At 73.4% G+C, this 54899-nt stretch carries 56 protein-coding genes and 1 tRNA gene (2 of these 57 running past the window's edge); 26 read left to right on the top strand and 31 right to left on the bottom strand.

Features of this window, described 5'->3' with window-relative positions; genetic code table 11:
* Together APR03_RS25205 and APR03_RS25210 are read right to left on the bottom strand one after the other, a co-directional pair.
* Positions 1-940: the 5' portion of a beta-N-acetylhexosaminidase gene (locus APR03_RS25205; protein ID WP_253835088.1), read on the bottom strand. 611 nt of this gene lie to the left of the window's left edge; the window shows 940 of its 1551 coding nt (coding positions 1-940); its start codon is at positions 938-940; the stop codon falls past the left edge of the window.
* Between the two features lie 47 nt (positions 941-987).
* Entirely contained in the window at positions 988-2601 is a 1614-nt protein-coding gene (locus APR03_RS25210; protein WP_253835090.1) for a hypothetical protein, read from the bottom strand.
* A 144-nt stretch (positions 2602-2745) separates the two neighbouring features.
* On the opposite strand from APR03_RS25210, the gene APR03_RS09580 reads away from it, so the two are divergent.
* The gene (locus APR03_RS09580) at positions 2746-3330 is read left to right on the top strand and encodes a TetR/AcrR family transcriptional regulator (RefSeq protein ID WP_253835092.1); all 585 of its coding nucleotides are present in this window, start codon (positions 2746-2748) and stop codon (positions 3328-3330) included.
* A 132-nt stretch (positions 3331-3462) separates the two neighbouring features.
* Here the strand turns inward: APR03_RS09580 and APR03_RS09585 are convergent, their stop codons facing one another.
* Entirely contained in the window at positions 3463-4083 is a 621-nt protein-coding gene (locus tag APR03_RS09585) for a TetR/AcrR family transcriptional regulator (protein ID WP_253835094.1), read from the bottom strand.
* An 81-nt stretch (positions 4084-4164) separates the two neighbouring features.
* Here APR03_RS09585 and APR03_RS09590 point away from each other — a divergent pair, with 81 nt between their 5' ends.
* The 3 genes from APR03_RS09590 (at position 4165) to APR03_RS09600 (ending at position 7417) form a co-directional block, all read left to right on the top strand.
* Entirely contained in the window at positions 4165-4563 is a 399-nt protein-coding gene (locus tag APR03_RS09590) for a PaaI family thioesterase (RefSeq protein WP_253835096.1), read from the top strand.
* 115 nt (positions 4564-4678) lie between these two features.
* A complete protein-coding gene (locus APR03_RS09595; RefSeq protein WP_253835098.1) occupies positions 4679-6529 on the top strand; it encodes a serine/threonine-protein kinase in 1851 nt (616 codons plus the stop codon).
* A 93-nt stretch (positions 6530-6622) separates the two neighbouring features.
* Complete coding sequence (locus APR03_RS09600) at positions 6623-7417, top strand: hypothetical protein (RefSeq protein WP_253835100.1); 795 nt, start codon at positions 6623-6625, stop codon at positions 7415-7417.
* Positions 7418-7441: 24 nt separating this feature from the next.
* On the opposite strand, the gene APR03_RS09605 is transcribed toward APR03_RS09600, so the two are convergent.
* Positions 7442-9184 (bottom strand): cytochrome c biogenesis protein CcdA, encoded by a 1743-nt coding sequence (locus APR03_RS09605; protein ID WP_253835102.1) that lies wholly within the window; start codon positions 9182-9184, stop codon positions 7442-7444.
* A 129-nt stretch (positions 9185-9313) separates the two neighbouring features.
* Here APR03_RS09605 and APR03_RS09610 point away from each other — a divergent pair, with 129 nt between their 5' ends.
* Positions 9314-10006: a fasciclin domain-containing protein gene (locus tag APR03_RS09610; RefSeq protein ID WP_253835104.1), complete on the top strand. Its 693-nt coding sequence runs from the start codon at positions 9314-9316 to the stop codon at positions 10004-10006.
* A gap of 71 nt (positions 10007-10077) precedes the next feature.
* On the opposite strand, the gene APR03_RS09615 is transcribed toward APR03_RS09610, so the two are convergent.
* From APR03_RS09615 to APR03_RS09635, 5 genes are all read right to left on the bottom strand, one after another.
* Positions 10078-10827 (bottom strand): anti-sigma factor, encoded by a 750-nt coding sequence (locus tag APR03_RS09615; protein WP_253835106.1) that lies wholly within the window; start codon positions 10825-10827, stop codon positions 10078-10080.
* Between the two features lie 10 nt (positions 10828-10837).
* Positions 10838-11416, bottom strand: coding sequence for an ECF RNA polymerase sigma factor SigK (sigK, locus tag APR03_RS09620; protein WP_253835108.1), 579 nt, complete (start codon positions 11414-11416; stop codon positions 10838-10840).
* 97 nt (positions 11417-11513) lie between these two features.
* Positions 11514-12728, bottom strand: a complete 1215-nt coding sequence (gene manD, locus APR03_RS09625) for a D-mannonate dehydratase ManD (protein WP_253835110.1) — start codon at positions 12726-12728, stop codon at positions 11514-11516.
* A gap of 105 nt (positions 12729-12833) precedes the next feature.
* The gene (locus APR03_RS09630; protein WP_253835112.1) at positions 12834-13700 is read right to left on the bottom strand and encodes an endo alpha-1,4 polygalactosaminidase; all 867 of its coding nucleotides are present in this window, start codon (positions 13698-13700) and stop codon (positions 12834-12836) included.
* Between the two features lie 53 nt (positions 13701-13753).
* Positions 13754-14425, bottom strand: coding sequence for an NAD(P)H-binding protein (locus APR03_RS09635; RefSeq protein ID WP_253835120.1), 672 nt, complete (start codon positions 14423-14425; stop codon positions 13754-13756).
* A 147-nt stretch (positions 14426-14572) separates the two neighbouring features.
* On the opposite strand from APR03_RS09635, the gene APR03_RS09640 reads away from it, so the two are divergent.
* The gene (locus tag APR03_RS09640) at positions 14573-15640 is read left to right on the top strand and encodes a phosphotransferase (RefSeq protein WP_253835122.1); all 1068 of its coding nucleotides are present in this window, start codon (positions 14573-14575) and stop codon (positions 15638-15640) included.
* A 7-nt stretch (positions 15641-15647) separates the two neighbouring features.
* Here APR03_RS09640 and APR03_RS09645 read toward each other — a convergent pair whose 3' ends face one another.
* On the bottom strand, positions 15648-16022 hold the full coding sequence (locus APR03_RS09645) for a winged helix-turn-helix transcriptional regulator (protein ID WP_253835124.1): 375 nt from the start codon (positions 16020-16022) through the stop codon (positions 15648-15650).
* A 78-nt stretch (positions 16023-16100) separates the two neighbouring features.
* Here APR03_RS09645 and APR03_RS09650 point away from each other — a divergent pair, with 78 nt between their 5' ends.
* Positions 16101-16511: a RidA family protein gene (locus tag APR03_RS09650; protein ID WP_253835126.1), complete on the top strand. Its 411-nt coding sequence runs from the start codon at positions 16101-16103 to the stop codon at positions 16509-16511.
* Between the two features lie 181 nt (positions 16512-16692).
* Here the strand turns inward: APR03_RS09650 and APR03_RS09655 are convergent, their stop codons facing one another.
* Complete coding sequence (locus APR03_RS09655; protein WP_253835127.1) at positions 16693-16968, bottom strand: thioredoxin family protein; 276 nt, start codon at positions 16966-16968, stop codon at positions 16693-16695.
* Positions 16969-17037: 69 nt separating this feature from the next.
* Between APR03_RS09655 and APR03_RS09660 the strand changes: the two genes are divergently transcribed.
* From APR03_RS09660 to APR03_RS09670, 3 genes are read left to right on the top strand one after another with little or no spacing between them, the layout of a single operon-like run.
* Complete coding sequence (locus APR03_RS09660) at positions 17038-17214, top strand: hypothetical protein (RefSeq protein ID WP_253835129.1); 177 nt, start codon at positions 17038-17040, stop codon at positions 17212-17214.
* Positions 17214-17918 carry a DsbA family oxidoreductase gene (locus APR03_RS09665; protein WP_253835131.1) on the top strand — a complete coding sequence of 235 codons (705 nt, stop codon included), beginning with the start codon at positions 17214-17216 and terminating at the stop codon, positions 17916-17918. Before APR03_RS09660 ends, APR03_RS09665 begins: the two co-directional genes overlap by 1 nt.
* Complete coding sequence (locus tag APR03_RS09670) at positions 17915-18490, top strand: TetR/AcrR family transcriptional regulator (RefSeq protein ID WP_253835132.1); 576 nt, start codon at positions 17915-17917, stop codon at positions 18488-18490. The genes APR03_RS09665 and APR03_RS09670 overlap by 4 nt, the downstream gene beginning before the upstream one ends.
* A 15-nt stretch (positions 18491-18505) precedes the next feature.
* On the opposite strand, the gene APR03_RS09675 is transcribed toward APR03_RS09670, so the two are convergent.
* Positions 18506-19465 carry a GlxA family transcriptional regulator gene (locus APR03_RS09675; protein WP_253835134.1) on the bottom strand — a complete coding sequence of 320 codons (960 nt, stop codon included), beginning with the start codon at positions 19463-19465 and terminating at the stop codon, positions 18506-18508.
* A 155-nt stretch (positions 19466-19620) separates the two neighbouring features.
* On the opposite strand from APR03_RS09675, the gene APR03_RS09680 reads away from it, so the two are divergent.
* Entirely contained in the window at positions 19621-20280 is a 660-nt protein-coding gene (locus APR03_RS09680) for a DJ-1/PfpI family protein (protein ID WP_253835136.1), read from the top strand.
* A 32-nt stretch (positions 20281-20312) separates the two neighbouring features.
* Complete coding sequence (locus tag APR03_RS09685; RefSeq protein WP_253835137.1) at positions 20313-20630, top strand: hypothetical protein; 318 nt, start codon at positions 20313-20315, stop codon at positions 20628-20630.
* 84 nt (positions 20631-20714) lie between these two features.
* Here APR03_RS09685 and APR03_RS09690 read toward each other — a convergent pair whose 3' ends face one another.
* Entirely contained in the window at positions 20715-21509 is a 795-nt protein-coding gene (locus APR03_RS09690) for a TspO-related membrane protein (protein ID WP_253835138.1), read from the bottom strand.
* Between the two features lie 118 nt (positions 21510-21627).
* On the opposite strand from APR03_RS09690, the gene APR03_RS09695 reads away from it, so the two are divergent.
* Positions 21628-23109 carry an SDR family oxidoreductase gene (locus APR03_RS09695; protein WP_253835139.1) on the top strand — a complete coding sequence of 494 codons (1482 nt, stop codon included), beginning with the start codon at positions 21628-21630 and terminating at the stop codon, positions 23107-23109.
* 24 nt (positions 23110-23133) lie between these two features.
* Here the strand turns inward: APR03_RS09695 and APR03_RS09700 are convergent, their stop codons facing one another.
* From APR03_RS09700 to APR03_RS09715, 4 genes are read right to left on the bottom strand one after another with little or no spacing between them, the layout of a single operon-like run.
* Entirely contained in the window at positions 23134-24828 is a 1695-nt protein-coding gene (locus tag APR03_RS09700; protein WP_253835141.1) for a glycoside hydrolase family 13 protein, read from the bottom strand.
* Between the two features lie 60 nt (positions 24829-24888).
* Positions 24889-25710, bottom strand: a complete 822-nt coding sequence (locus APR03_RS09705; RefSeq protein ID WP_253835143.1) for a carbohydrate ABC transporter permease — start codon at positions 25708-25710, stop codon at positions 24889-24891.
* Positions 25710-26648: a carbohydrate ABC transporter permease gene (locus APR03_RS09710; protein WP_253835145.1), complete on the bottom strand. Its 939-nt coding sequence runs from the start codon at positions 26646-26648 to the stop codon at positions 25710-25712. The genes APR03_RS09705 and APR03_RS09710 overlap by 1 nt, the downstream gene beginning before the upstream one ends.
* Positions 26649-26698: 50 nt before the next feature.
* Positions 26699-27973, bottom strand: coding sequence for an ABC transporter substrate-binding protein (locus APR03_RS09715; RefSeq protein WP_253835147.1), 1275 nt, complete (start codon positions 27971-27973; stop codon positions 26699-26701).
* A gap of 108 nt (positions 27974-28081) precedes the next feature.
* Between APR03_RS09715 and APR03_RS09720 the strand changes: the two genes are divergently transcribed.
* Positions 28082-29332 carry an ROK family protein gene (locus APR03_RS09720; RefSeq protein WP_253835149.1) on the top strand — a complete coding sequence of 417 codons (1251 nt, stop codon included), beginning with the start codon at positions 28082-28084 and terminating at the stop codon, positions 29330-29332.
* A gap of 178 nt (positions 29333-29510) precedes the next feature.
* On the opposite strand, the gene APR03_RS09725 is transcribed toward APR03_RS09720, so the two are convergent.
* Positions 29511-30335 (bottom strand): SDR family NAD(P)-dependent oxidoreductase, encoded by an 825-nt coding sequence (locus APR03_RS09725; protein ID WP_253835151.1) that lies wholly within the window; start codon positions 30333-30335, stop codon positions 29511-29513.
* Between the two features lie 58 nt (positions 30336-30393).
* Between APR03_RS09725 and APR03_RS09730 the strand changes: the two genes are divergently transcribed.
* A complete protein-coding gene (locus APR03_RS09730) occupies positions 30394-30966 on the top strand; it encodes a TetR/AcrR family transcriptional regulator (RefSeq protein WP_253835153.1) in 573 nt (190 codons plus the stop codon).
* A 12-nt stretch (positions 30967-30978) separates the two neighbouring features.
* On the opposite strand, the gene APR03_RS09735 is transcribed toward APR03_RS09730, so the two are convergent.
* Positions 30979-31515, bottom strand: coding sequence for a TetR/AcrR family transcriptional regulator (locus APR03_RS09735; protein ID WP_253835155.1), 537 nt, complete (start codon positions 31513-31515; stop codon positions 30979-30981).
* A gap of 165 nt (positions 31516-31680) precedes the next feature.
* Between APR03_RS09735 and APR03_RS09740 the strand changes: the two genes are divergently transcribed.
* Positions 31681-32853 carry a PQQ-dependent sugar dehydrogenase gene (locus APR03_RS09740; RefSeq protein ID WP_253835157.1) on the top strand — a complete coding sequence of 391 codons (1173 nt, stop codon included), beginning with the start codon at positions 31681-31683 and terminating at the stop codon, positions 32851-32853.
* 30 nt (positions 32854-32883) lie between these two features.
* On the opposite strand, the gene APR03_RS09745 is transcribed toward APR03_RS09740, so the two are convergent.
* Together APR03_RS09745 and APR03_RS09750 are read right to left on the bottom strand one after the other, a co-directional pair.
* The gene (locus APR03_RS09745) at positions 32884-33450 is read right to left on the bottom strand and encodes an MFS transporter (protein ID WP_308216480.1); all 567 of its coding nucleotides are present in this window, start codon (positions 33448-33450) and stop codon (positions 32884-32886) included.
* Positions 33365-33778, bottom strand: a complete 414-nt coding sequence (locus APR03_RS09750) for a DUF4259 domain-containing protein (protein WP_253835160.1) — start codon at positions 33776-33778, stop codon at positions 33365-33367. Before APR03_RS09750 ends, APR03_RS09745 begins: the two co-directional genes overlap by 86 nt.
* On the opposite strand from APR03_RS09750, the gene APR03_RS09755 reads away from it, so the two are divergent.
* From APR03_RS09755 to APR03_RS09765, 3 genes are read left to right on the top strand one after another with little or no spacing between them, the layout of a single operon-like run.
* Positions 33777-34199 carry a hypothetical protein gene (locus tag APR03_RS09755; RefSeq protein WP_253835162.1) on the top strand — a complete coding sequence of 141 codons (423 nt, stop codon included), beginning with the start codon at positions 33777-33779 and terminating at the stop codon, positions 34197-34199. The two genes, APR03_RS09750 and APR03_RS09755, sit on opposite strands and share 2 nt — an antisense overlap.
* 42 nt (positions 34200-34241) lie before the next feature.
* The gene (locus tag APR03_RS09760) at positions 34242-34715 is read left to right on the top strand and encodes a hypothetical protein (RefSeq protein ID WP_253835163.1); all 474 of its coding nucleotides are present in this window, start codon (positions 34242-34244) and stop codon (positions 34713-34715) included.
* Positions 34716-34743: 28 nt separating this feature from the next.
* A complete protein-coding gene (locus tag APR03_RS09765; protein ID WP_308216481.1) occupies positions 34744-35274 on the top strand; it encodes a GNAT family N-acetyltransferase in 531 nt (176 codons plus the stop codon).
* Here the strand turns inward: APR03_RS09765 and APR03_RS09770 are convergent.
* The gene (locus APR03_RS09770; RefSeq protein WP_253835165.1) at positions 35171-35776 is read right to left on the bottom strand and encodes a TetR/AcrR family transcriptional regulator; all 606 of its coding nucleotides are present in this window, start codon (positions 35774-35776) and stop codon (positions 35171-35173) included. The genes APR03_RS09765 and APR03_RS09770 overlap by 104 nt on opposite strands.
* A 194-nt stretch (positions 35777-35970) precedes the next feature.
* Between APR03_RS09770 and APR03_RS09775 the strand changes: the two genes are divergently transcribed.
* On the top strand, positions 35971-36363 hold the full coding sequence (locus tag APR03_RS09775; protein WP_253835167.1) for an ester cyclase: 393 nt from the start codon (positions 35971-35973) through the stop codon (positions 36361-36363).
* An 81-nt stretch (positions 36364-36444) separates the two neighbouring features.
* Here the strand turns inward: APR03_RS09775 and APR03_RS09780 are convergent, their stop codons facing one another.
* From APR03_RS09780 to APR03_RS09795, 4 genes are all read right to left on the bottom strand, one after another.
* Positions 36445-37299 (bottom strand): DUF899 domain-containing protein, encoded by an 855-nt coding sequence (locus APR03_RS09780; RefSeq protein WP_253835169.1) that lies wholly within the window; start codon positions 37297-37299, stop codon positions 36445-36447.
* A 322-nt stretch (positions 37300-37621) separates the two neighbouring features.
* Positions 37622-37694 (bottom strand) — tRNA-Ala (locus APR03_RS09785).
* 64 nt (positions 37695-37758) lie between these two features.
* Positions 37759-38805, bottom strand: coding sequence for a hypothetical protein (locus tag APR03_RS09790; protein WP_253835171.1), 1047 nt, complete (start codon positions 38803-38805; stop codon positions 37759-37761).
* A 60-nt stretch (positions 38806-38865) separates the two neighbouring features.
* Positions 38866-39477, bottom strand: a complete 612-nt coding sequence (locus tag APR03_RS09795) for a GNAT family N-acetyltransferase (RefSeq protein ID WP_372494823.1) — start codon at positions 39475-39477, stop codon at positions 38866-38868.
* A gap of 226 nt (positions 39478-39703) precedes the next feature.
* On the opposite strand from APR03_RS09795, the gene APR03_RS09800 reads away from it, so the two are divergent.
* Positions 39704-40348 carry a 5-formyltetrahydrofolate cyclo-ligase gene (locus APR03_RS09800; RefSeq protein ID WP_253835173.1) on the top strand — a complete coding sequence of 215 codons (645 nt, stop codon included), beginning with the start codon at positions 39704-39706 and terminating at the stop codon, positions 40346-40348.
* A gap of 62 nt (positions 40349-40410) precedes the next feature.
* Here APR03_RS09800 and APR03_RS09805 read toward each other — a convergent pair whose 3' ends face one another.
* Complete coding sequence (locus APR03_RS09805) at positions 40411-42990, bottom strand: penicillin acylase family protein (protein WP_253835175.1); 2580 nt, start codon at positions 42988-42990, stop codon at positions 40411-40413.
* A 279-nt stretch (positions 42991-43269) separates the two neighbouring features.
* On the opposite strand from APR03_RS09805, the gene APR03_RS09810 reads away from it, so the two are divergent.
* From APR03_RS09810 to mscL, 3 genes are all read left to right on the top strand, one after another.
* Positions 43270-43602, top strand: coding sequence for an FmdB family zinc ribbon protein (locus tag APR03_RS09810; protein ID WP_253835177.1), 333 nt, complete (start codon positions 43270-43272; stop codon positions 43600-43602).
* Between the two features lie 312 nt (positions 43603-43914).
* Positions 43915-44682, top strand: coding sequence for an RcpC/CpaB family pilus assembly protein (locus tag APR03_RS09815; protein ID WP_253835179.1), 768 nt, complete (start codon positions 43915-43917; stop codon positions 44680-44682).
* A gap of 174 nt (positions 44683-44856) precedes the next feature.
* Complete coding sequence (gene mscL, locus APR03_RS09820; protein WP_253835181.1) at positions 44857-45279, top strand: large conductance mechanosensitive channel protein MscL; 423 nt, start codon at positions 44857-44859, stop codon at positions 45277-45279.
* 142 nt (positions 45280-45421) lie between these two features.
* Here mscL and APR03_RS09825 read toward each other — a convergent pair whose 3' ends face one another.
* Positions 45422-45655: a hypothetical protein gene (locus APR03_RS09825; protein WP_253835183.1), complete on the bottom strand. Its 234-nt coding sequence runs from the start codon at positions 45653-45655 to the stop codon at positions 45422-45424.
* A 150-nt stretch (positions 45656-45805) separates the two neighbouring features.
* Positions 45806-49843, bottom strand: a complete 4038-nt coding sequence (locus tag APR03_RS09830; RefSeq protein ID WP_253835185.1) for a PDDEXK-like endonuclease domain-containing protein — start codon at positions 49841-49843, stop codon at positions 45806-45808.
* Between the two features lie 508 nt (positions 49844-50351).
* Here APR03_RS09830 and APR03_RS09835 point away from each other — a divergent pair.
* Complete coding sequence (locus tag APR03_RS09835) at positions 50352-51587, top strand: MFS transporter (protein ID WP_253835187.1); 1236 nt, start codon at positions 50352-50354, stop codon at positions 51585-51587.
* Positions 51588-51783: 196 nt separating this feature from the next.
* On the opposite strand, the gene APR03_RS25215 is transcribed toward APR03_RS09835, so the two are convergent.
* A complete protein-coding gene (locus APR03_RS25215) occupies positions 51784-53067 on the bottom strand; it encodes a helix-turn-helix domain-containing protein (RefSeq protein ID WP_253835188.1) in 1284 nt (427 codons plus the stop codon).
* Positions 53068-53159: 92 nt separating this feature from the next.
* Between APR03_RS25215 and APR03_RS09845 the strand changes: the two genes are divergently transcribed.
* Entirely contained in the window at positions 53160-54086 is a 927-nt protein-coding gene (locus tag APR03_RS09845; RefSeq protein WP_253835190.1) for a L,D-transpeptidase, read from the top strand.
* A 158-nt stretch (positions 54087-54244) separates the two neighbouring features.
* On the opposite strand, the gene APR03_RS09850 is transcribed toward APR03_RS09845, so the two are convergent.
* Positions 54245-54899 carry the 3' portion of an ABC transporter ATP-binding protein gene (locus tag APR03_RS09850; RefSeq protein ID WP_253835192.1) on the bottom strand. 332 nt of this gene lie beyond the right edge of the window, so the window shows 655 of its 987 coding nt (coding positions 333-987); the start codon falls outside the window, past its right edge; it ends in the stop codon at positions 54245-54247.

The raw sequence follows: 54899 nt of genomic DNA on the forward strand, positions 1-54899 counted from the left end.
CGAACCGGCCGAACTCCTCGGCCCCCATGACCAGCACCTCGTCGCCGCCGAAGTGCACCCACGGCCCCAGGGTCATGCGCGCCACGTCGGTGAACACGTCGCGCAGGAACGGCTCGGTCGCGGGCAGGTCGAGGTGGAGCCGCGAGAACCCCACCTCGATCCCGTCGTAGGTGTCGGTGGCCTCGCCGGACGGCGTGAGCTCGCCGTACGCGTGGGTCGCCGCGTTCACGTGCCCGGGCACGTCGATCTCGGGCACGATCACGATCTCCCGCTCGGCCGCGTACTCCTGCAGCTCGCGGTACTCGTCGGCCGTGAGGTACCCGCCGGACGCGCCCGACACGGCCCCCTGCGACGACCGCTCCGTCAGCGCGGGCCGCGACGGGATCTCGAGCCGCCAGCCCTGGTCGTCGGACAGGTGCAGGTGCAGCCGGTTCATCTTGTAGGAGCCCACCAGGTCCACGACGGCCCGCAGGTCGGCCGGCCCGAACCAGTGCCGCACCACGTCGAGCGACAGCCCGCGCCACGGGTACCGCGGCTCGTCCCGGACGACGACAGCGCCCGCCTCGACCGGGCCGCCCGTCTCCCCGCGGCGTGCGTTGACGAGCTGGCGCAGCGTCCGCACGCCGTGCAGCAGCCCCAACCGCTCGGGGGCCGCGACGGTCACGCCGTCCGCCGCCACCGTCAGGGTGTAGCGCTCGGGGTTCCCCGAGCCCTCCGGGCCCGCGGCGGCATCGGCCACGAGCGTCACCGGGGTGCCGTCCTCGGCGACGGTGGCGCCCGCGCCGGCGAGCAGCTCGCCGGCCAGCCGTGCGGTCGCGGCGTCGGGGGCGACCACGGTGACGGTCGTGAGGTCGAGCGCCCCCTCGCCCGGTTCGAGCTCGACAGGTGCGGGAATGACGGCGTCGGCGACGACCGCCGCACCGCTGCTCACGGTAGTCACGATTGTTAGGGCCCCTTCGCTCTGGTGGTGCCCGCAGTTTCTCAGGTTCAGCCGGCGGAGACCAGACCGAGGAGCGGTTCGTCGGGCAGCACGGCCGACGGGTGCGCCGGCGCGGACCAGCCGAGGTAGGTGCGGTCGGGGAGCCCGGCTGCGACGTCGGCCCAGACGCCGTCCGCCGTCGCCAGCCCCTCGCCCGGCGCGGCCGCCGTGAAGACGACGGCCACCTGCGGCGGCACGTCCAGGTCCGCGCGGTCGACGATGGACGCCGCCGTCGACTGGTGCACCTCCAGCATGATCTGGGGCAGGCCCTGCTCGGTGGCGGTCCGCGCGAGCCGGTCGACCACGGCCTGGAGCTCCGCGACGGGCACGGCACCGTCCTGCGCACCCTCGCCCGCGAGGCGGAACTCGGGGTGCACCGACACACCGACGCCCGGGCGCGCGAGCAGCGGCTCGAGCGCGTCGAGCTGCGCGGCCATCGGCTGGTTCCCGGGGGCGATGTCGAGCAGCACGAGCTGCCCGGCGTCGCGGATCGCACCGACGGCGGCCGTGACGGCCTCCAGCGGCTGCTCGTCGACGTGGTTCCCGTCCTCGCCCGCGCTGCCGGACCGGACGCTCGCCACCACGGTGACCAGGGGCGAGCCGTCGAACGCCTCGGCGTTCGCCGCGGCCTCCTCCACCACTCCGGCGGCGTGCGCGGCCGGGTCCGCGATGCCGGCCGGCACCACGTACGACGTCGACACGTACCGGCCCGGGAACAGGCGCAGCATGCCGCCCGGCAGCGTCCGGCCCGACGTCGCGACGGCCACCTGCCAGCCCAGGTCGTCGGCCGTGCCGAAGCCTGCGCCGATCCCGACCACGCCCAGCGGCTTGAGCGTGCGCACGGTCGAGACCGTCTCCGGGCTGGTGGCGATGTCGCCGCCCGGCACCTCGACCGGCACGGCGCCCGCGGCGAGCGCGGTGCCGATGGCCGCCTCCTGGCCCGGCTTCGGGTCCACCGCGACGAGGATCTCCTGCAGCAGCTCCGGGTCGGCGACGTCGGGGATCTCCGCGCGCAGGCCGTCGACGTCCACCTCGTCGAGGCGGTCGGGCGTGGGCAGCCGCACCTTCTTCGGGTCCGGCTTCTCGGTACCGCCGCGGCCCGCCGAGGCGGCGGCCTCCGCGGCCGCGCTCAGCGCACCGGGGTCGAACCGGACGACGTCGCTGTCGCCCGTGGCCTCGCCGATCTCGGCGACGGCCTCGTCGTCCCCGACGACGACGACGGTGCCCGCGCCGAGCCGGTCGAGCTCCGCGACGAGGTTGGTGTCCGAGACGCCCCCGTCGGTGAGCAGCACCGGGGCGGTGACGGCGGCGCCGGTGGCCGCGGCCGTCGCGCGCGCGTCGGCGTCGTCCGCGGACGCCAGGACGGCCAGCGGCGAGGCGTGGAAGAAGGCCTGGCTCGCGGTGAGCGCGAGCTCGGCCGGATCGGTCGAGTCGAGCACCAGGGCAGGGCCGGACGGCTCTCTGACCTGGAAGTTCTCCCCCGTGCTCCCGTCGACGCCCTCGGCCGTCGGCACGGTGCAACCGGCGAGGACGAGGGCGGTCGCCACAGGCAGGGCCGCGAGCAGGGCCGTGACGGAGGCAGGGCGGTGGTGTGGGACGAATCGGGCGTTCCGGATGACCACGGGCTTCATTCTCCCCCACCGGGCAGGCTGGTGGAACCCCGCCCGGGTAGACGAACACGTCAGTTCACTACGCGGTATGATGGAGGGCTACGCACCCGACGACCACTTCCAACGACCACATCCAACGACCCAGGAGCGACCGGGATGAGCACGACCACCACCCCCTCCACCCGCGACCGGATCCTCGACGCGGCCACGGAGCTCTTCTACACCCACGGCATCCGGGCCGTCAGCGCCGACAAGATCATCGAGCGCGCGGGAATCACGAAGGTCACGTTCTACCGCCACTTCCGCACGAAGGACCTGCTCGTGGTGGCCTACCTGGAACGGCAGGCGGCCCGCGAGCGCGACGCCCTCGGCGAGATCCGTGCCGCGGCGGGCGACCCCGCGCAGGCGCTGCACGGCTTCGCCCGTGTCATCGGCGCCGAGGCCTGCAAGCCCGGCTTCCGGGGCTGCGCGTTCATCAACGCCGCCGCCGAGTACGCGGAGCCCGACAGCCCGGTGCGCGCCGTCGTGGCCGAGCACCGCGCCTGGTACCACCGCACGTTCGTCGACATGCTGGAGCAGCTCGACGTGCCGGGCGCCGAGCAGGCGGCCGCCGAGCTGATGATGCTCCGCGACGGCGCCATGCTCGCCGGGTACCTGGGCGACCCGGCCCAGGTCGCGGACGCCCTGGACCTCGCGATCTTCGCCGTCGTCGAGGGCCGCGCGCCGGCGGTGCGCAGCTAGGCCGCGCTCGCGGCCGGGGCTCACACGCGCACCGAGGTGGAGCTGGACCTCGAAGAGGTGCTGCGACCGGGCACCGGCCGACGTTCCTGACGGGACCGGAGCGGCGTCCGCGGGGCCACCGAGGACGCCGCTTCACCCGCCGGTGCGCGTCCCGACAGGGACATCCGCCCCCGGCCCGTCACCGCGCAACGACGCGCGCACCAGACCGGCCACGACGTCTGCCAGGTCCGGCGGCACCGGACGGTTGCCGCTCAGGTACCGCCGCACCGCCGCGTAGGGCAGGTCCACCGCGACCAGCAGGATCTCGGTGGTCGAGGCCGACGTCTGCGCCCTGAGCCGGCGGGTCAGGCCGCGGATCGCGTCGTCCCACCGTGCGCTCTCGGCCGCCTCGGCCTCCCGCGCCGCCGCGGGCCAGGCCTCGGGGTCGAACCGCGAGCGCCCCGCCAGCAGCACGTGCGCGTGCCCCGGCTCGGACCGGCACCAGCGCACGGTGTACGCGCCGAGCGCTGCCGCCGCGTCGACGGGGTCGCCGTCGAACAGCGGGTAGGCCGCGGTGTGGTAGCTCGCGATCGCGCGGTTCCAGAGGGCCGCGAGCAGGGTCGAACGGTCCGGGAACCGGTAGTAGAGGGATCCGCTCGGTATGCCGGCCTCGCGGATGACCGCCGCCATGGTCACGGCTCCGGCGCCGCCCGCGCCCAGGACCCGGACCGCCGCGTCGAGGATCGCGGAGGTGTCGTGGGTCGGGCGGGGCATGCGTTGACCGTACCGGAGGGCCCCGTTAGAGTCCTGGCTCTAGAGAGTTCTCTCTAGAACCGCCTCCCGAAAGGTGCCGCCATGACCCTGACCGCCGACGAGGTCTACGCGGCCGCCCCGTTCGTCCGCACGCTCGGCGTCGAGCTGGAGCGGATCGCGCCGGAGGCCGTCGTCGGGCGGCTGCCGTTCGCACCGGGTCTGTCGACGGTCGGCGGCGGCCTGCACGGCGGGGCGCTCATGGGGCTGGCGGACGGCGTCGCCGCCGTCTGCGCGGCAGCCAACGGCGAGCCCGGGGCCCTGCCCGCGACCGCGGAGTCCACCACGCACTTCCTGCGCCCGGTGCGGGGTGCGGCGACGGCGACGGCCACCCCCGTCGCCGCGACCGGCACGCAGGTGCTGGTCGAGGTGCGGGTCACGGACGGGTCCGGCGAGCTGTGCGCGCACGTGCTGCAGACGGTGCGCCTGGTCCGGCCCCGCTAGCACCCGCCGCCCGGGAGACCTCCCCACATCTCCTGTTCTCCCCGCACCCGGTGCACTAGCGTCGGTCCCGCACGGCGCCCGGGCGGGGCGTGTCATCCGAGGGGGGAGACGACAGGTGCGCACGGGGCAGATCGTCGGTGACCGGTACCGGCTGGAGGAGCGGCTGGGGGCGGGCGGCCACGGCGAGGTGTGGCGGGCCGCAGACCTGCGGCTGCACGAGCGGCCGGTGGCGCTCAAGCGCACGCGGTACGACGGCGACCCCAGCGGTGCGGAACGGGTACGCCGCGAGGCCCGGAGCCTCGCGCGCATCAGCCACCCGCACGTCGTGGCAGTCCACGACGTGGTGGACGACGGCGGCGAGGTCTGGGTGGTGATGGAGTACGTGGCCGGCCGGCCGCTCTCCGAGGCGGGTCCGCTGTCCCCCACCGAGGCCGCCCGCTACGGCGCCCAGCTCGCCGGCGGCCTGGCCGCGGTGCATGCGCACGGCATCCTGCACCGGGACGTCAAGCCCGCCAACGTGCTCGTCACGGGCGACGGGTTCGCCAAGCTCGCGGACTTCGGCATCTCCCGGCCGGTGCACGGCGAGGAGACGGTCACCGCCACCGGCGCGCTCACCGGCACGCCGGGCTATGTCGCCCCCGAGGTGGCCAAGGGCGGCCGGTTCACCGAGGCCGCGGACGTGTGGTCGCTGGGCGCGACCCTGTACCACGCGGTCGAGGGCACCACGCCGTTCGGCGACGACAACGCGCACGCCCTGCTGTGGAAGACGGTGACGGAGGAGGTCCGGCCGCCGGTCCGCGCCGGCGACCTCGCGCCCGCCCTGCTGCGCATGCTGGCCCGCAGGCCCGGGGACCGGCCCCGGCTCGAGCGGGCCCGGCAGGAGCTGGCCGCCCTCGCCGGGGAGCCGGCCGCGGGGGTCGGGCCCCACCCGGTGCGGCGGCGGCACCCGCGTCGGGTCCTCGTGGCGGCGGCCGTCGTCGTCGGGCTGGTGGCAGCCCTCTGCGGCGCCACGTGGTTCGCGCTGGACGCCGTGCGGGCGCAGGACGGCGGAGCGCCGGCCGCTGACCCTCGGCCGGCTGCCGGGCAGACCGCCATGATCGGCGACCCCGCCACCGCGGACCCGTGCGCCCTGCTCGACGTCGACGCGCTGGGCCGGTTCGGCCTGACGCGGGTGCGCACCGACGAGAGCGACCTGAACAGCTGCGACGTGGTCGTCACGCGGTCGGACGGCGCGCTGGTCGCGGTCAGCGCGACCATCTGGCACAACCGGGAGAAGCCCGCCGAGCCGAACCGGCGGTTCGGCCGGATCGTGGTCGTGAACGACGAGTACGAGCTGCCCGAGGAGTGCAGCCGCGAGCTCTTCCTGCCGGGCGGCGACTACAACGTCTCGCTGGACGCGTGGCAGGAGACGTGGAACCAGACGGCGAAGGAGGCGGGCGTGGTGGACAACCTCTGCGCGATCGCCGACGCGAACCTCAACCACGCCACCACCACGCTCAACGAGGGCGAGATCCCGCGCCGCACGCGCACCCCGGCACCCGGCTCGCTGTACACGCAGAGCGCGTGCGACCTGCTGGAGGGCGAAGCACTCGACCGGCTGCCCGGCGTCGACGCCGCCCACCCGCTGGTCGGCTTCGCGGAGTGGGAGTGCCGCTGGGAGACCGACGACGGCAAGGACCTGCGCGTGCTGTTCCAGCACGACGACCCGCTCACCGAGGACGACGGCGAGCGCTACGTGTTCAGCGGGCACGAGGTGTTCGACCGGGGCGACTCGTGGTCCACGGACTCGTGCCTCGTCGACGTCGTGAACCGGGTGGCGGTCAGCGTGGACGGCGACGGCGACGTCGTGGCCGAGCTGGTCCGCATCGAGCTGGAGGACGAGGACGGCGCGGACGTCGACGAGCTGTGCGCCGTCGCCCTCGACATCGCCGAGCCGGTGGCGGCAGCGCTGCCGCCGGCGTCCTGACGCGGCCGTGTCCCGGCCCGCCCGGGAGGGGTCCCCGCGGTGGCGTGCCACGATCGGGCCGATACGCCCGGCCGGGCACGACTGGAGGCCAGCATGACGGACATCCCGCAGGTGGAGGGCACGGAGCCGCTCTCCGCGAACCACGCGAGCCTGGCCTTCGGCGTACCGACGTCGGCCCCCGGGACCATCTACGCGCTGTCGGTGTCCGGCGGCGTGCGGCTCGGCGCGCGCGAGGAACGGACCGTGGTGTTCGGGCGCAACCGCCCGGACGTGCACGTCTGCGTCGGTGAGGACGACCTGCGGATCAGCCGCAACCAGGGCTCGGTCACCTACCGCGACGGCCGCTGGTGGCTCGCGAACACCGGGCACCGGGCCCTCCAGCTCCCGCGCTCCATGACGCTCTTCCCGGAGGACGACCCCTTCCCCATCGACGTCGGGTACACACCCGTGTTCGTCAACGGCACGGCCCGCCGCCGGCACCTGCTGGAGCTGTACGTCGCGGGCGACGACGGGCGCCTGCCGCGGCCGTCTCCGGGTGCCGAGACCCTGCGCGACAAGCCGTGGTCGCTGCGCGCCGACGAACGGCTCGCCCTGGTCTCGCTCGCCCAGAAGTACCTGCTGCACGAGGCCTACCCGCAGCCGGCCACCTGGCAGCAGGTGGCCGGCGACCTCGCGGGGCTGCAGCCCGGCGAGCACTGGACCGGCAAGCGCGTGGAGCACCTCGTCTCGGGTGTGCGACGGCGGCTGTCCCGCGCGGGCGTGCCCGGCCTGACCCGCGAGGAGGTGGGTGAGCCTGTGGGCAACATGCTCAACCACAACCTGGTCACGGAGCTGCTGCAGACCCGCACGCTGGTGCCGCCGGACGTGCTGCTGCTGGAGGACGGCTGACGTCAGCCGGACGTCAGCCGAACGTCAGCCGAACGTCATCGTGTAGACCTGCACTCCGTCCGGCACCTCCAGCTCCACGCGGCCACGGGTGGGCGCCTCACCCTGCAGGACCGGGTAGAGCCGCGGGTTCCCGGAGACGTCGATGTCACGCGTCCGCTCCTCGCCGTCTGTCGCGACCGTCGCCGTGACGGTGCCCTCTCCCCCGAGCACCACGAAGACGTCGGTCGCGCGGTACGCAAGCCGCACGCGGGCGTCGTCGGACACCGCCTTCGCACCCTGGAAGTCGACCTCCCAGGTGCCGCCCAGCGAGAACGTGTCCGGCTGCTGCTCGGCGGCGAGCGTGAACTCCCGGCGGCCCGCCGCGTACCGCGGCTCGCCCGCGTAGTTCAGGACGCGCTTGATCGAGAAGTAGGTCTCGGGCGTGATCCGGTCGCGCGGTGTCGCGTCCTGCACGGTGGTGGCCCGCGGCAGGTCGACGCCGGGGTCGGCGTCCGCCAGGAGCTCGCGGATCAGCTTCTCCGTGTTCTCGTACCCGCCCTCGCCCAGGCGGATGTGCCGCACCGTACCGTCCGCGTCGATCAGGTACTGGGCGGGCCAGTAGCGGTTCCGGTACGCCGTCCACGTCGCGTAGGAGTTGTCCTGGGCGATCGGGTAGGTCACGCCGAGGTCCTCAGCCCCCGCGATCACGTTGCGCGTCTCGCGCTCGAACGCGAACTCCGGGGTGTGCACGCCGATCACCTCGAAGCCCTTGCCGACGTCGGCGTACCTGTCGTGCCAGGCGTTGATGTGCGGGACGGACCGCTGGCAGTTGATGCAGGAGTAGGTCCAGAAGTCGACGAGCACGACCTCGCCGCGGAGCGCCTGGAGCCGGAGCGCGGCGCCGTCAGGGGTGTTGAGCCACGTCTTGATGCCGCGGATCTCCGGCGCCGTGCCGCAGTCCTCCAGCACGGGCGCACCGTTCGTGCAGTTGGACAGCTCACGGTTCTCGTCGGTCACGAGGCCGCCGAGGTCGAGCGCCTCGCGCACCGTCTCCGAGGAGTCGATGCGCTGCTGGAGCACGCCCGTGTAGTCCGGCAGCATCCGCTGGATCGCGGCGGGCACATTGAAGGCCAGGGCGATCGCCAGGAGGATGACGGCGATGCCGCCGCCGGTTCGGATGGCCTTGGTATGGCGCTGGAAGGCCTGCACGCGCTCGGCGAGCCGCCGTCCGGCCAGGGCGAACAGCAGCAGCGGGACCGCCGCGCCGACGGCGAACGAAACTGTCAGTGCCACCGTCCCCGCGCCGATACGGCCCGTGGCGCCCGCCACCGTGATCGCCGCGAGCACCGGGCCGGCGCACGGCACGTAGAGCACGCCGAGCCCGAGGCCGAGCGCGAAGGCGCCCCGGTCCTGCCGGGCGGCGCCGCGGCTCGCTCCGAACGCCGCGACGCGCTGGAAGGGCCGCTCCAGGATCATCTCGAAGCGCGGCACGATCATGCCGACGCCGAGCAGCACCAGCAGCACGATGCCCGCCCAGCGCAGCAGGTCCTGCGGCAGGCCCAGCGCCGTCAGGAGCAGCGAGCCCAGGAGCGTGAACACGCTGAAGCTGAGCACCAGGCCCGCGATCACGAGGTAGGGGCGCCACGAGCGCCGACCCCCCGGCGTGGCGCGGTCGCGCGCGCCCTGCACACCACCGGCGAAGAAGACCGCGGGCAGCATCGGCAGGATGCACGGCGAGATTCCGGTGATCAGGCCGCCGAGGAGGCCGATGACGACGAGGGTTCCCATGTTTCCGGTTCGGCGCGGGGACCGTTCCGGATGGGTGCGGACCTGCCCCCATCCGGAACGGCGACGGCTCCGAACACCTGTCATGACGCCCCGTGACCCGCGGGGCGACGCGACACCGAGGAGAGACCGATGAACGCTCGAACCCGCACGTCCTACACCGTCGCAGGCATCGCCACGCTGGCCGTGCTCGGCCTCTCGGCCTGCGGCGCCGACTCGTCGGCCGGCACCGCGTCGGAGGAGACCCCCATGGCCGAGGAGACCACGGGCACGGACGACACGACGGACGAGCCGGCCGAGGAGCCGACGGACAGCGCCATGGCCGACCCCGCTGCGAACCTTGTCGGCCCGGGCTGTGCCGGCTACGCCGAGCAGGTACCGGACGGCCCCGGCTCGGTCACCGGCATGTCGACCGACCCGGTAGCCGTCGCCGCCTCCAACAACCCGCTGCTGAAGACGCTGGTCGCGGCCGTGAGCGGCGAGGTCAACCCCGAGGTGAACCTGGTGGACACGCTCAACGGTGACGAGTTCACCGTGTTCGCCCCGGTCGACGACGCGTTCGCCGAGATCGACCCGGCGACGATGGACACGCTCTCGACCGACGCCGATCTGCTGACCGAGATCCTCACGTACCACGTGGTGCCCGGACAGCTCACTCCGGACCAGGTGGTCGGTGAGCAGACCACCGTCCAGGGCGAGACCGTCGAGGTCACAGGCAGCGGTGACGAGCTCATGGTGAACGACGCGGCAGTGATCTGCGGCGGCGTCATGACCCAGAATGCGACGGTCTACCTCGTCGACTCGGTGCTCATGCCCTCGATGTGACCGTCAGCTCCACTCCGAGAACGCCCCGAGGTCGTCGTCCGGTGATGACGACCTCGGGGCGTTCTGGCCGGTCAGGCGGACAGGGTGACGATCGGCGTCGTCGTGGGCTGGGCCGAGCCGCCGGCGGGTTCGACCGAGACCGCCATGCCGACGCCGTGGGAGTCCCGGACCAGCGAGGTCGCCGCGCCGTCCCGCAGGGCGAGGACGCCGGCCGAGGAGACCCCGCCGTCCGCGCCGACCACCCAGAGCTGGTACGCCCGGTCCGGGCCGGGGTCGGGCAGGCCCTCGGCCTGGAAGAACATGTCGTCGTCGGCCACCAGCACCGACGCCTCGCCGCCACCGTCGACGGCGGCGCGCAGGATCGCGCTGTCCGGGTCGGCCAGCATCTCGGAGACCGCCGCTGCCTCCTCGCGAAGACGGTCCCGCTCTGCGGAGACCTGCACGGCGATCGTCGTCGGGACGGCGATCGCCGCGGCCGCGGCGACGGCCGCCACCGCGGCGCCCCAGCGGCGGCGCCGGCGGGCGACCAGGTCGACGACGGCGCCACCCGCGGCGCCCGGCGACGGCGCGGGCGCGGTGTCCGCCGGCGCGTCCTGGACCTGTGGGACGTCGCGGACCTGGTCCAGCACACGCGACCGCAGTGCGGCGGGCGGCTCGGTCTCGACGGCGAACGCCGCGACCACGGCCCGGTACTCGTCCAGGGCACGTCGCGCGGCGGGGTCGGCGGCGAGCAGCCGGTCGACCGCCCTGCGGTCGGCGTCGTCCAGGGCGTCCAGGGCGTAGCCGGGCAGCAGGTCCCACACGGAACTCGCGTCGCCCACCCTCGGATCGTCAGCCACGGTGCACCCCCAGGCAGTCCCGGAGCCGGCTCAGCCCGTCGCGGATCCGGCTCTTGACGGTCGGCAGCGCGGCATCGAGGCGCTCGGCGACCTCACGGTAGGTCAGACCGCCGTAGTAGGCGACGACGACGGCCTCGCGCTGGGTCGAGGTGAGCCCGTCGAGGCAGCGGCGGACGGCGGAGCCCTCCAGCCGGCGCTCCACGTCCTCCACCACGACGTCGCGTGCCCGCTCGTGGCTGCGCAGGTCGGTGTCCCGCTGGTCGCGGTCCCGGTGCGCCTGCTCCGAACGCACCCGGTCCACGGCCCGCCGGCGGGCGAGCGTGGCGACCCAGGTCCGGGCGGAACCGCGGGCCGGGTCGAACCGCGAGGCCGTCTGCCACACCTCCACCATCACCTCCTGGGTCACCTCCGCCGCGTGGTCGGGGTCGCGCAGCACGCCGAGCGACGCGCCGTAGGCCACCGGCCCCAGGGCGTCGTAGACGGGCGCGAAGGACTCGGGCACACCGCCGACGCACGCCACGAGCAGCGCGTCGACAGCGTCGGCCGAGGTCCGGGCTGGTGGTGAGGCCACCGCCTCAGTCTGCCCCACTGACACCTCCGATCGCGTGCGCACCGGAGGTTCGGAGCCGGTGCGGTCCCGGATGGGGTGACCCCTGTCACCCGTCAGGTCACCAGTCGTGCACGGTCCCGTCCTGGAGGCGGTTGACCGGCAGGTAGCCGGGCTCGTACGGGTGCGCGGCCGCGAGCTCCTCGTCCAGCTCGACGCCGATGCCGGGCGCCTCGCCCGGGTGCAGGTAGCCGTCGTCGAACGTGTACGCGTGCCGGAACACCTCGTTCGTGCGGTCGGTGTGGCCCGAGTACTCCTGGATGCCGAAGTTGTGGATCGCGAGGTCCAGGTGGATCGCCGCCGCCATGCCGACGGGCGAGATGTCCTCCGGCCCGTGGATCGCGCTCTTGATCCCGCGCTGGCCCGCGTAGTCGAACAGCTTCTTCATGGGGCTGACGCCGCCGAAGTGCGTGACCGCCGAGCGCACGTAGTCGATGAGCCGCTCGTCGATCAGGGTCTGGTAGTCGAAGACCGTGTTGAACACCTCGCCGATCGCCAGCGGCGTCGTGGTGTGCTGCCGCACCAGGCGCAGCGCCGCCTGGTCCTCCGCCGGGGTGCAGTCCTCCAGCCAGAACAGGTCGTACGGCTCCAGGTCCTTGCCGAGCCGGGCGGCCTCGATCGGCGTGAGGCGGTGGTGCGCGTCGTGCAGCAGCGGCAGGTCGGGGCCGAACTCGTTGCGCACGGCCTCGAAGACCCGGGGGATGTACCGCAGGTAGGCACCGGTGTCCCAGTCCTCGACGGCCGGGCGGGCGAGCACGTCCGGCGCGGACCCGTCGTCCGACGTCGTGGTGTGCACCCCGTAGACGGACTGCAGCCCCGGCACGCCGCTCTGGATGCGGATGCTCCGGTAGCCGCGCTCCTGCAGGGCCCGCACGGAGTCGAAGATCTCGGGCAGGCTCGACCCGTTGGCGTGGCCGTAGGCCTGCACCCGGTCGCGGCTGGCGCCGCCCAGGAGCTGGTACAGCGGCAGGCCGGCGACCTTGGCCTTGATGTCCCACAGCGCCACGTCGACGGCGGCGATCGCGGCCATCGTCACCGGGCCGCGCCGCCAGTAGGCGCCGCGGTAGAGGTACTGCCAGGTGTCCTCGATGCGGTGCGGGTCGCGCCCGACCAGCAGCGGCACCACGTGGTCGCGCAGGTAGCCGACCACGGCGAGCTCGCGGCCGTTCAGGGTGGCGTCGCCCAGCCCGGTGACGCCGTCGTCCGTGGTGATCTGGAGCGTGACGAAGTTGCGGCCCGGCGAGGTGACGACAACCTTCGCGTCGACGATCTTCACGCGGAAACCTCGCCCGGCGGAGACGGGAGGGGCTCGTGCGTGGCCGGTCCTGCGATCGCGAGCGGGGATGTCATGCGTCGAGGATAAGCATCCCCGGGCCGGGGATCAGCACTGGTCGTACGCGTACGCGGCGTCGTCGGGCCCCACGAGGTCCCGGTCCCGCAGGATGGTGAGCGGGGCGCGGTCCGGTCCCGCGCAGACCGTGGCGAAGTCCTGGGGCAGGTTGTCGGTGTACTCGACCTGGAGCACGTGGTCCCCGTACACGCCGGTGTACGCGCCGCACTCGTCGTAGGCCGCGCACTCCTCGGTGACGGCGAAGTCGAAGCCGAGGTCACGCCCCTGCGTGGTCGCCTCCGCGGCGTTCTTCTGCCCGATGGCCAGGCCCTCCTGGTGCGCCAGGCCGATGTACGCGGCCGCGAGCGCCAGCGCGTCCTCCTGCTCGATCAGGCCGGTGGCCGGGTCGGTGAACCGCGTCCAGGTGTCGAGGTTGTCGATCTCGACCGCGGCGAAGCCCGCGTCGGCGCAGCCCGTGACGACCTGCCCGAGGATGCCGACGATGCGGTCCCGCTTGTCCTCGGTGGAGGGGTCCAGCACGTACTCGTCGGGCCAGTCGGGGTCGATCACCAGGTTGCCCGCGGCGTCGTGCAGCAGCAGGTCCTCGTTGCCGTCGAGCCACAGGTCGGCCTCGCCGGGCTGGGTCTGGAAGCCGTTGACGTAGCAGATGTTGTAGGCGCCGGCGGCGGGCTGGGCGGTGGCGTCCCGCGCGACGACGTCGAGCCCGCCGGCGAGGTCGTAGGCGGCGCCGAGCTGGTAGTCGAACCGGCCGCTGGTGGGCGGGAGCGTCACCTCCGCGGCGGCGACGGACGCGGTGCCCGGGTCGGCCGGGTCGCCCCCGTCCGGGGTGGCGCCCGGTGCGGCCTGACAGGCCGTGAGCGTGAGGACGGCGAGCGCGGCGAGGATCAGGTGCGGCATCCGCCGATGGTAGAGGCGGCGGCCCGGCGCCGGCCGGGCACGCCGCCAACTGCTCATTCGGACTGAGCGCTCGCGTCGGGTGCCGTCGCGACGGCCTCGGCGATCGGGGTCGCGCCGTTGCCGAACGCGATGGTCCGGCGCACGGTGCGGTCGTCCGCCAGCACGGCGGCGGCGACGGCCGCGACGTCGGCGCGCGAGACGCGGCCCTCGCCGGGGTCCGCCACCTCGATCAGCCCGGTGGGTTCCTCCAGCGTGAGGGGGCCGGGCTGCAGGATGGTCCAGTCGAGCCCGGAGGCGCGCAGGTGCTCGTCGGCCGCGGCCTTGGCCTCCGCGTAGGCGAAGAACGAGTTGTCCTCGGGGACGCCGTGGTCGGTGCGGGCGCCGAGGTAGGACACCATGACGTAGCGCGCGACGCCCGCCGACCCGGCGGCGTCCATGGACCGGGTCGCGGCGTCCCGGTCGACGGCGTAGGTGCGGGCCGGGTTGCCCCCGCCCGCGCCGGCCGACCACACGACGGCGTCGTACCCCTGCACGACGTCGGCGAGCCCGGCGGTGTCGAGCTGCTCGACGTCGGCGACCAGCGGGACGGCGCCCGTGGCGGCCACCTCGTCCTGGTGGTCGGGGTTGCGGATCACGCTCGTGACGACGTCACCCCGCTCGACGAGCAGTGGGGCCAGCCGGAGGGCGACCTTGCCGTGGCCACCGAAGATCAGAACGCGGGACATGGAGCTTCCTTCCGTCAGGGACGGCTCCAGGCTATGCCGGACCGCCGCGCTCACCACCGCATATCCGCTCTTACCAGGCGAGTCGCACCGGGGCGTGGGTAGCGTGGCGCGCACCGCGCAAGCCGTCGTGAGGAAGGTACGGACCCGATGACCGACCACGCCCTGCCCGACGCCGAGACCGTGCAGGCCGCACTCACCTCGCACCCGGGCCCGTGGGGGCCCGGCGTCCGGGTGCTCTCGGTGCGCGACCTGTCGTCCGGGCTGGGTCAGGCGGTGGTGCTGCGGGTGAGCCTGACCGCGCCGGGACGTGGCGCGTCGCTGTGGATCGTCAAGATCCCGGGCTGGGGTCGCCAGACCCTGCTCGACTCGCGCGACAGCGGCCTCGACGCCCGGGAGGGCCGGTTCGTCGGCAGCGTGCTGCCCGGCCTGCTCCCCCGCGGCCTGACGACGCCGCCCGACGCCACCGTGCTCCGGCACCACGGCCGGCCCTGGATCGTGATGCGCGACGTGGGTGCCGTGCTGCAGCAGACCTGGACGCCCGAGGCCGCCCTGGTGGCGGCGCGACGCACGGCGCTGCTGTACGTTCCGGGCGCGTCGCGGCCCGGCCTGCTCGACGCGCCCTGGCTGGAGCGCGAGGGCTACGCGGCCTACGCCCACCACGTCGACGCCGGGCACGAGAACCTGGACGCCCTGGGCCACGACCCGCTGCTGCGCACGCTGTTCACGGCCGACCAGGTCACCGCCCTGCACGCCTGCCTCGACGCGGCCGAGTCGCTGGCGGCCCGCGCCAAGGGGCTGCCCGTCACGCTGGTGCACGGCGACCTGACGCCCCGCAACGCCGGCCTGGACCGCGGCGGCGACCTCGTGCTCATCGACTGGGAGCACGTGGGCGTGGGCCCCGTCGGGTTCGACCTGGGCACGTTCGTCTCCCTCTACCGGGCCTTCGGCGGCCTGGGCGAGCTCGACGAGCCCGCGCTGCTCGAGGCGTACGGCAGCGCCCTGAGCGACCTGGCGGGGACCGACCTGCGCGCCGCGGCGGCGCTGGGCTTCGCCTCCGCCCACCTGACCTGGGGCCTGCACCTGCGGCTCGGCCCGGGTCTGACGGCGTTGCGGCAGGGCCTCTACCGCGACGCGCCGCCCGCGCAGCGGGCCGTGCAGCTCCACGACATCCGCTCGGGGTGCCTGCGCGCGCTGTCGTGGGCGGCAGCGGGCTGAGCCCGGCTCACTCGGCGGCGTCGAACCGCTCGCGCGCCCGCTCGACGTCGGCCATGTTGTCGGCGCTCCAGACGTACAGGGCGTCGATCAGGTCCTGGATGGTGCGGCCGAGCCGCGAGATGCGGTACTCGACGGCAACCGGGCGTGAGCTCAGGACCACCCGGTCGACCATCCCGTTGCGCTCCAGCCGGCGCAGCGTGGTGGTGAGCGACTTCTGCGTGACCACGGGGACGGCCCGGCGCAGCTCGTTGAAGCGCAGCGGCCGCTCGCACAGCTCGTCGAGCACGCGGAGCGACCACTTGTCGAGCACCTGGTCGAGCAGCTCGCGATGCTCCGGGGCGACCCGGAGGAGGGCGTCGTGCGGCGTGGCGGTATCGGTCATGACACCTAGTCTCGTTGAAGTGCCCTTCAGATACCAGGTACACCTGGGATACCTGAATCACACACGAAGGGATTCGTCATGGCCGTCCGGCTGCTCACCCCCGAGGGCATGTTCCAGCCCGTCCCGTACCACCACGTCTCGGTCGCGACCGGCAGCCGCCACGTGCACGTCGCGGGCCAGATCAACCGCGACGCCGAGGCCAACCGCCTCGCGCCGGGCGACCTGGCCGGGCAGGTGTCCCTGGCCCTGCGCAACACGGCCCGTGGGCTGGCCGGCGCGGGGGCGACCTTCGCCGACGTCGTGCGGCTACGGTTCTTCGTCACCCACTGGGACCCGGCGAACATGGACCAGTTCCTGGCCGGCATCGAGAACGTGCGCGAGGAGCTCGGCCTCCCGGACCCGCTCCCGCCGCTGTCGGCGATCGGCGTCGACTACCTCTTCGAGCCGGACGTGCTGGTCGAGGTCGAGGCCTACGCCGTCCTGGACTGACCCCCGGCGCCCGCCGTCGCCTCGCTCACCCGCCCCCTCCCCTTCGAGACCGAGGTTGCTTCGCTTTCAGGGGCTCGAAAGCGAAGCAACCTCGGTCTCGAAGAGGATTCGGGCGGACGACGACGGCCGGCCCCGCGTCGAGCGACGACGGCCCGCGGGACGCCGCCCGCGGGACGTCGTGTCAGGCGTCCAGGGCACGGCCCGCGGCCGCGAGCACCTGCGGGACCGTCGGCGCCCCCGCGGCCCGGAAGACCTCCGCACCGTCGGCGCCCCGGACGAGCACCGTCGGCGTGGACCGGATGTCGAGCGACTCGGCCAGGTGGGCCTCGTGGACGACGTCGTGCTCGACCATCGTCGCGCCCGGGATGAGCCGTACCGCCTCCGTCACCGCGGCGCGCGCATGGTGGCACGGGCCGCAGAAGGCCGAGGTGAAGATCTCGAACTGCACAGCGGACATCGGTCCATCCCGTCGACTGGTCCCGCGTCATCTTGACGCCCTGTTCAAGTTATCCTACGGTTCTTGACCATGACGTCAAGTAACGCCCCGGCGCCCGTCGAGGCCCCGGCCGAGCGGCCGCACGCGGCCGACGCCGCGAACCTCCCCGCCGGCCCGTTCCCGCAGGCCACCCAGCGGGCCCCGTTCCAGCTCCTGTCCGCCGACGGCTCGTTCGGCGTCTGCGACGTCGACGGGGTGTGCGACTGATGCCCGGCGAGGCGTTCGGGTCGCCCGCGGGCCGGCTCGTCGTGGACGTCTGGAGCGACGTCGTCTGCCCGTTCTGCTATATGGGCGACACCCTGCTGAACCAGGCGCTGGAGCAGTTCGCGCACGCGTCCGGCGTCGAGGTGCGGTACCACAGCTTCCTGCTCATGCCGGACGTGGCCGAGGGCGCCGAGCCCGTGAACCCGTCCGACTACCTGGCCGCCAAGCACGGCATCCCGCGCGAGCAGGCCGCGGCCATGAACGACCAGGTCACGGAGCGCGCCAGCCGGCTCGGGCTGGAGTACCACCTGGACCGCGCGCAGACCGTGAGCACGCGCACCCCGCACCAGCTCAGCCACTTCGCCGCCGCGCACGGCAAGCAGCGCGAGATGATCCAGCGGCTGTTCCAGGCCTACTTCACCGAGGGTCTGGTGCTCTCCGACCACGAGGTCCTGGCCGACCTGGCCGCCGAGGTGGGCCTCGACCGGGAGGCGGCGCTGGCCGCGCTCGCGTCGGGCGAGTTCGCCGGCGCCGTGGAGGCCGACCTCGACCAGGCCCGGCAGTACGGGATCAACGGGGTGCCGTTCTTCGTGTTCGGGGGCAGGTACGCCGTCTCGGGCGCGCAGCCGCTCGAGCTGTTCCGGCAGGCGCTGGAGACGAGCTGGAACGAGACCGTGGACGCGGCGCCCGCCGGAGCGGGCCGGTGACCACGGAGTCCCCGCGGCTCCGGGCCGACGCGCGGCGCAACGTCGAGGGCATCCGCGCGGCGGCCCTCGACGTCTTCCGCACGCAGGGCCTGAACTGCCCGCTGGACGAGGTCGCCCGCGCGGCCGGCGTCAGCAAGGGCACCATCTACCACCGGTTCGGCGGCCGGCAGGGGCTCATCGACGCGGTCGTCGAGGACCTGGTGGCCGAACGGATCCGGGGCATCATCGCCGCGGCCACCGAGGTGCCCGACCCCGTCGAGCGGTTCGAGACGTACCTGCGCCAGATCTGGCTGCTCCAGTACGACGAGCCCGCCGCCAACGACGTGCTGCTGCGCGCCCTGCCCGGCTCCGCGCCGGTGGCTGCGCTGTGCGAGCACGCCAGCACCATGGCGGCCGGGTTCCTCGCCGAGGCCCAGGCCGCGGGCGGGATCCGCGAGGACCTCACGCCCGACGACGTCTACCTGCTCATCTGGGAGCGCGGCATCATCGCGCGGGCCTGCGACCAGCAGCCGCGCGAGGGCTACCGCCGCCGCCTCGAGTTCACGCTGCGCGGCCTGCGCACCACGACGTAGCGGGAGACCCGGCACTCACGCCGCCGAACCCTCCGGCCGCCCCCGAAACGTCACGCGGTACCCGCGCGGCGTCACCCCGGTCGCCCGGCGGAAGAGCTCGCGGAACGTGCTCGGGCTCGGGAACCCGACCTGGCGCGCGATCCGCTCCACGCCGTAGTCGGTGGTCTCCAGCAGCTCCTGCGCGTGCCGGATGCGCACGCCGGTGAGCCACTGCATGGGACTCTGCCCGGTCTCCTCGTGGAACCGCCGGTTCAGGGTGCGCACGCTCGTGCGCGCGGCCGCGGCGACGTCGGCGAGCGCCAGGTCGGCGTGCGCGTTCTCCTCGATCCAGCGCAGCACGGGTTCGAGGGTCGCGGTGCGCAGCGTGGGCGGGTTGCGCAGGATGAACTGCGCCTGCCCGCCGTCGCGGTGCAGCGGGGTCACGGACAGCCGTGCGGCGTCGGCGGCGACGGCGACGCCGTGGTCGCGGCGCACGAGGTGCAGGCACAGGTCGAGGCCCGCCGCCGCCCCGGCGGACGTGAGCACCTGACCGTTGTCGATGTAGAGCGACTCGGGGTCCACGTCGACGGCGGGGTACTGCGCGGCCAGCGCGTCGGCCGCGAGCCAGTGGGTGGTCGCGCGCAGCCCGTCGAGCAGCCCGGCCTGCGCGAGCGTGAAGGCGCCGACGCAGATGGACGCGAGCCGGGTGCCGTCCGCGGCGGCGGCCCGGAGCGCCGCGAGCGCGGGTTCGGGCACCGGCTCCTGAGGGCGTTCCCGCCCGGGGACGACGACGGTGTCCGCGCGCGCCAGCCCCTCCAGGCCCACGTCGGTGCCGATCCGGATCGGCCCCGCGTCGACCACGGGCTCGGTGCCGCACACGATCACCTGGTAGGCGGGGCGCCCGTCGGGCAGCCGGGCCCGGCCGAACACCTCCACGGGCGTGGCCAGATCGAAGATGATCGTGTCGGGCAGAGCGAGGACGGCGACGGTGTGCACGGTCCCACGATAACTGCCTCGACCGGACGCAGGAGCCTTGGCCATATCTCGTCGGTTTATGGCACACGGGCCAGTGGCCCCGCCCGACGCGGCCCGCGCAGCATGAGGGCGGACGCGGCACCCGCGTCCGTCACCGCACCGAAGGAGCACCACCCATGACCGTGTCCGCCCAGGTCGTCCTCTTCGACGGCTTCGACCCCCTGGACGTGATCGGGATCTACGAGGTCCTGACCGCCGGGGGCATGGTCGGCGGGGAGATCCGCCCCTGGCTCGTGTCCGCCGAGGGCCCGCGCACCGTCCCGTCCGGCACCCCCGGCATCGGGCTCACGGCGGAGGCCGTGCTCGATCCGGAGCGGCCCGGCTACGTCGTCGTGCCCGGCGCGGTCGGCCCGGTCGAGAGCGCCCCGGACGACGACACCCCGACAATCCCGGTGCTGCTGGCGCGTTTCGCGCAGTCGGCGGCGATGCCGCTGGTGCGGCGGGCCATGGAGAACCCGGAGGTCACCGTCGCCACGGTGTGCGGCGGCTCGGTCGCGCTCGCGCTCGCGGGGCTGCTGGAGGGCCGCACGGCGGTCACGAACTCCATGGGCAACGACCTGCTCGAGGCCACGGGCGTGCGCGTGGTCGACGCGCGCGTCGTGGACGACGGCGACCTGCTCTCGGCGGGCGGCGTCACCTCGGGCCTGGACCTGGGCCTCTACGTGCTGGAACGCGAGGCCGGCCCCCGTATCGCACGGTCCGTCGAGGCGATCTTCGAGTTCGAGCGCCGCGGCACCGTCTGGGCCGACCGCGGCCGCGTCCCCCAGCCCCTCTGAGCGCGGACACCGAGCGCGGAACAGGACCACGCATGAGCACCGTCACCGGAACCTGGGACGTCCGCATCGCGACGCCCGTCGGCGTCATCGACGCCCGCTACACCTTCGCGGACCAGGACGGCGTGCTGACCGGCACCGCCGAGGGCCAGGGCGAGAGCGGCACCCTGGAGCACGTCACCGCCACGCCCGCCGACGACGGCGAACGGGTCACCTGGGCGCAGCGCGTCACCCGGCCGCTGCGCCTCAACCTGACGTTCGACGTGGTCGTCACGGGCGACACCCTCGCCGGCACCTCGCGGGCGGGGCGGCTCCCGGCGAGCACCGTCTCGGGCAGCAGGCACCGCCCCTGACCTGAACGCCACGGTCCGGCCGTCGGCCGGTGGTCGCGACAGCGCAGCCCGGCGCGGGGAGGAAGATCCTCCCCGCGCCGCGGGTCAGGCCCGCGCGGCGACCGCCCGGCGGCGCACGCCCAGCACCACCGTCGCGCCGAGCACGACCGCGGCCGCCGCCGCGGCGGCCCACGCGGCAGGCGCGGACTCGAGCTCGCCACCGGAGCGGCCGACGGCGATCCACGTCAGCCCCCACGCGATCGCCGCCCCGACCGCGAACCGCCCCCCGCCGCGCACCGCGAGCGCCACGCCGAGCCCCGCCACCACGACGAGCACGGCGACGGCCCAGCCGTCGGGGCCGAGGCCCGCGCCGTCGAAGCCGGAGGCGGCGAGCGCCGCCGCGACGTTGGCGACCGTCGCGACGCAGACCCAGCCGAGGTACACGCCGAGCACGCCGTCCACGAGCACCCGGTCGAGCCAGCCGTCGGCCCGGGTGCCCACCAGGATCACGAACACGCGGCCGAGCAGCGCGAGCAGGGCCGCGATGACCAGCACGCTCCCCCAGATCCATCCCGCCTGGACCACGAGGATCCACGCGGCGTTGAGCAGCATCGTGCCGGCGACGGGCAGGCGCAGGCGCCGCTGCCGCTCCTGCGCCACGGGGAACCACTGCAGCACGGTGTACCCCGCGAGGCCCGTGTACACCACGCTCCACACCGAGAACGCGCCGGAGGCCGGTGCGACGGGCGTCGCGGCGGAGTCGAGCGCGCCACCCGCGGCGGACGCGATCGGCGTGCCGCCGAACAGGCCGACGCCGATCATCGAGCCGACCAGGCAGACCAGGTAGCTGAGGGTGACGACGACCTGCTGGGTCCGGTCGCCGGACGTCTCGTGCGTCATACGGTGCTCCTCCGCTCGTCGACCCGGTCACCCAGGAGGTGACCGGCGGACATTATGCCTAGCCTATCTAGCAATCTGCTGCACTTCCTGACGTGTACGAGAGGCGGGTGAGGACACCGTGACCCAGGTCCTCGTGACGGGTGCGACGGGCTACATCGGCGGCCGCCTGGTCCCGGAGCTGCTGGCCGCCGGCTACGACGTCCGCGTGCTGGTCCGGCACCCCGAGCGTCTCGGCTCCCGCGAGTGGGCCGGCCAGGTCGACGTCGTCGCCGGCGACGCCACGTCGCGCGACGACCTGCGCCGCGCTCTCGTCGGCGTCGACGTCGCCTACTACCTGATCCACGCGCTGGCGGCCGGGGGCGGGTTCGCCGACCGCGACCGCGGCACGGCGCGCGGCTTCGCCGTCGTGGCCCGTGAGCTGCGCGTCGGCCGCGTGATCTATCTCGGCGGGCTGCACCCGGACGGCGACCACCTGTCCCCGCACCTGGAGTCCCGCCGGGAGGTGGAGCAGATCCTGCTCGACGGCGGCGCGCCGACCGTCGTGCTGCGGGCGGCCGTCATCCTCGGCTCGGGCAGCGCGTCGTTCGAGATGATGCGCTACCTCACCGAGCGGCTCCCCGCGATGGTGGCGCCGCGCTGGATCGACAACCGCATCCAGCCGATCGCCGTGCGCGACGTGCTGCGCTACCTGGTGGGCGCGGCCGAGATCCCGTCGGACGTCAGCCGCGCCTTCGACATCGGCGGGCCCGACGTGCTGACCTACCGCGAGATGATGCGCCGGTACGCCGCCGTGGCCGGGCTCCGCCCCCGCGTCATCCGCGCCGTCCCGGTGCTGACGCCGCGGCTGGCCAGCCTGTGGGTGGGGCTCGTGACGCCGGTGCCGCCCGGCATCGCGCGCCCGCTGGTGGGGTCGCTCGTGCACGAGGTCGTGGCCCAGGAGGACGACATCAGGCGCTACGTCCCCGACCCGCCGGACGGCCTGCTCGGGTTCGACGACGCCGTGGCGCTCGCCCTGGCGCGCATCCGGGAGCTCGACGTGCGCACGAGCTGGTCGTCGGCCTCGACCCCGGGGGCACCGTCGGACCCTCTGCCGGAGGATCCGGACTGGACCGGCGGGAGCCTGCTGGTCGACGACCGGGCCCGGCCCGTGGCGACGTCCGCCGAGGCCCTGTGGACCGTGATCGAAGGCATCGGCGGGGCGCACGGCTGGTACTCCTGGCGCCTGGGCTGGGTGGCACGCGGTCTGATGGACCGGCTCTTCGGCGGCCCGGGCCTGCGCCGGGGACGGCGTCACCCCCACCGCCTCGCGCCCGGGGACGCCCTCGACTGGTGGCGCGTGGAGACCATCGAGCCGGGCCGGCTGCTGCGGCTGCGCGCCGAGATGCGCCTGCCGGGGCTGGCGTGGCTCGAGCTGTCCGTGGAGGACGCCGACGCCGCGCAGCCGACGTTCCGGCAGCGCGCGGTGTTCCTGCCGCGCGGCCTGCTCGGGCACCTGTACTGGTGGGCGATCAGCCCGTTCCACGGCATCGTCTTCGGCGGCATGCAGCGCAACATCGCCCGCGCGGCCCAGGAGCACACCACCCCCGGCGTGCCGAGGTAGTCGTCTCGGCACGCCGGGGACCCGTCAGGCGCGCAGCCAGGCCGTCGTCGCGCCCGGGAGACGACCGTTCTCGAGCGGCGCGCTGGCCAGCAGCACCTCGCCGTCGGGCAGGTCGACGGCGGCGTCGCCGAAGTTGGTGACGCTCAGCCAGCCGTTCGGCCGGCGGAAGGCCAGCACGTCCGCGTGGCCGGTCTCGACCCAGGTCAGCTCCTCCTCGGTCTGCAGCTCGCGGCGCAGCCCCAGGGCCCGGCGGTACAGGGTGAGGGTCGACGCGGCGTCGTCCTCCTGGACCTCGACCGCGAGCTCGCCGAACCAGTCCGGCTGCGGCAGGTCCGCGGGACCGGAACCGGGACCGAAGCCGAACGAGGCCCCCTCGCGGGTCCACGGCAGCGGCACGCGGCAGCCGTCGCGGCCGACGTCGACACCCGGGCTGCGGAAGAAGGTCGGGTCCTGCCGCGCCTCGTCCGGCAGGTCGGGCACCTCGTGCAACCCCAGCTCCTCGCCCTGGTAGAGGTACGACGAGCCCGGCAACGCCAGCTCCAGCAGCGTCGCCGCGCGGGCGCGGCGCAGGCCCAGCTCGCGCTGCAGCTCCGGCTCGGTACCGCCCGACAGCAGCCAGCGCTTGCCCTGCTTCTCGCGCGGCTTCTCGCCGTCGGTGCCCGTGCGGCGCGGCGGCAGGCCGTAGCGCGTCGCGTGCCGCACCACGTCGTGGTTCGAGAAGACCCACGTGGTGGACGAACCGGACGCCGCGGCCAGCTCCAGGTTGAACGTGATGATCTCGCGGAACTGCGCCGCGTCGAAGTCGGCCTCGAGCAGGTCGAAGTTGAACGCCTGGCCCAGGCCGGCCGAGCTGGCGTAGCGGGCCCGGCGGTCGGCGGCCACCCACGCCTCCGCGACGGCGGTGCGAGGCGGGTCGTAGGAGTTGAACACCCCGCGCCACTCGGCGTAGATCTCGTGCACCTCGTCGCGGTCCCACAGCGGATGGTTGCCGTCCCAGGGCAGGGCGTCGAGCTCCGCCTGGCTGGGCAGCTCGTCGCCGAGGTCCTTGGCCAGGCCGTGCGCCACGTCCACGCGGAACCCGTCCACGCCGCGGTCCGACCAGAACCGCAGCGTGCGCAGGAAGTCAGCGCGCACCTCGGGGTTCTTCCAGTTCAGGTCGGGCTGCTGCACGGCGAAGTGGTGCATGTACCACTGGCCGTCGCCCACCGGCTCCCAGGCCGGGCCGCCGAACGTCGAGGGCCAGTCCGCGGGCGGCTCGGCGCCGTCCGGCCCCTTGCCGTCCCGGAAGATGTAGCGGTCGCGCGCGGGCGAGCCCTTCGGCGCCGCGAGCGCCTCCTGGAACCAGACGTGCCGGTCCGAGGTGTGGTTCGGCACGAGGTCCACGATGAGCTTGATCCCCGCGTCGTGCAGCGCGGCGACGAGGGCGTCGAAGTCCTCGAGCGTGCCCAGGCGCGGGTCCACGTCGCGGTAGTCGTCGACGTCGTACCCGCCGTCGGCGAGCGCGGACGGGTAGAACGGGCTGAGCCAGACCGCGTCGACGCCGAGGCTGCGCAGGTACGGGACGCGCGCGGTGATGCCCGGCAGGTCGCCGAGACCGTCGCCGTTCGCGTCGGCGAACGCGCGCGGGTAGATCTGGTAGACGGCGGCCTGCCGCCACCAGGTGGCGGCGTCACCGGCGGTCGGGTCCGGGGTGAGGCGGGTCTCCATCACTTCGGTCATGTGCGGATCGATCTCCTTGTTCGTTGCTGCTCGGTGCTGCTCGGTTCGGTGGTGTGCGGGTTACTTGACGGCGCCCTGGGTGACCCCGGACATCACCCAGCGCTGCGTGAACAGGTAGACGACGATCGCGGGAGCCATCGCCATCAGGTAGGACCCGAAGGCGACGTTGTAGTTGCTGCTGAACTGGCTCTGGAAGATCTTCTGCACCACGGGCAGGGTCTGCAGCGCCGGGTCGGCCGTGATGAGGGACGGCATCATGAAGTCGTTCCACGACGCGAGGAACGCGAAGATGCCGACGGTCGCGCTCATCGGCGCGAGCAGCGGGAACACCAGCCGCCAGAACGTCTGCCACGTGGTGGCGCCGTCAAGGCGGGCGCTCTCCTCGAGCTCGGCCGGCACCGAGCGCAGGAACGCCGTGTACAGCAGGGTGCTGAACGAGAGCTGGAACATCACGTGCAGGATCGCCACGCCCGCCGGGTTGTCGAGGCCCGCGAGCCCCGTGAGCCGCACCTGCGAGAGCGCGAGCACCGGGAACGGCAGGAACATCGCGCCGAGCAGGTAGAAGAACGACCACCGGAACAGCCGCCGGTCCCAGTTGCGGGCGATGGCGTAGGACGCCGCGGAGCTCAGCAGGATGGTGCCGACCACCGAGACCAGCGTGACCAGCAGCGACACCGTGAACGCGCGCGGGAAGCCCGTCAGGCGCCACGCCTCGGCGAGGCCGTCCAGGCTGAACGGCGCGGGCAGGGAGAACGCGTTGCCGTCCACGGACTGCGTGGTGGTCTTGAACGCCATCGTGACCGTGACGTAGAGCGGCACGAGCACCGCCAGCGTGCACGCGAGCAGCGCGGCGGTGACGGGGACGTTGATGCGGCGGGTCATCAGACGGCCACCTTTCCGCGCGTGAGGCGCAGCTGCACGAGCGCCAGCGCCAGCGCGATGAGGAAGAAGATGGTGGCGTTCGCCATCTGGTAGGCGTAGTCACCGCCGGAGAAGCCGGCGAAGATCGTCATCGCGACGCTGCGGGTGGCCGTGCCCGGCCCGCCGTCGGTGAGGCCCACGATCACGTCGTAGGCGTTGAGGAAGTTCTTGAAGCCGATGACGAGGTTGATCAGCACGTACCCGGCCAGCAGCGGCAGCGTGATGCTGCGCAGCCTGCGCCAGCCGGAGGCGCCGTCGATGCTCGCGGCCTCGTACACCTCGCCCGGGATGGACACGATGCCCGCGGTGTAGACGAGCAGGGCCGACGGGATCGCCTGCCAGGCCGTGACCAGGACGATCGCGGTCCAGGCCAGGTCGGCGTTCGCCAGCACGCTCGTCTCCAGCGCCTCGATGCCGAGGGCCGACGCCAGGCGCGGCAGCGAGCTGGAGAACAGGAAGTTGAAGACGAACGCGATCACGATGCCCGAGACCACCATCGGCAGCACGAACACCGTGCGCAGCGCGGCCCGGGCCGGGATCCGGGAGGCCAGCCCGATCGCGAGCAGGAACGCCACGACGTTCACCACGACGACGGTGACCAGCGCGAACCCGACGGTGAACCCGTAGGAGCCGAGGATCGCCGGGTCGGAGAACAGGACCGCGTAGTTGGTCAGCCCGATGAACCGGGTGTCGCCGAAGCCGATGGAGTCGGTGAAGCTGTACACCACGCCCATCACCGCCGGGACGGTGATCGCCAGCGTGAACAGGGCGACGGCGGGCAGCAGGAACAGGTAGTAGGTCGCGTCGACGCGGCGTCGCGGGGCGCGGCGTGCCGGGGCGCCCGGGCCAGGTCCCGCGGCGTCGCGGTCCGGGGCGGGTGCGGTGGCTTGGATCGCCATGACAGTCCTCGCTGGTCGGGGATGCTGGTCGGGGGATGCTGGTCGGGGGGTCAGGAACGGCGGGCCAGGCGGGCCCAGTCGGCGTCGAGGGTGCGCAGCACCTCGCCAGGGTCGGCGCCGGTCACGATCGCCTGGGCGTAGTTGTGCACGGGGATGGACTCCGGCACGAGCTGCGACGGGCCGAGGTAGAACCGGGCGCCGTCGTAGTACTCCTGCAGCTCGACCAGCGCGGGGTGCGTGACGGGCGGTGCGTCCGTCGTGACGCCGAAGCCGAGGTTGTCGGCGTTGTAGGCGTCGATGATCTCGGGCCGCATGAGGAAGGACACGAGCTCGCGGGCGCCGTCCTGGCGGGGCGACACGTCCGGCACCCACAGCGCCAGGTCGACGTTGACGCGCACCTTCCGGTCGGCCGGGTCGTCGGTCATGGGCAGCGGGAAGATGCCGACGTCGAGGTCGGGCGAGGTCTTGGCGATCTCCGTCAGTGCCCACGGGCCCTGGAGGTACATGGCGGCCTCGCCCCGCGCGAACGCCAGGTTGCCGTCGCCGTACCCGCGGCCCGCGGCGTCGGCGTTGGTGTAGCCGACGAGCGTGAGCATGCGCTCGACGGGCTCGCGGAAGTCCTTCTCGAACGAGACCGGCGAGCCGGGGCCGGTGTCCGCGCCCTGCTCCTGGAGCGCCTCGAAGAAGGCGGTGACGTCGACGAGCCCGCCGACCGTGTAGTCGAGGATCCCCTGCCCGATGGTCCACGGTTCGGCGAACGTGCCGTAGATCGGCGTCACGCCGGCGGCGGTCAGCGCGTCGCACACCTCGACGAGCTCCGACCAGGTGGTCGGCGCCTCCAGGCCGTGCTCCGCGAAGGTCGCCCGGTTGTAGAGCACGCCGGCGGCCATCAGCGAGTACGGCAGCACGCTGGTGCGGCCCGGGTAGGAGGCGGTGAGCTCGACGAGCGGCAGCAGGTCGGGGTTGATACGGCCCGCTTCCGGCATGTCGCCCAGGTCGCTCAGGGCGCCGTGGTCCACGAACCGGGCGATCTCGAAGTTGTAGTTGGAGCACCCGAGGTCGGGCGGCGCGCCGCGGGCGAAGCCGGCCGAGAGGTCGGACGTGACGTCGTGGCTGACCCGCACGCCCGGACGCTCGTCCCGGAACCGGGCCAGCAGCTCGTCGAAGTACCCGATGACCTCGGGCTTGGACTGGTAGAAGGACACCTCGGCCGGGCGTCCGAGCGAGCCGCAGCCGGTCAGCGCGAGGCCGGCGCCGACCAGACCGGCCCCGAGGAAGGACCGGCGGCTCAGACCCTTCGGCGGTGAAGGGGTACGTGCGGGCACGTGATCGTCTCCTTGTTCCCGCCCCGCGCCGGCACTGGCGCGGGACTTAAATCTAGGGACTAGATTTACTTTCCCGATCATGTACGTCGCGCACGTTAGAGTCAAGGGGTGGACTCCTACCCCGTGGCCAGCTCCGCGCGGCTGCTGCGGCACACCAACGCGGCGGCCGTGCTCCGGCTCGTCTGGGACCGGCCGACGTTCACCGCCAGCGACGTCATCGCCGACACCGGCCTGACGCGCTCGACGGTGCTCGCTCTGTGCGACGAGCTCGTCGGGCGCGGCTGGGTCAGCGAGCTCGACGACGCACGGGCCGCCGGCGAGTACCGCATGGGCCGGCCGGCGCGCCGCTACGCGTTCGACCCGCGCTCCGGCCGCGTCGTCGGGGTCGACGCCGGGCAGCACCACGTGACCGCCTCGGTGGCCGACCTGCGCGGCGCCGTCCTGGGCCGCGCCGTCCGGGAGCTCACGGCCGACGCCTCCCCCGCGACCCGGGTGCGCACCATCCGCCGGGCGATCGAGGAGGCGGTGGCGGACGGCGGCGGAGCGGCCGGCCCGGCCGGTGCCCCCGCCGGGCCGGTGCTGGCCGTGGTGCTGGGTGTCCCCGCGCCGACCGACGCGCACGGCGCCTCCCCGCCCGGCAACCAGCGGCGGTTCTGGGCGCGGATGAACCCCGAGCTCGCCGAGCAGTTCGCCGACGTCGGCCAGTCCGTCACGGTCGAGAACGACGCCAACCTGGCCGCCGTCGCGGAGTGGACCATCGGGGCGGGTTCCGGCCTGTCGTCGTTCGCGACCCTGCTCTCGGGCGAGCGGTTCGGCGCCGGCCTCATCGTCGACGGCACGCTGCTGCGGGGGCACCACGGCGGGGCCGGCGAGATGCGCCTGCTCGACCTCGTCGACGGCGTCGGGTCCGCGGACGGCTTGGCCCACGTGGCCCGTGAGCTGGTGCGGCACGCGGCCGACGCCGGCGACCTCCCCGCCGGGTCGCCGCTGCGCGCGCACGACCCGGCCACGCTCGACGCCGCCGACGTGTTCGCCGCGGCCCAGGAGGGCGACGCCGTCGCGCTGCGCATCGTCGACCGGCTCGCCGACCGGCTGGCACGCGTCTGCGCCGTCATCGCCTCGCTGCTCGACGTCGAGCGGATCGTGGTGGGCGGGGCCCTGTCCCCCGCGCTCGGCCCGGTGGTCGAGCGGGCGACCGAGCGGCTGCCCTCCTACATCCACCCGCCGGTGCCCGCGATCGTGGCGTCCGGCCTGGGTTCGGACGCCGTGCACGTCGGCGCCGTGCGGCGGGCCCTGGCCGTCGTCCGCGCGAACCCCTTCGACTTCGAGCTCGCCCGCGAGGCAGCCACCCGGGCCTGAGCGGGACAGGCCATCGGTGTGCGAGTTGGCGGCGTGTCGCGCTCCGGTCGTGTCGCGTCGCGGGCGATCGGTATGCCCGAACGCGTTGCGCTCGGTAGACGCGGTCTACACACCGCAACATCTTCGGGAGAAGGTGTCTCGTGGCGCCCGCCGCGCCCGAACCGCCCCGGTGCAACCGTCAGCCGGCGAGCGCCGCCGACGGCGCGCGGCGGGCCGGGTCGGTGATCCGGTCCATCAGGGTGACGGCGGTGCGGCGGCTCAGGAGGCGCGACAGCGCGGCGGCCGCACGGTTCCTGCTGCCGTCGACGACGCTCGGGCCCGGGTCGCGGGCGTCGAGGTGGGCGAGGGCCGTCGCGACGACGTCCTCGGGGGTGCGCTTGCGCGCCCCGGCGGTCGCCTCCTCGGTGCCGACGACGTCGTTGAACTCCGTGCTGGTGGCCCCCGGCGACAGGGCGAACACGGTCAGGCCGGTGTGCCGCAGCTCCGCCCAGAGCGCCTCGGTGAAGTGCAGCACGAACGCCTTGGTCGCGCTGTAGACGGCCATGCGGGGGCTCGGCGCGTACGCCGCCATGCTGGCCACGTTGATCAGGAAGCCGTTCCCGGCCGCGAGCAGGTCGGGCAGGAAAGCGTGCGCGATCTGCACGGGCGCCGAGACGTCGACGGCGATCTCGCGGGCGAGGCGCTCCGGGTCCTCGTCGCGGAACCGGCCCCAGGTGCCGAAGCCCGCGTTGTTGACGAGGCTCGTCACCACCACGCCGTGCCCGTCGACGGCGGCCTTCAGGTCCGCCCCGACGCGGGCGCCGGAGAGGTCGAACGGGACGACGGTCACTGCGGTCCGGTGCCGGGTGCGCAGCTCGGCCGCGAGCGCCTCCAGGCGGTCGGCGCGCCGGGCGACGAGCACGAGGTCGGCGCCACGTGCGGCGAGCTCGGTGGCGAGGGCCCGGCCGATGCCGGAGCTGGCTCCGGTGAGCAGGACGGTCTGGGTCGAGTAGTCGATAGCCATATCGACACTGTATGCCTACCTGACACCTGGTGCCAAGTAGGCATCGTAGGATAGGCCGGTGGCCACAGCATGGGACCGGCAGCGCGCCGCGCTGCGCGAGGAGATCACCGAGACCGCCCGCACGCTCTTCGTCGAGCAGGGTTTCGAGGCGACCACGGTCGACCAGATCGCGCAGAGCGCCGGCATCTCGCGGCGGTCGTTCTTCCGCTATTTCGGCACCAAGGAGGACGTGGTGCTGGGCGACCTCAACGCGCGCGCCGACGCGGTGGCCCGGGCGCTGGAGGCGCGGCCGGCGGACGAGGATCCCTGGACCGCCCTGCGCGCGGCGATGCTGGACTCCCGCAGCGAGACGTTCACCGACGTGCGCTCGGACCTGGCGCTCTCACGGATGATGCGGGACACGCCGTCGCTGCGGGCGCGCAAGGTCGAGAAGCGCCAGTACTGGAGCGAGGTCCTGACCCCCCTGGTCGCCGAGCGGATCACCGAGGGGGACGTGACGGTGCGCGCCGCCGCCGTCGTCGCCGGCGTGCTGGCGTGCGTCGACATCGCCTCGGACGTCTGGGTCGAGTCCGAGGGCACGGCGGACATGGAGGCGGTCTACGACGAGGCCGTCACCGCGCTCCGCGGCTGACCGCGGAGCGCCTCAACCCTGGGGCGCCGCACCGCGGAGCGCCTGGTCGACCAGGCGCGGGACGAGGGCTTCGTCGAACGGCACCCGCAGCACGAGCAGGCGGTGGTAGCAGGCGCCCCAGAGGTGGTCGACGACGATGTCGAGGTCGGCGTCGGCACGCAGCTGCCCCTGCCTCTGCGCCGCGCGGAGCCGCTCGCGGGCCAGCTCACGCCGCGGCTGGGCGTACCCCTCGGCCCAGGCTCGGGCGACGTGCGGGTCGGTCTGCGCGGCGCCGACCAGCTGTGACACCGGAGCCGCCGCACCCTCGTGGGTCATCAGGCGCACGAAGGCCGTCAGCTGGGTGACGAGGTCGGCGCGCAGGTCTCCGGTGTCCGGGAACGTGAGCACCCGCGCGCTCCGGGCGAAGTACGCCTCGGCGGCGAGCGCACCCGGCGAGGGCCACCACTTGTACAGCGTGACCTTGCTCGACCCCGCCTCACGGGCCACCCGGTCGAACGTCACCGCGGGCAGCCCCTCCTCCAGGAGCAGCCGCCCGGTCGCGGTGAGCACCGCCGAGCGCACCTCGGCAGCCGGCCTGCGACCTCGGCCTCGTCGGGCACCTGCGGACTGTTCCGTCATCGCCACTCCCTCTTCAAACCCTCATATGAACCTCTTGTACATTTCGCCGATCCTCGTTAATGTACAAGTTGTTCACATCGTAGCAAGGAGCCGCTCATGTCCACGCCACCCCCCACCCGCCGGCCGGTCCGCGCTCCTGCGGCGGCCGCCTGCCTCGCCATCGGCCTGACCCTCGGACCGACCCTCGCCGCGTGCACCGCCGCGCCCGGCGGACCGACGACGCCGTCGGCCGCCATACCCGACGCCGCGACCAACGACGCGTCCCCCGCCGCGACCCTGGGCGAACCGACCGAGCTGACCACGGGCCTGGAGGCCCCCTGGGGCCTGACGTTCCTGCCTGACGGGACGGCGCTCGTCGCGGAACGGATCAGCGGGCGCATCCTGCGCGTGCCGGCCGACGGCGGCGACGTCCGGGAGGTCGGCGTGGTCCCGGACGTGGACGTCACCTCGGAGGGCGGGCTGCTCGGCATCGCCGCCTCCCCCGGCTTCACGCGGGACCGCACCGTCTACGCCTCGGTGTCCGGGGCGGACGAGAACCGGATCGTCGCGCTCACGGTGGCCGACGACTTCACCTCCCTCACGGTCGACCGCGTGCTGCTCGACGGCATCGGCACCGCCGACCGGCACCACGGCGGACGCCTCGCCGTCGGCCCGGACGGGCACCTCTGGATCGGGACCGGCGACGCCTTCGACCCCGAGAACGCCGCCGACGACGACTCCCTCAACGGCAAGATCCTGCGCATCGCGACCGACGGCTCGGTACCGCCCGACAACCCCGGGGAATCACCGATCTGGTCGAGCGGGCACCGCAACGTACAGGGCCTCGCCTTCGGTCCGGACGGCACGGCCTACGCCTCGGAGCTCGGCCACCGCACGTGGGACGAGGTCAACGTGCTCCGCCCCGGCCGGGACTACGGCTGGCCCGAGACCGAGGGCATCGCGGGCGACACGGGCGAGCCACCGATCGCCACGATCCACCCCGACGACGCGAGCCCGTCCGGCATGGCCTACGCCGCGGGCTCGCTGTGGATCGGCGCCCTCGGCGGGCAACGGCTCTGGCAGCTCCCGGTCGACGGCGACACCGCCACCGCGGACCCGATCGAGCACCTCAGCGGCACGTACGGTCGCATCCGGACCGTCGAGGTGGCGCCGGACGGCGCGCTCTGGCTCGTCACGTCGAACACGGACCGTGCGACCTGGGGTGGCACCGAGCCGCGGCCGGGTGACGACCGGATCCTGCGGGTGGAGGTGTCCGAACCGGGGACGTGAGGGTATCTGTGCAGGTGAGCCGGGTTGTGGTCATCCCCGTGCACCCCTCCGAACCGGACCGAGCGTGAACAGCAGCGTCGCGAGGGCGGTCGCGGCCAGCAGCGCGAAGCCCACGCCGTAGTCGCCGTTGAACTGGTACACCGCGCCCATGATCAGCGGCGGCACGAACCCGCCGAGCCCGCCGGCCGCGCCGACGACGCCGGTCACCGCACCCACGGTGTGGGCGGGCGCGAGCTTCGCCACCAGTGCGAACGTGGCGCCGGACGACGCACCGAGCGCCGCCGCCAGGCCGAGGAACGCCAGGGTGCCCACGGGCACGAGGCCCGGCTGGAACGCGACGACGGCGGCGAGCAGCGTGACCGCCGTGAAGCACCAGACGGACACGTTCACCGGGCCGAGCCGGTCGGACAGCGCGCCACCCACCAGGCGCATCACCACGGCGAGCACGACGAATCCGGCGGTGCGCATCGCGGCGTCGGCGGCCGCCAGGTGCCGAACCTGACCAGGACGGTCAGGGGCCGATGAGATGCTGCCGGAGCTGTCGTAGGTCCGCGACCGCGGCGTTCGCGTGACCCAGCCACTCGCGGAAGATCTCAGGCCCGGCCTCGTGCCACAGGTCGTACTCCTCGGAACCGGGTCTCAGGACCTTGTCGGTCTGGTCCAGCAGCCATGCCGCACGGGCGCCGTCGATGGTCCGGTGGATCAGCTCACGGGTCATGCCATCGGTCACGGGCATCTCCCGCAGCCCGTGACCGGCCAGCGTGAGCTCGATCAGCGTCAGGACGCCGCAGCCGACCTCATGACTGATCTCTACCTCCTCAAGGCCTCTGCGGAGGTCGTCGAGCTCGAAACGGTCGAGGACGATGTCGTCGAGCAGGTCCAGCGCGGAGTCGTTCTCGAACAAGCCAGTTCCCCATGCACCCATGCCGCAGACCATAGGCGTGACCACCGGCCTCCGGGTGCGGGGCGCGAACGGGCATCATGCGACTGTGGAGCACCGCATCGACCTCGACGTCCTTGCCGACCGTCTGCAGCCGACAATGGACGGCTGGAAGCACCGAGCCACCGTGAGCCGGCTGACCTGGCGCGACGAAGCGTCAGCCTGGCCGCAGGCGATCACCCCGGACCGCTCGACCGTTCAGGTGCCGGAGTCCCTGGGGTTCACCGTCCAGGAGCACGGGTCGGACTACGTGCTCCAGACGGTGGTCTGGACCGGTGGCTGGGTGGACGTCGGCTACCTGATCGACGACGAGGTCTACACGTTCACCCCCGTGTTCAACGACGTCGAGGAGGTCTACGAGGCCGTGGTCAAGGACGTCGAGGAGTTCATCGCGACCTCCGCATGACCACCGGGGCATCGAACACCGCTGGACGCTAGCGTTCGTGGTGTGCCGCCCTGCCTCGACGTCTACGTGTGGGTTCGGACCACCGACCGGCCGTCCGTGCTCGCCACCTTCATCGATCACTACGTCGACTCCGAGAACCCCGGCGATCCGCGCTTGGACTCGTTGGTGCGTGCACTGGTCGACGAGCGTCCGACCACCGACGACCTCGAAGCACTTGCGGACCTGCACCGGGACCCCGACGCGTCGCCAGCGTTCTCCGTCTACCTCCGTGCGCGAACCCACTACGGAGCTGTCGTGACACTCACCGAGGAGGGCGATCTGGTTCTCGGGCTCTCGCTCGACGATCCCCTCGACGACCCCGACGTCGCGGTTCGGGGCGCCGAGCTGATCGTCGAGCTGCGGAACGAGTTCCAGGCGGTCGCCGGTCTCGCCGGCGTCGAGCTCCCGCCTCCGCAGTCCGCTTCGGAGTGGCGGGACGAGGTTCAGGTGATGCTTCGCGACGGTGAGCCCCCGTGAGGTGCGGCAGGATCGGTGCGTGACCATCGTGCTTCGACCGTGGACCGGTCAGGACAACGTCGGTGCGTCTGCGGTCGAGCTTCGGCACGGGACCGCGTGGATGTACTACTGGCTGTCGCCCGAGGCACGCGGAAAGAGATATGCGGCGGGCGCGCTCGCCGCGGTCTCCAGCTGGGCCTTCGCCAGCGGGCTGTACCGACTTGAGCTCGGGCACCGGGTGAACAACCCGGCGTCCTGCCGAGTCGCGACCAGGGCAGGATTTCAGGCTGAAGGTATCGAGCAGGAGAAGCTCAGGTACGGCACCATCCGGTACGACGTCGAGACAAAAGTCGCGCAGACGCCTCCACCCTCCGTGGGCCTCAGCCCCCCAGATCGACCCGAGGCGGCGCGCTGCGCCGCTCCCGCCGGACGCGCCGAGACGGAGGCGACCGGCGACCTGACCGGTCCGCGCACTGTTACGGATACCAGGCCTGAAGCGCCATCTCGGCCACTTCGTCGAGCTGTTCACGGTCGACACCGGTGGCCGCCTGGACAGCGATGCCGAACGCCACGGACATGACATACCGAGAGAGCCGGCCGGGGTCTGCGTCGCCCGGCAGGTCCCCCTCGTCGACGGCCCGCCGGAACCGCTCCTCCAGCATCCTGCCGCCCGCCTGCCGCCAGGCCACGAGCACATCGCGCGCGCCCCGGCCGCCGTCACCGGATGCGAGCGCCGCCTGGACCCCGAGGCACCCGTGCGGGCTGTCGGGAAGAGTCGTGGCGCGCGCGGCACCATGCAGCCACGCCTCGACCACCGCCCGTGCGGTCGGCTCGGTCAATGCTTTCGACGCGTAGGACGCGGGCCCGGAGGAGTAGAGATCCAGGGCCTTTCGGAACAGCTGTTCCTTGTTGCCGAACGCCGCGTACATGCTCGTCTTGGTGATTCCCATGGCCCCGGTGAGGTCCGTGAGACTCGACCCCTCGTATCCGCGCTCCCAGAACACTCGCAGGGCGCGGTCCAGGGCAACGTCGATGTCGAACTCCCGCGGGCGCCCCATGACGCCACTACGTACAGCAGCCATCCGACTATCGTACACGTCGGTACAGATGTGCTCACAGAGCCCGCCCGTGCCGCACCGTCCACTTACGTACCGACCGGAATAAAAGTCGGATGCTGGCGTTGAACGCCTGTGTCGTGGTCACCGGCATGGCAAGCAGAGGCCGGACCCACGAGACAAGACGCTGCCCACACGGGTGGCACTACGAAAGGACACCCATGCCTGACATCGACCTGCGCGCGTTCTACGAGCGCTACATCGGAGCGCTCAACGCCCACCAGTTCGACCGGATGGACGAGTTCATCAACGACGAGGTCATCCTGAACAGCGTGCCCGGCACCAGGGACGACGTGGTCGCCGTCCTGACCGGCGACGCACAGGCCGTGCCCGACTTCCACTGGGAGCTGCAGGAGATCGCCTTCGACGGCGACCGGATCGGCGCGCGCCTGATCAACACGGGTACGCCCGTCCAGGAGTGGCTCGGCGTCACCCCCACCGGGGCCTCGTTCGAGATCGTCGAGTACGCCATCTACCAGGTGCGCGACGGCCGCTTCAGCACCATGTCGGCCCTGCACGACGCCGAGGTGCTGCGGCGGCAGCTCGCCGGATGACCTGATCTCCGCGGAACACACCTCCAGCGACAGGAACCCCGCCTGACCGGAGCATCCGCTCTGGTCAAGCGGGGTTCCGACCTAGTGTCCGTGCTCGTGGCAACGGCATGCGCCGGCCTCGTCGGCTCCGTCGTCGACGCCGTACTCGTCGGGCAGCCGGAGCCCGGGACTGCCGACCTGGAGGCCGAGCGGAGTGGCACGACCCCGCGGCTCCTCCCACTCCTCCTGCCGACCCAGGGCCGTGAGGTCGAGGTACGGGATCCCGTAGTGGAACCCCTCGATCCCCCGGCCGAACGCGGAGTAGGTGTGGAAGACGTCGTCGTCGACCCGGAGGAACGCGCTGATGCCGGGGTAGTCGCCGGGCGTACGCCAGCCCGTGCCCCACGGTGTGCCGGCTTCGGCGAGCTCCTCCTCGGTGCGGTAGTGGACCAGCACCGGGGCGACCGACGGGTCGATCGACGTGTGGAAGTCGTAGTTGAAGTCAGTCCCGAACGACGAGTACCAGGGGAAGGTCCAGCCCATCCGATCCTGGTACGCGGCGATCGTCTCGTAGGGCGCCCGGCTCACGGCGACGAGCGTCGTGCCGCGGACGTGCAGCTGCCGCAGGTGGGACGGGATCTGGTCGGCGGCCGACGCACAGCTCGGACAACCGGTGTCGCGAGGGTGCTCGGTGCCGTCGTCGTCCACGTCGTAGAGCCACATGAAGTGGTGCATCACGAGCTGTCGGCGTCCGTCGAACAGGTCGAGCAGGCTCACCGGACCGTCGGGGCCCACGAAGGTGTACGGCTTGTCCACGCGGACCATGGGGAGCCGTCGGCGATCCGCGTTCACGCGATCGCGGAGGCGCGTGAGCTCCTTCTCCTGGGCCAGCAGCTCCCGGCGTGCGGCGAGCCACTCCTCGGACGACACCACCTCGGGCAGGTTCTCCATCGGCATGGCTGTTCCTCCTGGCTGGTTCGGTCGGCCCAGGCTATTCCTGGCCCCGGGAGCGCGGCACGGAGTTTCGGTGTCGAGCGCCCGCGCCGCGTGGATCGCCCGACCACTGACGGTCCCGCGTCCGGGCGGGTCCGCGCAGGCCGGCCTCCGCACATCCGTCCGGCGGGGTTCCCTCGGCGTTTGGACCTCGGTCGCCTCAGCGAGGGTCTCGGACGCCTCGGGGTGCGCCGGGGGGACGCGATCTGCGGACGACACCTCCTAGACAACGAAGAAACCCCGCTTGACCGGAGCATCTGCCCTGGTCAAGCGGGGTTTCCGTCTGTGGAGCTAGGGGGATTCGAACCCCCGACCTTCTCATTGCGAACGAGACGCGCTACCAACTGCGCCATAGCCCCTCGGACTGCAGAAGAGTAGCACTTCACCGCCGGTGCCTCGCAACTCGATCCCGTGTCGCGCAGGTCACCCGGCGGCCCGGCGACGAGCCAGGATCTCCTCCAGGGGCGTCGCCAGCGTCTCGGACTTCATGCGCGGCGGCTCGCCACGCAGCAGCTCGTCCTCGGCCGCCAGGTCGCCGGGCGCCCCGTCGTCGTCCTTCGCGGCAGCGGCCGGAGAAGGGGTCGGAACCGGGATCGACGGCGGCAGCGCCGCCGGCTGGCGCTGCGGCGCCGCCGGCTTGGTCACGTAGGTGGGCAGCGGCACGGGCACCGGGTCCCAGGCACGACCGCTCGACGGCTCCTCCGCGGACGCGGCGGGTTCCTCCGGGGCAGGCTCGGGCTCCGCCGGGACCTCGATGACCTTGGGCTCCGACGGGCCGTCCAGGATCTCGTCCAGCACGTCCTTGCGCGTCACCCGCGGGATCGCCTGGGTCTCGGTGCTGGAACCGTGCGTGGCCAGGCCGGTCACCTGCGCCCGGTTGCGCGGCGCGTACGGGCCGCCGTTGGCGAGGGCCCGCGCCTGCGTCGCACGCTGGCGCGCGGCCCGCACGGTCGCCTGCCAGCGGGCGTCGGCCCGGCGGGCGGCCCGCGCGGCGCGGCGGCCCAGGAAGAGCACGAACAGCAGCATGGCGGTCGACGTCGCGGCGACGCCCCAGTGCACCGTGCCGAGGCCCACGAGCGCCCAGGCGACGACGCTGCACACGAGCAGGAACGCCGACACGATGAGACGACGACGCGCCCGCGCCGCCCTCCGGGCCCGGCGCTCCACGCGGCGGATGCGCTCCGCCGTCAGCGGGCGGCCACGGACCATGATCTGGAGCGGGTAGCCCTTCGGGGTCGGGTGGGCGACGCGCGGCACACCCTGTCCGGTACCCCGCGGCTTGCCGTCAGTCACCATCGCCCCTCCTTTCCTGTCGGTGCCGCTCATCGCGACGATGCGCAGCCCTACCGAGAACCTGTCGGCCACCCGTGAGTCGCCGAGCTCCGACCGCCGACGGACCAGGCTCGGCATCCAGTAGCCCAGCCACAGGACGAACAGCGCTACCGCCGTCAGCCCCGCAGTCGATTCCATTACACGACGTTAGGCGAGCATGACCGGGCCCCGCCGCACCGCGTGCGGCGTGTCCCGGCGTCAGAGCGCTTCCCGCAGACGCTGCCAGCGCGCCAGCAGCCCCTCGGGTACCTCCTCCGCGGTGACGGCGAAGGTGCGGTGGTCGCGCCACTGGCCCTGGATGTGCAGGAAGCGTTCGCGTACGCCCTCGTCCCGCAGGCCGAGCTTCTCGACGACGCGGAGGCTCGGCTTGTTCTCGGGCCGGATGTTGATCTCGATGCGGTGCAGGCCGAGGAAGAAGGCGTAGTCGGTGGCCATCGCGACGGCGGTGGGGATCACGCCTCGACCCGCGACGTGCTCGCTGACCCAGTAGCCGATGCTCGCCGAGCACATGGACCCCCAGGTGATCGACGAGACCGTCAGCTGGCCCACGAGCTCGCCGTCCAGGTCGACGCCGAACGGCAGCGACGTCCCCGCCCGCGCCTGCGCCGAGAGTGAGCGCACGTACTCCCCGAACGTCGAGGCGATGTAGCGGTTCGCGCCCGGCGCCGTGGCCTCCCAGCGTTCGAGCCAGGCTGCGTTCTCGGCCCGCAGGCGGGCCCAGTCGGTCGCGTCCCGACGCCGCAGCGGACGCAGCACGACCGCTCCCGCGGGCGTGTCCTCACGCAGCGTCACCGGCCATGGCTTGGCCACCGTCCACCCCTTCACAAACTTTCCCGTGGTGCCTTCCGGCACGTCCGACCTGCTCGACGGCATCTTCGTTCGCCCCTCGCCACGTCCCACGGCGTATCCCGTGTGGGAGAGGGTCTACCACGCCCGGTGGCCTGAGACCTGTCGAGCAGGCGCCCGGTCATGTTCTCGCCTTCTTCGTCCACTGTTCGTAACAATCCAGTCTCGGAGTCTTGGCACAATAGCGGTCATGAGCGGCATCTCCGTCCCGACGCCACAGCCGTACCCGGTGACCCCGGGGATGGAGACAGCCGACGCCAAGGAGGAGCTGCGCCGCGCGATCCGCGCGCAGCGCGGCCACCGGTCGGCCCGGCAGCGTGCGCAGGCCGCGGAGGCGTTCGCCGACGTCATCGAGTCCATCCCCGAGGTGCGCGACGCCGGGTGCGTCGCGGCGTACGCGGCCCGCAGCGCGGAGCCGGGGATGCTGCCGCTGCTGGAACGGCTCTCGGGCCGCGGCGTCCGTGTGCTGCTCCCCGTGCTCGGCGCGGGCCTGGCCCGCGACTGGGCCGACTACACCGGCCCCGACGACCTCCTGGAGCGCGCGCCCGGCCGCCCACCCGAGCCGGGCGGCCCCACGCTCGGCACCGACGCCACCAAGCTGGCCGACGTCGTCCTGGCGCCGGCTCTCGCCGTCGACTCGCGCGGAGTGCGGCTCGGCCAGGGCGGCGGCTGGTACGACCGCGCCCTCACGCACCTGCGGCCGGGGGCGAAGGTGGTCGCCGTCGTCTTCCCGGAAGAGGTGTACGACGCCGACGAGCACCCCCTGCCGCGCGAGGAGCACGACATCCTGGTGCACGCCGTCGCAACCACCACCGACTGGCGCTGGCTGGGCTGAGCCCGCCGTAGGACGGCCGTGGGCCGGGCTCGTCACGACGAACCCGGCCCACGGGGCACCGCTCACGGCGTGAGGATCAGCTCGTCCTCCTGCGCGGCGCTGACCGCCTCCGCGCTGAACGGCCACGGGAACGTCTCCCCCGCCGCCCATGCGGCGAGCTGGTCGGCGTAGTGCGCCGACGCCGGGTGCGCCGACGTGCCGGTCACCACCACCCACGTCGAGGCGTCGAGGTCGGCCATGTCCACGACCATGCGCATCGACGGGCCGCTGGTCACGTCGAAGCTGCCGCTCGAGGCATCCCATGCCGTCGCGTTGACGATCGACGAGCCGCCACCGACCTTCGTCGGCGCCGGGTTCACGTACAGCGAGATCGGGGCGGGGATGCCGGGGCCGCCGAGCACCAGGTGCTCGAGGCGGAGCTGGTGCAGCGTGCCCCACTCCCAGTCGCTCGTGTCCTTCCCGAGCTCGACGGTGAGGTCCTGGCGCGCACTGGTCAGAGCCTCGCTGAGCACCTGGTCCCGGCTCTCCACGACGGCCACGGTCGACTTGTCGTCCCAGAACGCGTCGTTGGGGTTGTCGAGCATGCCCTTGACGACGGCCAGCCAGCGACTGCCGCCGTCCGGCCACATGGTCTCCGGCAGCTCGTCGTTGAACGTGATCTTCAGGAGGTTGCGCCACACGGCGGCGAAGTAGGCCGCGGCGGCGGAGTCCGCGTCCATCGACATGTCCCAGTCGGCGAGCAGGTCCTGACCGTCCGACTCGTAGCCCTCGGGCAGGTCGACCGCCAGCAGCACGGGCACCAGGGTGTCGGCGAACACGCTCCACTGGTCCATCTGGATCGCGGTCATGTCGGCGGAGCTGAGCTTGCGCCCGTCCGCGATGCGGTTGCCCAACAGCTCGCGGATGCGCTCGGAGCGGTACCCGTAGTCCCAGTCCCGGGTGAGGAACGGGCCCTTGCCGCCGGGCAGCACTGCCTGGTTGGCCGCCACGACGAACCCTTCCTTCGGGTCCAGCACGCTCGGCATCTGCTCCTGCGGCACGTAGCCGGTCCAGTCGTACCGCGCGTCCCAGCCCGGCCGCGGCCACGAGCCGTCCGACTCCACCGCGCCCGGCACGCTCGCCCGCACCGGGATCTTGCCCGGCGCCTGGTAGCCGATGTGGCCGTCCGTCGTCGCGAAGACGATGTTCTGCGCCGGCACCTCGAACTGGGCGGCCGCCGCCTTCATGTCCGCGGGGGTGCGCGCCCGGTTCATCGCGAAGACGGCGTCGGCCGTGTGCCCGGGCTCGAGCGCCGTCCACTGGAGCGAGATCTCGTACTGGCCGAGCTGGGTGCCGGTCTCGGTGGGCGCGCCGCGCACGGCGTCCATGTCGGTCTCGCCCATGACCGACGAGATGATCGGGCCGTGGACGGTGCGCCGGACCTCCAGGTCGATCGGGCTCCCGCCGTCGACCCGGATCACCTCGGTCTCCGTCTCCATCGGCACCCACTCGTCGGCCCCGCGCAGGTAGGTGTCGTTGCGGACCCGCTCGATGAAGAAGTCGGTGACGTCGGCGCCCATGTTGGTCAGGCCCCAGGCGAGGTCCGCGTTGTGCCCGATGATCACGCCGGGGAACCCGGAGAAGGAGAACCCGGACACGTCGAACGGGCACTCGGGTCCCACCTGGTTGCAGTGCAGGCCCACCTGCGCCCAGATGCCCGGCGCCGCGAGGTCGAGGTGCGGGTCGTTGGCCAGGATCGGCTTGCCCGACTCGGTGAAACGGCCCGACACCGCCCACGAGTTCGAGCCCGTGCCCTCACCACGTGCGATCTGCACGGGCACCGAGTCCAGCGCGCGCTGTGCTGCCCCCATGGCCTCCGCCAGGGCGGGGCTCCCGTAGACCTCCTTCGTGGCCGACGCGTTCTCGGCACCCTGCACCGGCTGCGTCGCCTGCCCGGCGGCGACCTCGGCCGGGTCGAGGATCGGCGCGTTGCCCGTGCCCGAGAACGCGGGGAACAGCTCGGCCACCCGGGAGGCGTCGCCCAGCGTGCTGTAGGCCAGCGCACGGTCGAGCTCGTCCTCGTAGTTGCCGCGCAGGTCCCAGGCCATCGCCTTGAGCCAGGCGAGCGAGTCGATCGGGTCCCAGGGCTCGGGCTCGTTCACCTCGACACTGACGTCGAGCACCGTGTACTCCACGGCCGTCTCGGCGGGGCTGCGGTCCGCGAGGTAGGCGTTCACGCCGTCCGCGTACGCCTGCAGGTACTGCCGGGTCGCGTCGTCGAGGATGTTGAACTCCTCCTCCGCGACGTGCCGCCAGCCGAAGGTGCGGATGACCTTGTCCGCCTGGATCGCGTCCTCGTTGTTGCCCACGAGCTCGGCCAGGCGGCCGGCGGTCACGTGCCGGCGGTAGTCCATCTCGAAGAACCGGTCCTGCGCGTGCACGTAGCCCTGCGCACGGAACAGGTCCTCGGCGGAGTCGGCGTAGATCTGCGGCACGCCCTGGGCGTCGCGGCTGACGCGCACGTCGGAGCTCAGCCCCTCGAGCTGGACCTCCCCGGAGAGCTCCGGGAGCGGCCGGCGGGCCGTGAGCCAGCCGAAGGTCGTCAGAGCGACCAGGACCAGCACGAGGACCACGGCCGTACCGACCAGGAACTGACGAACCATGGACGTACGGGTGCGACGGCGACGCGGTCGCGGGGGTTCAGGAGTGGCGGTCTCGGCGGGCTCGGCAGGCTCGGCGGAAGTGGTCGCGGACACGCAGTGGAGACTACCGTCCGCCCCAGACATTGAGTGAACGCGCACAGGTGAACGCCGTCGGGAGATCCTGGGACTATCCGCCGCCGCCCGACCGTTAGTATTGGCACTCGGAAACCCCGAGTGCCAGGCCTGGTGCGGGCGTGCGCGTGCCGCCTCCGACCGGCCTGACGTCCCAGAGGAGTGCACGTGCCCACCTATGCGTACCGGTGTGCCGACTGCGGCCACGCGTTCGACATCCACCAGGAGTTCAGCGACGAGTCGCTGACCGTCTGCCCGGAATGCCAGGGCAGGCTGCGGAAGGTCTTCAGCTCGGTCGGGGTCACGTTCAAGGGGTCCGGCTTCTACCGCACCGACTCGCGCAGCACCTCGACCAGCAGCACGGTCAAGGCCGGCGGCTCGGACTCGTCGAGCTCGTCGTCGTCGAGCAGCAGCTCGTCGTCGTCCAGCGGCTCGTCCGCGTCGGGGTCGTCCGGCTCGTCGTCCAGCACCTCCGGCGGTTCCCAGGCTGCCTCGGCCTGAGCACCTACGCCTGACGCCCTTCGCGTCGCCCCTTCCGCGTGACGCCCTGACTTCGGTCGTCTGCCCTGAGATCGGTCGTTCGATCGACCGATCTCGGGGCAGGCGACCGAACTCGTCGGTCGGCTGCGGCGAGGGACCGAGCGAGGGGCGACCCGGCGCAGGGTGCGCGCACATCAGGATGCGCAGTGGCAGACCCTGATGTCGGGCGCCCAGGGCTCGGAGCGTGACCACAGGCTTCGTTCTCGCGTGGTCGTGCACAGGTCGGCCGATGTCCGCCCCCGTAGCCCCGGCCCGGCGCATAGCGTCCCGGCCATGGGACTTCTCGACACGCTCACCGAGCCGACCCCGGCGCCGGACACCCCGTGGCGCCGCGCGGCACCGGGCCCGACGGACCGCACCGGGTCCACCTCCCCCGGCATCCGCCCGCCGACGGTCGCCCACCGCGTGCGGCGCCTGCTCCGGCGGCACCGGCACGTGCTCGCCGCGGTGCTCCTCGGGCTCGCGGCGGCGCTCACCGTGAACCTCTTGCGACCGGCCCCTCCGCCGACGGTCGACGTCGCCGTCACCACCCGCCCCGTCGCGGCCGGAACCCAGCTGACCAGCGAAGACGTCGTCCTGCGGCCCATCGCGGCCGAGGTCGCCCCACCGGCGGCGGCCCGCTCCGTGCACGGTCTGCTGGGTCGCGCGGCGGTGGTCGGGCTGCCGGCGGGCGCCCCGGTCCACGCCGCCCTCGTCTCTGACGACGGCGTCTCCGCGGCCGCCCCACGCGGCACGGTGGTCGTCCCGGTCCGCCTGTCCGACGACGCCGTCGCCGCCCTGCTGCGCCCCGGCGACCGCGTCGACCTGCTGGCCGGTACGACGTCGGGTGCCGATCCGGCGACCGAGCCCCGGTACCTCGCCCGCGACGCGCTGGTGCTCCCGGTCCCCGCCGGTCGTCGGCCGGAGGCGACGGGCGGACTGCTCGGGAGCGCCACCGAGTCAGACCGGCCCGTCACGCTCGTCGCGGTCGGGCCGGACGACGCCCCACAGCTCTCGGCAGGCTCGGGCTGGGGCTCGGTGACGGCGGTGCTGGTCCCGTGAGACGGCAGCCCGAGACAATGCCGCGCACCGCGGTGCATAGTGGGCCGAAACAGCACCGGCAATTCTGCGGAATGTCCCGTTCGAGATGCGGTGCCTTCGAACGAACCGGAGAATCCATGACCGGGCCGGTCCCGGCGGCTCGCACCATTCGTGAACGACGGCAGGGGAAACAGGATGCTTCAGGGTTTCAGAGAATTCATCACGCGCGGCAACGTGCTCGACCTGGCGGTCGCGGTGGTCATCGGCGGGGCTTTCGCTGCGGTGATCGACGGCCTCGTGCAGGGCTTCATCATGCCGCTCATCGGCTGGCTCGTCGGGGCGCCGAACTTCAGTGCGATCGCCTTTGAGGTGCCCAACTGGCACGGCGGCAGGACCGAGTTCCCGATCGGTCTCTTCATCCAGGGCCTGATCATGTTCCTGCTGATCGCGGCGGCCATCTACTTCTTCGTGATCGTGCCGGTCAACAAGCTGCAGTCGCTGCGCAAGAAGCCCGAGGAGGTCGTCGAGGAGGCTGCCGCCGAGGAGGTCGTGCTGCTCACCGAGATCCGCGATCTGCTGCGCGCGCAGAACGCCGGCACAGACCGGCCGTCGCTCTGACCCCCTGATCCACCACCCCGGCGTCCGCCCTCAGCGTCGAGGGCGGGTGCCGTCGGCGTGCCGGGAGGCGTCCCGCCGGTCCGGACCACCGCCGTCGTCGGCCCGGTAACCGCCAGCCCGGTAACCGTCGGCCCGGTGACCGTCAGCCCCAGTGCGGCGGCACGTCGCGGCGGAGCTGTTCGTCGTTCGAGCCGTGTCCACCGGCAGCGGCCCGGTCCTCGGCGTCCTCGCCCCAGCCCGCTGCCCGCTCGTCCGCGCTCACGCCCGGCACCGCCTCACGCTCGTTCCCCCGCCGCACGGCTCGCCGGGGCCCCCGACGCCGGGGCACGTCGCCGCTCGGCACCACCTCGGCACTCTTCTCCTCGGACTCGTTCACGCCCCCATTGTCCCCCGCCCCCCGCCCACCGGCCCCACACGAGTCGGGGTCCGCACACTCCTGCGAGGTCGGCACTCTGCCCCGAGATCGGTCCAGGCCTTGACCGATCTCGAGGCGAAGTGCCGACCTCGCGAGATCCGCCGGCAGAGCTCAGTCGTCCAGCACCTGCGGCACCACCAGCTCAGCCGCCGGCGCGACCCCGCCGGACACCCCGACCCGCGCGTCCCGCACCGACAGCACCACGCGCCGCACCCGCTCCGCCTCGGCGTCCGGGTCGAGGAACGCCGCGGCCGACCACACCTGCGCCACGACCCAGCCCAGCCGCTCCAGGCGCTCGGCGAGCTGCCGGTCACGCACGCGGATCGAGGGCTCGGCCACGTAGGCGGCGTCGTCGGTCAGCACGGCCACGAGCAGCTCACCCGGCAGGTCCGGGTGCCCCACGGCGAGCGGGATGCGGTCTCCGCCCGGCAGCCCGTAGTCGGTCTCGACCACCAGGCCGGAGCGCCACAGCCGCTCCCCCAGGTCCACGACCAGCCGGTCGACCGACCGCGCCACGTCCACGCCGTTGCCGATCTCCACCTGGTCCGCCAGGCCCGACCGCTGCTCCGCGAAGGACAGCACGCGCGACAGCAGCTGCGGGCCGGGCCCGCGCAGGCGCTCCGGGTCCAGGTCGGACGCCGGGAAGCACGACACCACGTGCAGCCGCTTGCGCGCCGCCCCGAGCGCGCCGAGCAGCATCGCGTCGCCGCCGGCCTCGCCCAGCACGCCGAACCGGTGCAGCACGCGGCCGTGCGGCGTGCGGCCGAAGCCGAGGGTCAGCACGATCGTGTCCCGGGCCAGACCGGCCACGCCGGTCACGTCCGCGACCACCACGGGCTCGGGCCGCGAGCCGGCGAAGAAGGGCGCCAGGGCCGGGTTGGCCCGGACCTCGGCGAGCAGCCGCTCGCGGATCCGGTCGGCGTGCGCGGCCGTGACGGTGACGATGCCGAAGGTCTCCTCCGGCCGGGTCATGGCGTGCTCGATCGCGAGGTCGACCACCCGCTCGACCTCCGCCGTCGTCGACTCGACGGTGCCGGAGGCCGGGTCCGGCATGCCCGTGCCGTCCACGAGCGAGAAGTGCACCAGCGCCTCGGTGCGCGGCAACGGCGCCGGCCGCAGGATCCCCTCGTAGCCGTGCTCCGCCAGCAGGGCGGTGAGCCGCGGGTCCCGCCGCGCGGGCTCGGGCTGGAGCGTCACCCGCGGCAGCAGCCGCGCCAGGTCCCGCACCGCGGTGCCCGACGCCGACCGCGGGTCGCCCACCACCACGATCTGGCGGCCGCGGGCCAGCGCGGGCACCACCACCTCGACCGGCACGTGCTGCACGGCGTCGAGGATCACGAGGTCGGCGCTGCGCTCCGGCGGCAGCAGGTGCGGCACCATGGTCGGCGTCGAGACCCAGGTGGGCCGCAGCCGCCGCACGGTCGAGCCGTGGGCGGACACCAGGTCGCGCATCGACGTCAGGCCGCCCTCGACGAGCCGGGCGTAGAGGGCCTCGGCGTCGTCCCGCTCCTCGCGCATGGCCGCGCCGAGGTGCGCCCGCACCGCCGCCCGCACGGGTGCGGACAGCGACGCGACGTGCCGCCGGTCCAGCTCGCGGAACCGGCCGGCCAGCGCGTCGAGGCCCGCACCGTCCTGTCCGGCGAGGTCGGGCTCGGTGGCCAGGATCTGCTCGAACACCGACGACCACCACGCGAGCTCCAGCTCCGGGCCCACCAGGTCGGCCTCGACCCGGCGGCCGCCGAGGTCGTCCACGAGGTCGCCGAGCCCCGACGCGCGCAGCCGGCGCAGCAGCGCCGTCCGCTCGGGGAGCTGGGCCAGGGCGTCGCGCGTCTCCGACAGGGACGCGAACCGCTGCACCATGGCGAACAGATCGAGGTCCAGCAGGTCGCCGCCCGCGTGCGAGGACCGCAGCACCGGTTCGAGCGCCTCGAGGTCGATCCGCACCGCCTCATAGGTCTCCTCGACGCCCGCCAGGCCCTCGGGGAGCGTGGGCCAGCCGCCGCGCGGGCACTGCGCCTGCCACACCTCACGCTGGCGCTGCACCTCGACGAGGGCCGCGTGCATGTCGGGCACGCGCACGCCCGGCCGCACCATCTCGCGCGCCCGGCGCTTGAGCCGGCGCCGGGTGAGCCAGCCCATCTCCACGCCCTGCTCCGCGCGCTGCCGGCGGGACGCCGTGGCCTGCACCATGTCGGCGGCGGTGCGCTCGAACACCATCGGCTGGAACACGTCGAGCGTGCCGCGCATGCCGCCGAGCATCGTGAGCTGCTCGCCCCACTGACGCGCTGTGGTGGCCTTGACGAGGCCCGTCACCCGGGCCACGTACTCGATCTGGTCACGCAGCTCCGGCAGCGTGTGCTCCGCGAGGCGGGTCACCCGGGCCAGGACGGCGCGGGCGTCGTCGTCGGTCAGGATGTGCGCGCCGAACCACGGGCTGGACGACGACGTGAGCGTGAACGCCCCGAGCTCGGCCGCGCGCTGCAGGTCGGCCGCGAGCTCCGCACGTCGCTGCGCGTCCAGGGCGAGCACCTGCTCCGGACCGAGCCGCACGCGGGTCGCGGGAGCCGGCCGCTCGGAGGTGAGCCGGGCCAGGGCCTGCAGGGCGTCGTACGCCGAGACGCCCCACGGCGTCCTGACCCGGTGCAGCGCCTCGATGTAACCGGCGAGCTGCGCCCGCGACCCGATGAGGGCGTCCCGCACGCGGGCCACGTCGTCGACGTCGATCCGCTCCTGCGCGGGCGCCATGGCCTCCAGCAGGCGGCGCGACGTCAGGGTGCGCCAGGTCGGCACGGGCGCGATGTCGAGCAGCAGGCCGCCGAGGCCGAGCGAGTCGAGCCGTGCGGCCAGCGCGTCGGCGGCCCGGCGGTGCCCCGGCACGTACAGCACGGACCGGCCGCTCGCGTTGGCCTCGGCGACGACGGCGGCGAGCGTGCCCGCCGCGTCGGACCCGACCGGGGCGTCGACGAACAGGTGGCTGCCGGTCGCGAGGGCGTCGACGACGTGCCGCTGGTGCGGGTCGAGGTCGCCGACGCCGCGCTCGTGCGCCGGGTCGGCGTCGCCCACCCGCGGCTCGGGCAGGTCCGCCGCGGCGAGGCCGCGCACCGAGGCGTCGACACCGCCCAGGGCGGAGACCACCTCGTGCCGCCCGAGGGCCGGACCGAGCTCGTCGAGGTCGTCGACCAGCACCTGGCCGGGGTGCACGAACGTACCCACGAGCACGCGCCGGTCGAGCTGGAACTCGCCGAGCACCGCCGAGCCGAGGCTGGCCACGCGGTCGAGCACGTCGGTGGGGTTGAAGCCCGCGAGCGTGAACGTCGCCTTGGCCAGCGCGGCCGGGTCGAGCAGCGCGCCGTGGGCCCGCAGGGCGCGCGCCACCACGGGGTTGATCTCGGCGGCGGTGTCGAGCGTGATGTCGTAGTCGCCCTCGCCGTCGCTGCGCGGCGTGAGCGTGACCGGTCGCAGGATGACGGGCGCGCGGACCACGCGCGGGCCGTCGTCCTGCTCGTCGGCGGGCAGCGGCCGGCCGGAGGGCATGGCGAGCGTGACGATCGGCACCGACCCGGTCAGGGCGGGCGCGTCGTCGGGGCTGTCCGCCGAGTCCTGCTCCTGCGCCCGCGACACGTTCGCCGGCCCCAGCACGCGGGTGATGGCCTCCATGTCGTCGGCGCCGCCGTCGGCGGACGCCGGGCGCTGGGTCCACGTGGCGACGCCGATCGCAAGGTAGGTGGGCGACACCCCGTACCGCTGCGCGTGCTCGGCGGAGCGGGCCGCGACGGCCCGGGCCCGACGGCGCGCGGTCGGCAGCGCGCCGGGCTCACGGACCAGGTTGGAGAGGCGCGTGGGCCGGCCCGCGAAGAGCTGGGCGACGCCCGACGGGTGCGCCGACGACAGGTCGATGACCGCCTCGCCGAGCAGCCCGACGTCGGCGAGGGAGGAGCCTCCGGCGAGGCGGACGAGCCCGGCACGCCAGCGCGCGACCGACTCGGACATGGGGTCCCGCGGAGTCTCTGGTGTGGACCCCGGGGCCTCCGACGCGGCCAGCTCGGTAGCCGGGTCCACGTTCTCGTCACGCAGCGCGGCCGAGAGCTCCTCGGTGAGGTCCACCGAGCTCTCGGGAGCGGCTGCGGTCTGGCGGCGTGCAGCGTTCACCCCAGCAAACTAACCGCGGGGCGCGCGCAAGCTCCGGACGCCACGCCGCGCGCCACGCCGGACCACCTGACCTGGGGCGTGCGCGGCGGAATGCAAGAGCCCCTCCGGCAGGGGGTCCGAAGGGGCTTCGCAGACGGGCCTGAGCCCGACGGGGTGATGACGATGCGCACCGCGCAGGGGGCGGGCGATGCGCACCGTCTTGTGAGAGTCTGCACCTGTTCCCGGCGGACGTCAACACCGAGTCGGACGCTCGTCCAACTCACTTTTCCGCTGCCTGGAAAACGATGTCGAAAGTCGCTCCGGAACCCCGTCGCGGAGATGTTCTTCCTCGTCTTCCCGCCGTTTTCGAGCACGGTCGTCGCCTCGTCGGCGGGCGCTGCCGGACGCCCCGAAAGCCCCCCGAGGGCACCGGGATATCACCCTCCGGACCACCGGTCCCGGCCCGCGGTTCACCCTCCTCACGAGGGTGGAAAAAAGCCTGGACGGCGTCTCCTAGACTCGAACGTTTGTGAGCGCACTCGTCGAGACCGTCTTTCCCCGCCGGCTGGGCCGCCCCTTCCGGTGGCTGGTCTCGGCCTCGTGGACCAGCAACATCGGCGACGGCATCGCGCTCGCCGCGGGTCCCCTCCTCGTCGCGTCGCAGACCGACAGCGCCTTCCTCGTCGCGCTCGCCGCCATGCTCGAGCGGCTGCCGTGGCTCGTCTTCGGGCTCTGGGCGGGCGTGCTCGCCGACCGGCTCGACCGCCGCCTGGTCGTCGTCGTGGCCAACGCCGTCCGCGCGCTGGTCATCGCGCTGCTGTGCGTGTTCGTCGCCACCGGAACGGTCTCGATCGGCCTGGTGCTGGCCGCGATGTTCCTCTGGGGCACGGCCGAGGTGTTCGCGGACACCACGCAGCAGACCCTGCTGCCCATGCTCGTGGACCCGAAGGACCTCGGCACCGGCAACCAGCGCCTCCAGGCGGGGTTCCTCACGGCGAACCAGTTCGTCGGCCCGCCCGTCGGCGCGTTCCTGTTCGCCGCGGGCATGGTGTGGCCGTTCGTGGTCCAGGTGGTCAGCGTCGCGCTCGCCGTGGTCCTGGTCTCGCGGGTGCGGCTGCCCGAGGTCGCGCCCCGCCGCGAGCGGACCCACGTGCGGCAGGACATCGCGGAGGGGCTGCGCTGGATCTGGCACCACGCGCCCGTGCGCACCCTCGCGCTCGTCATCCTCACGTTCAACATCACCTGGGCGGCGCCCGGCGCGGTACTGGTCAAGTACGCCCTGGACCACCTGCACATGACCGAGGTCCAGTACGGGCTGCTCACCACGGCAGGCGCCGTCGGCGGGATCGTCGGCACCGTGGCCTACGGCTGGCTGGAGCGGCACGTCCCCCTGGCCACGCTGATGCGGGTGTGCCTCACGCTCGAGGTGCTCTACCACGCGGCCTTCGCCGTGGCGACGACGGCGTGGGCGGCCATCCTCATCATGGGTGTGTTCGGCGTGTACGCCTTCGTCTGGGGCACGCTCTCCACGACCGTGCGACAGCGCGCCGTGCCGCGCGAGTTCCAGGGCCGGGTGGGGTCCATCTACATGATCTGCGTGTTCGGCGGCATCGCGCTGGGACAGCTGCTGGGCGGCGTCATCGCCGAGCACTGGGGACTCGTGGCTCCCTGGTGGTTCGCGTGCGCGGGCGCGGGCATCACGCTCGCGCTCGTCTGGCGTTCGCTCGGCAACATCGCGCACGCGGGCGCGGCGCCGCGGGAGTAGACCCGCGGGCCTGCGACCTGCACCCGCCACCATTTCGGTCCGTTGCGACGGGGGCGGCCCTCAGGTCGGTCGCTTGCCCTCAGTTCGGTCGCTCGAAGGACCGATCTGGGGGCAACCGACCGAATCGAGCGCTGCCCCCGTCGCAACCGACCGAACTGAGCGCCACCCCCGCTGCCCCCGTCGCAACCGACCGAGCTCAGCGTGCCTTCACGATCGGGATGCCGCCCGTCTCGGTGTACTCCCGCACACGCTTGCTGACCGTCGACCGGCTGACGCCGACCTCCTCCGCGATCTCCTGGTAGGTGCGGCCCTTGGTGCGCAGGTCGAGCATGCGCTCCGCGTCCTCGGTGCCGAGCTGCGTGTTCCGCCGCGGCGCCCGGCGCCGCGGGATCGCCTGCCGCACGTTCTCCGTGGCCCGCGCCGCCGCCTCGGCGGGCTCCGCGGGCACGTCCTCGCCCGCACCGGCCGAGGGGTCGACGTCGGCCTCCGGCGCCCGCTCGGTCACGCCCTGGCGCGTCATGTCGAGCGCCGCGGCGCGCCGCGCACCCCGGCCCTCCGGCGCCGCCGCCTGCCCGTCGAACACCCCGCCGCCGTCGCCGGGCCGGGCGTACGCCCCCGCACCGCGCGTCATACCCGCCTCGTCCGCGACCGCGGCAGCGGCCCGCCACTCGTACTCGGGCGCGCCGACACCATCGCTTCCGACCCCGGCATCGCCGTCCTCGGCGAAGCCGGCGGGCAGGCCCAGGTACTCGTCGGTCAGGATGCCCGTCAGCCGCTGCCGGTCGGCGAGGTGCAGACGGGCCACGTCGGCCGTCCCGTCCCCCACGGCGGCCAGCGCCTCGCACCAGGCGGCCACCTGCGCGCGCATCTCGGTGGGCGGCACGGTGCGCAGCGCCACGGAGCGCGCCCGGCGTCGGCCCGCCTCCGCCTTGGCGAGCCGACGACGCGCGGCGCGCGAGCCGTCGTTGAGGCTCTGCGCCCGGAACAGGTCCTCCGTGGTGAGGAACAGCGCGTGCATCCGCGCCGACTGCCGCAGGGCCGACCACGACGTGCCGGTGGCCAGGTGCCGGTCGCCGATGAGCGCCAGGTGCCACATGAGGGCGGCCAGGAGCGGCACCACGAACCGGAAGAGCACGGCGCCCACGGGGTGGCCGATGTACGCCTCGTGCCAGGCCGCGAACACGCCGGACGCCGACGACAGCGCCCAGGTCAGCGCCAGCAGGGTGCCACCGGGCCGGTTGTCGCGCGCGGCCTCGCGGGCCAGCAGCGCGACGGTGACCAGCGAGAGCTCGAAGACGCCCGCGGTCGCGTAGGCCGTGCCCTGGTTCATCGCCAGCACGTCGATGCCGAACTGCACCATGGCCAGGTACGCGGACCCGGTCGAGATCAGGGCGACGGATATCGCGCCGGTCAGCACGAGGTTGCGGGAACGGCGCGTCGGGACGCTCGTGGTGGGGAACGTCCGGTCGGCGGTGGCCACGGCGATCTCTCCTCGGTGGGTTGCGGCAGTGGGGCAAGTCGGACGCGTACGAAGATATCGGACAGATGTGTCAGCCCGGTATCGTTCTGAGAATGGCTGAGACGCTCGGTGCGCACCCGGACCCGTCGTCGGAGCAGGCCCGGCCGCGCACGTCCCGCACAGGGACGTGGGTGGCCGCGGGCGTGCTCCTCGTGGTGCTGGCCGCCCTGGCCTGGCTGGCCCTGCGGCCCGACGGCGAGGGCGTCGCCTCGGCCCCCGGGACAGCCTCGGCGACGCCCGCCGCACCCAGCCCCACGCCGACCCCCAGCCCGACCCCGGCCGCCTTCGCGCTCGCGAGCCTGCCCGCTCCCCGGATCGACACGCTCCTGCCGGGCGAGCTGCCGCAGGTCGAGGTCACCGCGCTCGACGGACTGCCGGGCTCGGTCGCGCAGCCGAAGGCCGGACGCACGCCGGCCTGGGCCCGGCCGGACGTGACCGAGCAGCCGGTGCTCGCGCTCGAGAACGCCTACTACGACGCCGAGGCCCGCTGGCTCGTGCTCGACCGCCGGCCCGGCTGGGTCCGCGTGCTCGTGCCCTACGGCCGCGGCGCGCTGCCGTCGCAGGACCCGGACCGGGTCAACGGGACGGCGGGCTGGCTGCGCGCGGACGACGTCGTGCTGCGGGCGGAGCGGCGGTCGGTCGTGATCGACCTGTCCGACCGCACGGTGACCCTGACCCGGGCCGACGGCACGCAGGAGGACTTCCCCGCCGCCGTCGGCGCGCCCGAGACGCCCACCCCGCTCGGGCTCACCCAGGTGTTCACCGTCACGGAGGCGGTGAACACGGGGCTGACCGTGTTCCTGTCCATGCAGAGCGAGTCGCTCGACGGGTTCTACGGCACCGACTACGCCGCCACCGCGCTCCACGCGGGGGTCGGCCAGGGCCAGGCGCTGAGCAACGGCTGCGTGCGCCTCGCGCCTGCCGACTTCGAGCGGTTCACCGACCTGGATCCCGGCGTGCCCGTCCTGGTCAGGACGTAGGGCCTGGGCCGCAGGACGCACGAGAGGCGCCGGGCGGAAGAGGGCCCGGCCCGCGGGCGCGTGTTGCTCTGGGTAGACAGGGTCTACCCAGAGCGACACGGCTCCGCGGGGCGGCCTTCCCGGCCGCCGTCAGACCCCCGCCGTCAGCCCCCCCGCCGTCACGCCCCCGCCGGGCAGGGGTCGCCCGCCGCGAGCCGGAAGCACCCGACGAAGTGGCCCGGGGAGTGTTCCACGAGCCCGACGTCGTCGCCGTCCGCGGCCGACGCCTCCTCTCCCAGCGCGCGCCCCTGTGCCGCGAGCGCCTCGTGGTAGAGGCAGCGCCCGGCGAGGGCCGCCGACCGCTCGGCCTCCTCGGCCTCGACGTCCTCCCAGGTGCGGTCGAGGTGGGGCACGGACGCGAGCAGGTCGCGCGTGTAGGGGTGCAGGGGGTCGTCGAAGACGGCCGCCGTCACCCCGCGCTCCACGACGCGCCCCTTGTAGAGGATGACCACGCGGTCGGAGACGTAGTTGCCGAGCGAGAGGTCGTGCGTGACGAACAGGATGCCGAGGCCGCGGGACTTGAGCTCGACCAGGAGGTTGAGCACGTCGATGCGGGTGGAGGCGTCCAGCATGGAGATGATCTCGTCGGCCACGAGCAGCTCGATGTCGAGCAGCAGGGCGCGCGCGATGAGCAGGCGCTGGAGCTGTCCGCCGGAGAGCTGGTGCGGGAACTTGCCGAGGATGTCGCCGGGTTCGAGGCTGACCGCGGCCAGCGCCTCCTCGAGGCGGCCGCGCCAGTCGGACGAGGACACCCGCGGGAAGTAGGAGCGGCGC

It is taken from the genome of Promicromonospora thailandica, assembly GCF_024171955.1.
GTDB classification, from domain to species: Bacteria; Actinomycetota; Actinomycetes; order Actinomycetales; family Cellulomonadaceae; genus Promicromonospora; species Promicromonospora thailandica.

What these genes read in the sequence shown, in the direction of transcription:
- APR03_RS09645 (WP_253835124.1), bottom strand. Translation starts at nt 16,022, where the DNA reads ATGACCGATACCGCCACGCCGCACGACGCCCTCCTCCGGGTCGCCCCG.
- APR03_RS09640 (WP_253835122.1), top strand. Translation starts at nt 14,573, where the DNA reads ATGACCGACCACGCCCTGCCCGACGCCGAGACCGTGCAGGCCGCACTC.
- mscL (WP_253835181.1), top strand. Translation starts at nt 44,857, where the DNA reads ATGCTTCAGGGTTTCAGAGAATTCATCACGCGCGGCAACGTGCTCGAC.
- APR03_RS09580 (WP_253835092.1), top strand. Translation starts at nt 2,746, where the DNA reads ATGAGCACGACCACCACCCCCTCCACCCGCGACCGGATCCTCGACGCG.
- APR03_RS09690 (WP_253835138.1), bottom strand. Translation starts at nt 21,509, where the DNA reads ATGACGCACGAGACGTCCGGCGACCGGACCCAGCAGGTCGTCGTCACC.
- APR03_RS09630 (WP_253835112.1), bottom strand. Translation starts at nt 13,700, where the DNA reads ATGCCGCACCTGATCCTCGCCGCGCTCGCCGTCCTCACGCTCACGGCC.
- APR03_RS09650 (WP_253835126.1), top strand. Translation starts at nt 16,101, where the DNA reads ATGGCCGTCCGGCTGCTCACCCCCGAGGGCATGTTCCAGCCCGTCCCG.
- APR03_RS09780 (WP_253835169.1), bottom strand. Translation starts at nt 37,299, where the DNA reads ATGCCGATGGAGAACCTGCCCGAGGTGGTGTCGTCCGAGGAGTGGCTC.
- APR03_RS09740 (WP_253835157.1), top strand. Translation starts at nt 31,681, where the DNA reads ATGTCCACGCCACCCCCCACCCGCCGGCCGGTCCGCGCTCCTGCGGCG.
- APR03_RS09600 (WP_253835100.1), top strand. Translation starts at nt 6,623, where the DNA reads ATGACGGACATCCCGCAGGTGGAGGGCACGGAGCCGCTCTCCGCGAAC.
- APR03_RS09770 (WP_253835165.1), bottom strand. Translation starts at nt 35,776, where the DNA reads ATGGCTGCTGTACGTAGTGGCGTCATGGGGCGCCCGCGGGAGTTCGAC.
- APR03_RS09665 (WP_253835131.1), top strand. Translation starts at nt 17,214, where the DNA reads ATGCCCGGCGAGGCGTTCGGGTCGCCCGCGGGCCGGCTCGTCGTGGAC.
- APR03_RS09585 (WP_253835094.1), bottom strand. Translation starts at nt 4,083, where the DNA reads ATGCCCCGCCCGACCCACGACACCTCCGCGATCCTCGACGCGGCGGTC.
- APR03_RS09705 (WP_253835143.1), bottom strand. Translation starts at nt 25,710, where the DNA reads ATGACCCGCCGCATCAACGTCCCCGTCACCGCCGCGCTGCTCGCGTGC.
- APR03_RS09725 (WP_253835151.1), bottom strand. Translation starts at nt 30,335, where the DNA reads ATGGCTATCGACTACTCGACCCAGACCGTCCTGCTCACCGGAGCCAGC.
- APR03_RS09815 (WP_253835179.1), top strand. Translation starts at nt 43,915, where the DNA reads ATGGGACTTCTCGACACGCTCACCGAGCCGACCCCGGCGCCGGACACC.
- APR03_RS09805 (WP_253835175.1), bottom strand. Translation starts at nt 42,990, where the DNA reads ATGGTTCGTCAGTTCCTGGTCGGTACGGCCGTGGTCCTCGTGCTGGTC.
- APR03_RS09845 (WP_253835190.1), top strand. Translation starts at nt 53,160, where the DNA reads ATGGCTGAGACGCTCGGTGCGCACCCGGACCCGTCGTCGGAGCAGGCC.
- APR03_RS09700 (WP_253835141.1), bottom strand. Translation starts at nt 24,828, where the DNA reads ATGACCGAAGTGATGGAGACCCGCCTCACCCCGGACCCGACCGCCGGT.
- APR03_RS09750 (WP_253835160.1), bottom strand. Translation starts at nt 33,778, where the DNA reads ATGGGTGCATGGGGAACTGGCTTGTTCGAGAACGACTCCGCGCTGGAC.
- APR03_RS09605 (WP_253835102.1), bottom strand. Translation starts at nt 9,184, where the DNA reads ATGGGAACCCTCGTCGTCATCGGCCTCCTCGGCGGCCTGATCACCGGA.
- APR03_RS09710 (WP_253835145.1), bottom strand. Translation starts at nt 26,648, where the DNA reads ATGGCGATCCAAGCCACCGCACCCGCCCCGGACCGCGACGCCGCGGGA.
- APR03_RS09635 (WP_253835120.1), bottom strand. Translation starts at nt 14,425, where the DNA reads ATGTCCCGCGTTCTGATCTTCGGTGGCCACGGCAAGGTCGCCCTCCGG.
- APR03_RS09790 (WP_253835171.1), bottom strand. Translation starts at nt 38,805, where the DNA reads ATGGAATCGACTGCGGGGCTGACGGCGGTAGCGCTGTTCGTCCTGTGG.
- APR03_RS09775 (WP_253835167.1), top strand. Translation starts at nt 35,971, where the DNA reads ATGCCTGACATCGACCTGCGCGCGTTCTACGAGCGCTACATCGGAGCG.
- APR03_RS09590 (WP_253835096.1), top strand. Translation starts at nt 4,165, where the DNA reads ATGACCCTGACCGCCGACGAGGTCTACGCGGCCGCCCCGTTCGTCCGC.
- APR03_RS09755 (WP_253835162.1), top strand. Translation starts at nt 33,777, where the DNA reads ATGCCGCAGACCATAGGCGTGACCACCGGCCTCCGGGTGCGGGGCGCG.
- APR03_RS09655 (WP_253835127.1), bottom strand. Translation starts at nt 16,968, where the DNA reads ATGTCCGCTGTGCAGTTCGAGATCTTCACCTCGGCCTTCTGCGGCCCG.
- APR03_RS09800 (WP_253835173.1), top strand. Translation starts at nt 39,704, where the DNA reads ATGAGCGGCATCTCCGTCCCGACGCCACAGCCGTACCCGGTGACCCCG.
- APR03_RS09685 (WP_253835137.1), top strand. Translation starts at nt 20,313, where the DNA reads ATGAGCACCGTCACCGGAACCTGGGACGTCCGCATCGCGACGCCCGTC.
- APR03_RS09680 (WP_253835136.1), top strand. Translation starts at nt 19,621, where the DNA reads ATGACCGTGTCCGCCCAGGTCGTCCTCTTCGACGGCTTCGACCCCCTG.
- APR03_RS09610 (WP_253835104.1), top strand. Translation starts at nt 9,314, where the DNA reads ATGAACGCTCGAACCCGCACGTCCTACACCGTCGCAGGCATCGCCACG.
- APR03_RS09660 (WP_253835129.1), top strand. Translation starts at nt 17,038, where the DNA reads ATGACGTCAAGTAACGCCCCGGCGCCCGTCGAGGCCCCGGCCGAGCGG.